Below are 55,536 nucleotides of genomic sequence, written 5' to 3' on the forward strand. Positions count from 1 at the left end.
CAGCCTCGCAGCGTCCGGCACCCCCACCCCCAGGGAGGTCTTCCTTCTACGACGTGGGCTGATGCCCTTCCGGGACACCTGCCCCCGTCAGCCGCGGCAACGCCCGGTAGCGGCGCGCGGCGTGGGACGAGAGGGTGTCAGGCGGTCTCGCGGACCGCGCGGGCGAGGATGCGCAGCCCCTCGTCGAGCTGCTCGGGGCTGGTGGTCAGCGCCGGCAGGAGCTTGACGACCTCGCTCTCCGGGCCGGAGGTCTCGATGAGCAGCCCCAGCTCGAAGGCGCGTTTGGCGATGCGGCCGGCCCGGTCCTTGGCGGGGAACTCCAGACCCCACACCATGCCGCGGCCCCGGTAGTGGCCCTCCAGCTCCGGGTGCTCCTCGACAATGGCGCGCAGCCCGGTCTCGATGATCTCGCCGCGGGCGATGGTCTGCTTCTCCATCTGCCCGTCCGCCCAGTACGTCTCCAGCGCCGCGGCGGCGGTGACGAAGGCCGGGTTGTTGCCGCGGAAGGTGCCGTTGTGCTCGCCCGGCTCCCAGACGTCCAGCTCCGGCTTGAACAGGGTGAGCGCCAGCGGCAGCCCGTAGCCGCTGATGGACTTGGACACCGTGACGATGTCGGGGACGATGCCGGCCTCCTCGAAGGAGAAGAAGGCACCGGTGCGGCCGCAGCCCATCTGGATGTCGTCGACGATGAGCAGCATGTCCTTGCGGTGGCACAGGTCGGCCAGCGCGCGCAGCCACTCGGGGCGCGCCACGTTGATGCCGCCCTCGCCCTGCACGCTCTCCACGATGACGGCGGCCGGGCGGTTCAGGCCGGAGCCCTGGTCGTCCAGGAGGCGCTCGAACCACAGGAAGTCCGGGTACTGCCCGTCCAGGTAGTGGTCGAAGGGCATCGGGGTGCCGTGCACCAGCGGGATGCCGGCGCCCGCCCGCTTGAAGGCGTTGCCGGTCACCGCGAGGGAGCCCAGCGACATGCCGTGGAAGGCGTTGGTGAAGGAGACGATCGACTCGCGCCCCTTGACCTTGCGGGCCAGCTTCAGCGCCGCCTCGACGGCGTTGGTGCCCGTCGGGCCCGGGAACATGACCTTGTACGGCAGGTCCCTGGGGCGCAGGATGATCTCCTGGAACTTCTCCAGGAAGGCGCGTTTGGCGGTGGTCGACATGTCCAGACCGTGCGTGACGCCGTCCCGCTCGATGTAGTCGATCAGCGCCCGTTTCAGGACCGGGTTGTTGTGGCCGTAGTTGAGCGACCCGGCGCCGGCGAAGAAGTCGAGGTAGGTGTGACCGTCCTCGTCGGTCATGGTGCTGCCCTGTGCGCGGTCGAACACGGTGGGCCAGCTGCGGCAGTAGCTGCGCACCTCCGACTCGACGGTCTCGAAGACGCTGAGGTCCGGCTGGGTGATGGTCACTGCGTGCTCCTGGGAGTGTGGGGTGGCGTGACGGAGGGGACGTGAGGGTGAGGAGAGCGCTCGCGGTACTTCCGGGGGCGGGCTGGTACCGCGGCCGCGGACCGGACGGGCGTCAGGGCGCTCCGGAACGGTCCGGGTGGTGCGGTGGCCGCCGGCCCCGGTGACGGGCGCGGCGCGTCCCCGTGAATCAGCCGGGCGGCTCGTCGGGAGCGAACGGGCCAATGCGGTGCAGCAGCTCGGCCTCGTGCCCCTTCTCGGGGAAGAGGTCCTCGGTGAAGAGCTCCTCGCGGCGGTGCTGCGCCCCGTGTCGCGCGGCGAACGAGGCGAACAGCCTGTTGGACGGGGTGTTGCTCGAGGTGACCGTCGTCTCCAGGTAGGTCACGCCCCGCTCCCGCGCCACGCGGAAGGCGAGCCCGTCGAGGAGGGCTGCGGCCAGACCGTGGCCGCGGTACGCGTCGTCGACGGCGACCTGCCAGATCACGAGTGTGTCGGGGCGGTCGGGGCGGACGTAGCCGGTGACGAACGCCGCCGGCTCTCCGTGTGCGTCGCGGGCGACGACGGAGGTGGCGGCGAAGTCACGGCACCACAGCAGGTAGCTGTAGGAGGAGTTCAGGTCCAGAACCTGTGAGTCGCGCGCTATGCGCCAGATCGTGGCTCCGTCCTCCGCGCGTGGGGTGTCGAGCTTGAAGCCCTCAGGCATTTCTCTGATTTCGCCTCGGGCACTTGCACGGTCTGCTTGTGCGGCGGTCATGGAAATTGAATTTACCCAGCAAGAAGTGAAACCGCATCGCGAGGTGGGGTTACGTTGAGCTCCTTTCTGTGTTATCGCGCGGGCGCGCGTCCGCGTGAGACCCCGTCGCTCAGGCGATTTTGCCCGTATATATCCGGGCAAAACGGGCTCTGTGTGGAGTCGGTCACATGTCTGTAACGAAGCCTGACGCGGCTGTAACGCCTCTCGACAAGGTTCCGAACAGGGGTGTTTAGCCCTCGGGAAAGCGGGCAGAAGCGGTTACGGGAAGCTGCACTGGCCAAGAAAAGGGAATTGTGTTGTGAGTGTGTCGGTGGGGCTTCGTCAAAGACGCGTGGACGCAAGGGACGCGTGAATGTGCATACGGGCGCGCGAGGGCGCGATAAGGGGCGCACAGAATTCCTGTATACGCAACCGGAGCGTGGGACGGCTCACTTCCGGCGCGGGGTGCGGGCGCCTTCCCCGGCCGGCCGCCGGCGCGGGGTGCGGCCCCGGCGCCGCGGGGCTGCGCATACAGTGCGGCCATGGTTGAGAGCCCTGGCGCGTCCCCGCAACCCGTGCTGCACGTCCGTGGCACGGTCCTCACCGGCCCGCACGAGGCGGTGGGCGACCTCTGGGTCGTCGGCGGCCGCATCACCTTCACACCGCCGAGCGGGGCCCGCGAGGTCCTCCACACCGAGGGCTGGGTGCTGCCGGGCATGGTGGACGCCCACTGCCACGTGGGGCTGGACGCCCACGGCGCGGTGGACGAGGCCACCAGTGAGAAGCAGGCCCTGGCCGACCGGGACGCCGGCACCCTGCTGATCCGCGACGCGGGCTCCCCCGCCGACACCCGCTGGATCGACGAGCGGGAGGATCTGCCCCGCATCATCCGCGCCGGCCGGCACATCGCCCGCACCCGCCGCTACATCCGCAACTACGCGCACGAGATCGAGCCGGGGGACCTGGTCGCCTACGTGGCCCGCGAGGCCCGGCGCGGCGACGGCTGGGTCAAGCTCGTGGGGGACTGGATAGACCGCGAGCAGGGCGACCTCGCCGCGTGCTGGCCGCCCGGCGCCGTGGCGGCGGCGATCGCGGAGGCCCACCGGCTGGGGGCGCGGGTGACCGCCCACTGCTTCGCGGAGGAGTCCCTGGCCCCGCTGGTGGAGGCCGGCATCGACTGCATCGAGCACGCCACCGGGCTGACGGACCGGACGATCCCGCTCTTCGCCGAACGCGGGGTGGCCATCGTGCCCACGCTGGTCAACACCGCCACCTTCCCGCGCCTGGCCGCCGGCGGCGAGCAGAAGTTCCCCCGCTGGGCGGACCACATGCGGCGCCTGCATGCCCGCCGCCACGAGACCGTCCGCAACGCCTGGGACGCGGGGATCGCGGTGTACGCCGGTACCGACGCCGGCGGCGGCATCGCGCACGGGCTGATCGCCGAGGAGGTGGCCGAGCTGGTCCGCGCCGGCATCCCCGTACCGGACGCGCTGTCGGCCGCGACCTGGGGCGCCCGGGCCTGGCTCGGGCGGCCCGCGCTCACCGAGGGCGCCGAGGCGGACTTCGTGGTCTACCCGGCCGACCCCCGCCAGGACGTGGGCGTGCTGGCCGACCCGCGGCACGTGGTGCTGCGCGGGCGGATGGTGGCCTGAGGGCCAGGGCCGCAGGCCCCGGGTCTGCACACCGGACGGCCTGCTCGAACGCGTCGGGGCGCGGCCTCGGCGCCGCGCCCCCGGCCGCCCGCCGAGCGGGGCGAGCGACCTCTCAGTCCTCCAGGGTGGCTGCGGGGGCCTGTGCGCCGCGCCGCGCGCCCCGCGCCATCCAGGCGGCGACCACCGCGCCGGAGACGTTGTGCCAGACCGAGAAGACCGCGGCCGGCAGCGCGGCGGCGGGGCTGAAGTGCGCGGTGGCCAGCGAGGCGGCCAGGCCCGAGTTCTGCATGCCCACCTCGAAGGCCATGGCCCGGCTCGCCGGGCGCCCCAGCCTGGCCAGCGCACCCGCACCGTAGCCCAGCGCCAGCCCGAGGCCGTTGTGCAGGACGACGGCCAGCAGCACCATGCCCGCCGCGCCCCGGATCTGGTCGGCGCTGCCCGAGACCACGGTCACCACGATCAGCGCGATGGTCACCGCGGAGACCCAGGGCAGCGCCCGCAGCACCCGCACCACCAGGCGCCCGGCCACCAGCCGCACCACCAGGCCGGCGACCACCGGCAGCAGCACCGTCTTGAGGATGTCGGTGACCATGGAGCCCGCGTCCACGTCCAGGAACTGGCCGGCCAGCAGCAGCGTCAGCGGCGGCGTGACCAGCGGCGCCAGGACGGTCGAGACCGTGGCCACCGACACCGACAGGGCGACGTCGCCGCGCGCCAGGAACGTCACGACGTTGGACGCGGTGCCGCTGGGCGCGCAGCCCACCAGGATCACGCCGGCAGCGAGCTGCGGCGGCAGGTCGAGCACAGTGGCCACCAGCCAGCCGAGCCCCGGCATGATCACGTAGTGGGCGACCAGCCCCAGCCCCACGGCCCAGGGCCGCCGGGCCACGGCCGTGAAGTCCGGGAGCGTCAGGGTCAGCCCCATCGAGAACATGACCACCCCGAGCAGCCACGGCGTCGCCGGCGCCCAGCCGGAGAAGGCCCCGGGCCGGATCAGCCCGGCGGCACCGGCCACCAGGACCAGCACCGGGAAGACGGTCACCGCGCGCCGGGCCGCCCGTTCGGTGGCCGGCAGCTCGGAGGGTGCGCCCCCGCCCTGCTCGGTGACGGGGGGCTCGGTGGGGGTGGGGAGGTGCGGGAAGGCGCCGGTCGCCGCTGCGGACGTGCCGGCCGCCGCGGTCTCCTGAGGCGACTCGCCCTGTTGTTCGGTTGGCATGGCCGCACCCTAGCCATCACCGCCGTGACTGCCCAAGCCCAGGTCACGCGAGGGATGGAGCATCCCAAGGGGTGGGACGGGACGCCGGGTGGACGAAGACGGTTCCCCGTCCCGTACTCGAACTTTCGACCAGAAACCACCTGTTGGAGTGAACTGACGCAACGTCCTCCACTGTTCACCCTCAGTGCGTACACGATGTGCGGGTCGTTGTCGTCGGCCCCGCGATGTCCCCCATTGGCGCGGCCGGCGACGCCCGTTCCTCACGTGGGGGTTCCACACCCGTGTCCATCAGATCCACCCGACGGGCCGCCCGGCCGGCCGTGCGTCCCACCGCCCTCCCCGCCGCCCCGGTACGCCGCGGCGCAGCCCTCGGCGCCACCCTCGCCCTGGTCGCCGTACCCGCCGGCCTCCTGGGCGCCACACCCGCCCTCGCCGACGGCTCGCACGGCGCACGCGGTGCGGCGAGCGCCGCCGTGCTCCGCGCCGGCCTCGACGTCGGGCTGCTCGACAAGAAGATCGACCTCCCGCTGAACCTCACGCTCAACGCGGTCAGCGCGCCCCGCAGTGCCCGGCAGACCAGCCTCAGCGCCCGCCTCGACGGCGTCGAGGGGAACAAGCCGTTCAACGTGTTGCGGGCCGACGTGGCCACCGCCGCCGCCGACGTCGACCGCGGCGCAGCCACCGCCTCCAGCGAACTCGCCCACGCCAGGGTCCACCTGCCCGGCCTGCCGCTGCTCTCCCTCGTGGAGGTCGACGCAGTGAAGGCGAGTGTCGAGTGCCGCGCCGGGGCCCGCCCGAAGGCCGACGCCCAGCTGCCGGCCACCGTGCGCGTCCTGGGCAGGAAGGTCACCGTCAGCACCGCCGGCACCACCGCCCTCGACGTCCCCGGCATCGGGCACGTCCGGCTCGACCTCGCCAGGCACAGCACCACCTCGACCACCGCGGCGGCCGCCGCCCTGGACCTGTCCGTCGAGGTCAACCCGCTCAAGCTCAACGTCGCCGAGGTCAGCGGCCGGGTGACGCTGGCGCAGGCCACCTGCACCGCGCCCGCGAAGGCGGCCGACCCGGCGCCGGTCGCGAGCCCCACGCCGAAGCCGAGCGCCTCCGCTGCCGGCGGCACCCGGCCCCAGACGGCCGCCCGTCAGGAGGCGTCCCCGGAGCTCGCCGAGACCGGCGCCGGCTCCACCACGCCCTACCTGGCCGGGGGCGCGGCACTACTGCTCGCCCTCGGCGGCGGCGCCCTGGCCGCCACCCGGCGCCGCCGCGCAGCAGCGGCCGCCCGCGACTGAGCCGGGCCCCGACCGGCCGCCGCGGACCGCGCCGCCACGCCCCGGAGGAGGGGGCCGGGGCGCGGTGACGGTCCGCGGCGGCGGGCCCCGACGCCACCGGAAGCGGCCGGAGGCGGACCCGCCCCGGGCCAGTGCCGGCCCGGGGCCGTCTCAGGCCAGTGCCGCCGCCAGCGCCGCGGCGAACCGGTCGGTGGTCGCCGGGTCGCGCACCGCCAGCCGCAGCCAGTCGGGGCCGAGCCCGGGGAAGGTGTCGCCCCTGCGGACCGCGAACCCCAGGTCCGCCAGCCGGTCCCGCACCGCGGCGGCGCCGGCCACCCGGAGCAGCACGAACGGGCCCGCGGGCGGCGTCACCACCGCCACGCCCCGCGCCTGGAACCGGGCCAGCACGCGCAGCAGGTGGAGCCGGTCGGCGGCCGTCGCCTCGGCGGCCGCCGAGGCCTCGGCCAGAGCCGCCGGCTCGCAGCACGCCTCGGCTGCGGCCAGCGCCGGGGAGGAGACGGGCCACAGCGGCTGGGCCCGTTCCAGCACCTCGACGGTCTCCGGCTCGGCCAGCACGTACCCCACCCGCAGCCCCGCCAGCCCCCACGTCTTGGTGAGGCTGCGCAGCACCACCAGGCCCGGCACGTCCACCGCCGAGGCCAGCGACTGGGTCTCTCCCGGCACCGCGTCCATGAACGCCTCGTCGACCACCAGCGTGCGCCCGGGCCGGGCCAGCGCCGTCAGGGTCGCCGCCGGGTGCAGCACGGAGGTCGGGTTGGTCGGGTTGCCGACGAAGACCAGGTCCGCGTCGTGCGGCACGTCCCCGGGCGCGAGCCGGAAACCGTCCCTCTCCCGCAGCACCACCCGGCGCACCTCGTGCCCGGCGTCGCGCAACGCCGCCTCCGGCTCGGTGAACTGCGGGTGCACCACCACCGGCCGGGTCGCCCGCACCGCGCGGGCCAGCAGCACGAACGCCTCCGCCGCACCCGCGGTCAGCAGCACCCGCTCCACCGCGACACCGTGCCGGCGGGCGACCGCCGCCCGCGCCGCCCGCGCGTCGGGGTAGGCGGCGAGGCCGGCCAGGGAAGCGGCCAGCCGCTCCCGCAGCCAGGCCGGCGGGGTGCCGGCGCGGACGTTGACGGCCAGGTCGGTGACCTCGCCCCGCTCCACGGCGGCCCGCACCTCGGCGTCCCCGTGGTGACGCAGGTCGAACCCGCAGCCGTGCACCACCCCGTCCGGAAGTGGCAGGCCGGGCCCGGCGGTGGTGGCCGGCTGCGGGGCGGCGGGCCGGTCGGCCGGCCTTCGGTCGGCGGGAGGGCGCATCTCGGATTCCTCTGACGGCGACGGACTCAGCTCCCCGGAAAGAAGGAACCGCCATCCTCCGCCACCGGCACCGGTGCCTCCGCGCCGGGGTGCGCCCCGGCCCCGCCGCCCGACCGCGGCGCCACCGGGTGCGGTGCCTCGGCGGGCCCCGGGGTGAACACCTCCGGCGGCCGGCCCTCCGCCAACCCGCCGGCCAGGGCGGCCCGGTAGGTGGCCAGCACGGCCTGCGCCACCTCCTCGCCCAGCCCCATGCTGCCGGCGCACCGCACGTCCGCGTCGGGGTGTGCGGCAGCCCAGCCCTCCGCCTGCAGCCGCGTCCGCTCGCTGTGCCGGCCGTCCAGCAGCTCGTAGGGCAGGACCACGACCCGGCGGGCCCCCAACCGCAGGCACCGGTCCAGGCCGGTGGGCACGTCCGGGCCGGTCAGCGACACGAACGCGGTCTCCACACCCGCGAAGCCCCGGCCCTCCCACAGCAGCCGGGCCGCCCGGAAGACCTCGGCGTTCTCGTCCGGATCGGCGGAGCCGCGCCCCACCAGCAGGACGGTCGTCTGTGCCCGCTCCCGCAACGAGCGCCCGGTACCGCCCAGCACCTGGTCCAACCGCCGCTCCAGCAGGCGCAGCAGCGCGGGATGCGGGCCCAGCGCAGGACGGCACACGTACCGGAAGCCGGGGGCGGTCCGCGCCTGCGAGCGCAGCGCGGCGTGCGCCAGCCGCTGCGCCTCCCCGTCCTCCCCGCCCAGCCGCGCGGCGGTGCCGGCCAGGGTCAGCGGGACGGTGACCACCCGGCGCACGCCCTGGTCGACGAGCCCGGTCACCGCGGACTCCAGCGCCGCCCGGCCGTCAGTGGCGAGCAGCCCGGTGACCCGCAGCTCGGGGTGGTCGGCCGCCAGCCGCCGGACGAAGTCCGCGAACGCCTGCCGGCCGGTGGGAGCGTCGGCGTCCGGGGCCCGGCCGGTGGGCGGCGGCGGTGTGCCACGGACCCAGCCGGGCACCGAGACCTCCTGACGGTCGTCGACGTCGGCCACCACGAGCAGGGCGGGCGGCAGCGGAGGGGCGTCGGGAGGCGTGGTCAAGGCTGCTCCTTGGTGCGTGTGGCGTGCAGTGTCCTGCGGCCCGCCCCCGCGGGCCCTTCCCGGCGGGCGGCACGGCCCGGCGCAGCGGCGAGGGCAGCGGGACGCGGTGCGCGGCGGCGGTGCGGGTGGGTGTGCGTCACGGGCGGCTCCCCTTCTCTGCCGGGCCAGGACACGGTGGTCGCCCGAACGGATGATCACCGCGAAGCAGCCTGCCATGACCGTCCGGCAGTCCCGCCGCCAGCCCCCGGGAAACGGACCGGGCAGCCCCGGCCGGTAGCGCGGCGCGCGGCGACCGCTCCCGCACCCGCCCGGACTCCGCGCACCGGCCCGCGTCCCAGCTCACCCCGGGCCCCGCCCCGCCCCCGCCGTGCAGGCCACCGCGCAGGTCACCATCGCGGTCCGGCCGGGCAGCGGCAGGGTCCGCTTGGGGACGAGCAGCCGCGCGCCGGGCCCGGCGGCCAGCAGCGCCGCGGCCTCCGCCACCGCCCGGGTGCCCACCGCCGCACGGGTCCGCCCGGCCGGGTGGGGCACCTCGACGCGGGCGAGCCGTTCGGCCGGCCACCCCCGCAGGCCGGCGCCGAGCCGCGCGGCCACCGCGATGGCCGCGGGTTCGCCGGCCCGCCGCGCGAGGGTGGCGACCAGGGCGACCTGCCCCGCGAACGCGGCGAGCGGACCGCCGGCCGCACCCGCTCCCACACCACCCGGGCGGCCCAGCGCCCGCGCCGCCTCCCGCAAGGCCTCGGCGGCCAGCGCCTCCGCCTCCTCGGCCGAGGCGCCGGGACGGGCACCGAGCCCCACCACCAGCACCGGCGGACCGGGGGAGGGATGCGGTCGCGGTGCGCCGGCCGGAGCGGCCCCCACCGGTGCCGGGGCCCGGGCCCGGGCGTCGCCGACCGGGTGGGCCGTGGGAGGCTGGGGGGCGGCTTCGGCGCGGAGGGCCTCCGTCCGCCGCCGCGCCGCCGCCTCCCCACGCCCCGCACCGCCCGCGCCCTGCCGTGGCGCCGCGACGGGCTCCCGCCACGCTCGGTGACGACGCAGGGCGTGCGTGAGGTGGCGGGGACCGTTAAGCAGGTGGTGACGGCCGTCGTCGTCCGGATGCGTGCCCCACACCCCCGGACATCCCGGTACCGGCCAGGCCGCGCCGGGCGTGGCGGACGCGTACGCAGAACAGGAAGTCGAGGTGGGGCCGTGCCCGTGGTCATAGCGTTGGGCGCCTGCATGATGACGCTGGTCGGCGGCCTCGTGGCCCGCCGCGTCACCGACCGCAGGCACCTCATCCTCGGGCTGGCGGGCGGCCTGATGCTCGGCGTGGTGGGCCTGGACCTGCTGCCCGAGGCCCTGGACTCCGCCGGCCAGCAGGTCTCCGGCGTCCCCGCCGCGCTCCTCTGCTTCGTCCTGGGGTTCCTCGCCGCGCACGCCCTCGAACGGCTGCTGGCGGTCCGCAAGGCCGCGCACGGCATGGACCCCGACGAACGCGTGCCGCAGGTGGGCCTGACCGCCGCCACCGCCATGGTGGTCCACAGCGTCATGGACGGCTTCGCCATCGGACTGGCCTACCAGGTGGGGCAGGAGATGGCCGTCGCGGTCGCCCTCGCCGTCATCGCCCACGACTTCGCCGACGGCTTCAACACGTACACCATCACCAGCCTGTACGGGAACGCCCGGCACCGCGCCTACCTCATGCTCGGCGCGGACGCCCTCGCCCCGATCCTCGGCGCCGCCGCGACCCTCTTCGTCAGCCTCCCGGCCATGCCCCTCGGCCTCTACCTCGGCTTCTTCGGCGGCGTCCTGCTCTACCTGGCGACCTCCGACATCCTCCCCGAGGCCCACCACGACCACCCGGCCATCTCCACGCTGCTGTGCACCGTGGGCGGCGTGGCCTTCATCTGGCTGGTCGTGGGGATCGCGGGCTGAGTGCACGGCGGCCCGCTCACCCGGCCGGGGCGAGCGGTACGGCGGCGGCCCGGGCCACCAGGCGCCCCGCCGCGGACGGCGTCGCCGCCCAGTGCAGGTGCAGGTAGGAAGCGTGCACGCCGCCCTGGACGAACCCCTCGGTGCGGCGCTCGCGGCGCTCCCCGCCCCAGGTGAGTCCCCAGGCGGGCGTGGCACCGCTGCCCGGCTCCAGCACCGTGCGGTGGAACTCGTGGCCGCGGGTCCGCGTCCCGGCCGCGGCGAGCACGCCGTCGTGCAGCGCCACCGCCTCCCGGTAGCCCAGCGTCAGCCGGGCCGACATCGCGCCCTCGGCCGGCAGCACCCCGCACATCGGCAGGCCGTCCAGCGAACGCGCCAGGTACAGCAGGCCCGCGCACTCGGCGGCCACCGGGGCGCCGGCAGCGGCGAGGGCCGCCACCTGCGCCCGCAGCGGCGCGTTGGCCGACAGCTCGGAGGCGTAGACCTCGGGGAAGCCGCCGCCGACGACCACCGCGCGCGTCCCCGCCGGCAGCTGCTCGTCCCGCAGCGGGTCGAAGACCGCGACCTGCGCGCCCGCCGCCGCCAGCAGCTCGGCGTGCTCCGCGTAGCAGAAGGTGAAGGCGGGGCCGCCCGCCACGGCGACCACCGGCCGCTTTGTCCCGCCCGGTGCCGAGTCGCCCGCACCGGCAGACCCGGAGCCGGCCACCTCCGCCCGCGGGTCCCACGCCTGCCCGGCGACCGGCGGGGCGCTGCGCGCCAGCGCCAGCAGCGCCGGCAGGTCGCAGCCCGCGCGCACCCGCTCGGCCAGCTCCTCGACGGACTCCACGGCCTCCTGCCGGCGCTCGGCCACCGGCACCAGCCCCAGGTGGCGCGAGGGGGTGCGCAGCTCGCCGGCGCGCCGCAGCACGCCCATCACCGGCACACCCGTCTCGGCCATGGCCTCGCGCAGCATCGCCTCGTGCCGGTCCGAGCCGACCTTGTTGAGGATGACGCCGGCCAGTCGCACCTGGGGGTCCCAGGAGGCGAAGCCGTGCACCAGCGCCGCCACCGACCGCGACTGCGAGGAAGCGTCGACGACCAGCACCACCGGCGCCCGCAGCACCTTGGCCACCTGCGCGGTCGAGGCCGTCTCGCCCTGGCCCGCGGCCCCGTCGAACAGCCCCATCACGCCCTCGACCACCGCGAGGTCCGCGCCGGCCGCACCGTGCAGGAACAGCGGGGCCAGCCGCTCGGTGCCGCACAGGTAGGCGTCCAGGTTGCGGCCCGGCCGGGCGCCGCCCACCGCCAGCGTGTGGTAGCCGGGGTCGATGTAGTCCGGCCCCACCTTGTGCGGCGAGACCGTCAGCCCCGCGCGGGTGAAGGCCGCCATGAGGCCGGTGGCCACCGTCGTCTTGCCGCTGCCCGAGGACGGCGCCGCCACCACCAGCCGGGGCACCGCGCCGGCGGCGGTCATCGGGCGACCGCCCGCCGGCGCCGCCGTGACACCGCGTTCACCACTCGATGCCCCGCTGGCCCTTCTGACCCGCGTCCATCGGGTGCTTGACCTTCGACATGTCGGTGACCAGGTCGGCCGCCTCGCACAGCGCTGCCGGCGCGTTGCGCCCGGTGATCACCACGTGCTGGGTGCCGGGCCGGTCCCGCAGCACCGCCACGACCTCCTCGGCGTCCACCCAGCCCCAGTGCATCGGGTAGGCGAACTCGTCGAGCACCAGCAGCCGGTAGGTCTCGGCAGCCAGGTCCCGCTTGACCTGCTCCCAGCCCTCCCGGGCCGCCTCCTCGCTGCTCGCCAGGTCGCGCTGGACCCAGGACCAGCCCTCGCCCATCTTGTGCCAGTCGACGGTGCCGCCCTCGCCGGAGGCCCCGAGCACCCGCAGCGCCCGTTCCTCGCCGACCTTCCACTTGGCCGACTTCACGAACTGGAACACCCCGACGGGCCAGCCCTGGTTCCAGGCGCGCAGCGCCAGCCCGAAGGCCGCAGTCGACTTGCCCTTGCCGGCACCGGTGTGGACCAGCACCAGCGGACGGTTGCGGCGCTGACGTGTGGTGAGCCCGTCGTCCGGTACGACCGACGGCTGTCCCTGTGGCATGGCGGTTCCTCCTGAGCGGGAGCGGGGCGGTGGGTGGGGGTTCAGGCGGCCACGCGGTGCCCGCGCACCGAGTGGACCAGGGAGGTGACGTTGTCGGCGCGCAGCTCGTCGAGGGTGACGAGGGTGCCCTGCAGGGACCGGGTCAGTTCGGCGGCCAGGCCCAGGCGGACCGGGCCGCTCTCGCAGTCCACGACCACCGAGGCGGTACCGTCCGCGGCGAACAGCGAGGCGGCCCGGGCCGCCCGGGACAGCGGCTCGGGGCCGCCGGTGGCCCGGCCGTCGGTGACCACGACCAGCAGCGGACGGCGCGAGGGGTCGCGCATCCGCTCCACCCGCAGCACCTCGTGGGCGCGCAGCAGCCCGGCGGCCAGCGGTGTGCGGCCCCCGGTGGGCAGCCGCTCCAGCCGTGCGGCGCCGGCCTCCACCGAGGAGGTCGGCGGCAGCGCCAGCTCCGCGCCCGAGCCGCGGAAGGTGACCAGCCCGACCTTGTCGCGCCGCTGATAGGCGTCGAGCAGCAGCGAGAGCACCGCGCCCTTGACCGCGCCCATGCGCCGGCGCGCCGCCATCGACCCGGAGGCGTCGACGACGAACAGTACGAGGTTGCCCTCCCGGCCCTCGCGCACCGCCTCCCGCAGGTCGTCGCGGCGCAGCACCAGCCCGGTGCCGCTGCGGCCCCTGGCCCGCTGGTGGGGAGCTGCGGCCTGCACGGTCGCCGCCAGGTGCAGCCGGCCCAGCGCGCCGCGCGGCCGGCGGGCGCCGGTGGTCCGCCCGTGCGCCGTACGGGCCCTGGAGCGCCGGCCGTCGGCGCCCTCACCCAGTCCCGGCACGTCCAGCCGGCGGGTGCGGAACGGCTCGTGCGCGGCGACGGCCGGTTGCTCGGCGGCGCCCGCCGCCGGCGCGGCCGAGCCCTGCCCGGCCTCCTCACCGGAGGCGGGCTCAGGTGCATCGGCCGGTTCCTGCGCGGTGTCCCCGCCTCCCGTCCCGGGGCCCGCCTCCCCGGCCCCGCGCGGGGCGGGGCCGGGCTGCTCCGGGGCCTGCGAAGGGGAGGTGTCCTGCGCGCCGCCCTCGGGGGCGTCGCCGCCGGGGCCGTCCTCGGCGGGGCCCTGCGGGCCGCCGCCGGGACCGTCGGGGCCGTCGTCGTCGGGCCCCTCGTCGTCCTCGTCGAACTCCTCCAGGGCGCGGTCGAGCTTCTCCTCGTCCAGGCCGGGCGCGTCGAAGGGGTTGCGGCGCCGGCGGTGGGGGAGCGCCAGCAGCGCCGCCTGCCGCACGTCCGCGGTCAGCACCTCCTCGCGCCCGTCCCACGCCGCCAGCGCCGTCGCGGTGCGGGCCACGACGATGTCGGCGCGCATCCCGTCCACCTCGAAGGCCGCGCAGGTCGCCGCGATCTGCCGCAGCCGCCGGTCGCTCAGCGCCACCTTCGGCAGCAGCGCGCGGGCCCGCACCACGCGCTCCCGCAGCTCCGCCTCCTGCGCGGCCCAGGCGGCGGCGAAGGCGGCCGGGTCGGCGTCGTGGGCCAGCCGGCGCCGCACCACCTCGGCCCGCTCCCGGGGGTCCCGGGAGGCGGCCACCTCCACCGTCAGGCCGAACCGGTCCAGGAGCTGCGGCCGCAGCTCGCCCTCCTCCGGGTTCATGGTGCCCACCAGCAGGAACCTGGCAGCGTGCCGCACCGAGACGCCCTCGCGCTCGACGTGCGAGGCGCCCATGGCCGCCGCGTCCAGCAGCAGGTCCACCAGGTGGTCGTGGAGGAGGTTGACCTCGTCGACGTAGAGCAGTCCGCGGTGTGCCTCGGCCAGCAGCCCCGGCTGGTAGGCCTTCACGCCCTCCGACAGCGCGCGCTCGATGTCCAGCGCCCCCACCAGCCGGTCCTCCGAGGCACCGACGGGCAGCTCCACCATGCGCGCCGGCCGGTCCACCGCCCGCACCTCGGGGTGCGGCCCGTCGGGGCAGAGCGGGTCGGGGGCGGCGGGGTCGCAGGAGAAGCGGCAGTCCGCCACCACCGCCACGGGCGGCAGCAGCGCCGAGAGGGCGCGCACCGCCGTGGACTTGGCGGTGCCCTTCTCGCCCCGCACGAGCACCCCGCCCACCGCGGGGGAGACCGCGTTGAGCAGCAGCGCCAGCCGCAGGTCGGCCATGCCGACGACGGCGGTGAACGGGTACTGCGGGGTGCCCGTGGCGGGTGCCGCCGGTACGCCGCCGTTGCGGCTGGCGGGCACCTGGGCCTGCGGAGCGGTCATGCGGGGGCCTCCTGGGCGTCGTCGGTGGGTCGGGGCTGCCTCGGCGGGGAGGCGGATCGGGCGGGGGCGGGCGGCCGGGGGAGCGGCGGGGCGGCCGCCGCCATCAGGGGGCACCGGGCGGCACGAACGGCAGCCCCACCGGCACGCCCTTCTCGATCAGGCGCAACAGGGCGTCGGTGTCGGCGTGTTCGGCGATCAGGTCGCCCAGCAGGTCGAGCTGCTCCTCGCGCAGCCGGCCGAAGCTGGTGTCGGGCGCGGGGACGAAGTCACGGCCGGCCGCGGCGGCCACCTGCCGCAGGAACGCCCGGCGGAAACCGTCGCTCTCCAGGGAGCCGTGCCAGTGCGTGCCCCACACCGCACCCACCCGGCAGCCGTCCAGGAACGGCTCGTCGCCGCCCTCGACCTGCGCCACGCCGTGGTGGATCTCGTAGCCCTCGACGCGTTCGCCCAGCGCCTCGCCGACCGGCCGGGCCAGGGTCTTCTCGGCGGCGAACCGCACCCGCACCGGCAGCAGTCCCAGACCGTCCACGACGCCCTGCCGCGACTCCACCTCGTCCTCGATGCGGGTGCCCAGCGCCTGGAAGCCGCCGCAGATCCCCAGCACCGGGCGGCCCTCGGCGGCGCGGCGGGCGAGGGCGCCGGCCAGGCCCCGCTCACGCAGCCAGGCCAGCGCCCGCACCGTCGCCCGGGTGCCGGGCAGCACCACCAGGTCGGCGTCGGCCAGCTCCTCGGGCCGGTCCACGAACCGCACCACCACGCCGGGTTCGGCGGCCAGCGCGTCCACGTCGGTGAAGTTCGACATCAGCGGCACCGCGGCCACCGCGACCCGCAGCACGTCGCTCCCGTGCGGCGGGGCCACCACGGACTCGCGCACCGCGCCCCGCAGCGACACCCTCAGCCCGTCCTCCTCGTCGATGCCCAGCCCGTGCCGGAACGGCAGCACCCCGAAGGTCGCCCGGCCGGTCAGCGACCGCAGCATCGCCAGGCCCGGCTCCAGCAGGCTCACGTCACCGCGGAACTTGTTGACCAGGTAGCCGGCCACCAGCTCCTGGTCCTCGGGGCTGAGCAGCGCGGTGGTGCCGAAGAACGAGGCGAACACCCCGCCCCGGTCGATGTCGCCGACCACCACCACCGGCAGCCGCGCCGCCCGCGCCAGACCCATGTTGACGATGTCGGTGCGGCGCAGGTTGATCTCGGCCGGGCTGCCCGCGCCCTCGCAGACCACCGCGTCGTGGGTGCGCCGCAGCTGCTCCAGGCAGTCGGTGACGGTGCCCAGCAGCGTCTCCTGCCGCCCCTCGTGGTAGCCGCGGGCGCTGAGTTCGCCCACCGGGCGGCCCAGCAGCACCACCTGGCTGCTGCGGTCCCCGCCGGGCTTGAGCAGCACCGGGTTCATCAGCGCACTGGGCTCCACGCGGGCCGCGGCGGCCTGCATCGCCTGCGCACGGCCGATCTCCGCGCCCTCCCGCGTCACGTAGGAGTTCAGCGACATGTTCTGTGCCTTGAACGGCGCCACCGACACGCCCTCGCGCGCCAACCACCGGCAGATGCCGGCCGTCACCACGCTCTTGCCGGCGTCCGAGGTCGTCCCGGCGACCAGCAACCCGCCGCCCAGCCCCTGCGCTCCGCCCTGTCCGACCCTCACCGCTGCCTCCCGCGTGATCCGCTGCCCCGGCCCGCGCCGGTGACCCGCCGCGCCACCGCGGCCAGCGCGGGGCGCGCCGCCAGGGTGACCAGCAGCGCGCCCGCACCCACCCGGCGCGAGAGCCGCACCGCGCGTGCGATGTCGCCGACCGCCACCGGCCGGCCCCGCTCCCCGCCCAGGACCGGACGGTGCTCGATACGCCCCCGGTAGGCCAGGGTGCCGCCCAGCCGTACGCCGAGCGCCCCGGCGAACGCGGCCTCCACCGGGCCCGCGTTGGGGCTGGGGTGGCGGTGGCCGTCGGCGCGCCAGGTCCGCCAGGCGCCGCCGCGGTCCGGGCCGACCGCGACCGTCAGCGCCGCGGTCAGCCGCGAGCCGGGCAGGCCGGCCAGGTCGTCCAGGCGCGCCGCGGCCCAGCCGAACCGCAGGTGGCGAGGGGAGCGGTGACCGACCATCGCGTCGAGCGTGTTGACGGCGCGGAAGGCCGCCAGGCCCGGGACCCCGGCCAGCGCCCCCCACACCAGGGCGCCGACGACGGCGTCGGAGGTGTTCTCGGCGACGGACTCCACCACCGCACGGGCGATCTCCTCGGCGTCCAGCGCCTGCGGGTCGCGGCCGCACAGGTGCGGCAGGCGCGCCCGGGCCGCCGCCAGGTCGCCGCTGCTCAGCGCGTCGCCGACGGCCCGCGCCTCCCGGCCCAGCGAAGCGCCCCCCAGCACCGCCCAGGTGGTGGCGGCGCTCAGCGCCAGGTGCGCGGCGCCGCGGCCGCGCACGGCACGCGTCACCGCCGTCGCGCCCAGCGCCGTCCCGCCCGCGCACAGCAGGGTGTGCAGGGCGCCCGCGCCGCGGTGGTCACGCCACAGCCGGCGCTCCAGCGCACCCGCCAGAGATCCGAAGGCCGCCACCGGGTGGCCGCGCCGGGGGTCGGCGAACACCGCGTCGGCGACGAAGCCGAGGGCGGTGCCGCAGCCGTGCGCCAGATGTGCGCTCCGACTCACCTCACACCGCCGTCACGCCTCGCAGCGGGCAGTGCGGCGGGGGGCTGGTTCCTGGTCCGGGCAGCATGCTCGCGAGGGTCCTCACTCAGGGTCCGCGCCCTGGCTCGACGTGACGGCGACATGAGTCTCCTGGCTCCCGGATCGGCGTCTCTCCGCGGCCTTCCCACCCGTTCCTGGACGGGTCGTGGCCGTGCGGTGCGGAGGCGCTCCCCGGTGACAGTGGCGGGACCGCGCCGGATTCGCACCGGACTTCCTCATCTGTCGCCGAATGGCCCCGGCAGTCCACCACGCCCCGAGAACGCCCGTCAACTCGCTGTTGACCTGCGTCAGCGGGGGCGGGAACCCGGAACGCACGACGGCCGCCCCTGCACGAGGGGCGGCCGGGGCGGCTGGTGCGGCGTCAGGCGACCACGACGTAGATGCCGTAGGCCACGGCAGCAGCGCAGACGGCGAAGGCCGCGTACGCGCCGACGCGCGCCACCGGGCCGGCGGCGGCGCCGCCCTCGGACGAGGTCCGGCGGGAGGCGCCGACGATGCCGGCGGTGAACAGGCCCACCAGGGCCACCGCCAGCACCACGCTGGTGCCGAAGACGCGGCCGAGGGCGGCCCAGTCGATCTCGATGCCGTGCACGGGGTTTCTCCTTCGGTGCGGCCGGTCAGTGGGTGGAGGCGGCCGGGGCGAGCGGCACGCCGTCGACGGGACGCACGGACAGCGCCGGGGCCGCCTCCGCCTGAGCCGCGGCCGGCGCAGGTACGGAGACCTGGGCCGGCGCCGGGGCCGGCAGGACCACCGGCGGCGGCGAGACGGTGCGCAGGGCGGCGGTGACCACCCCGGCGGGCTCCGGCTCCCCGGCCGCGTCCTCGGTGACGTTCTCGACGGTCACCGGCCGGCGGCGGGCCAGCACCCAGATCGTCACGCACACCGCGGCGGCCAGGGCGGCGACCGCGGTGACGCCCAGCGGCCCCCGGTCGGCCAGCAGCGCGGCGCCCGCCGCCACCAGGCCCGCGGCCGGCAGCGTCACGACCCAGGCCACCACCATGCGCGTCGCGGTCGACCAGCGCACCACACCGCCGGCGCGGCCCAGCCCCGAGCCCATGACGGCGCCGGTGCACACCTGCGTGGTGGAGAGCGCGAAGCCGAGGTGGGAGGAGGAGAGGATGGTGATCGCCGCACTGGTCTGCGCGGCGAAGCCCTGCTGCGGACGGATGTCGGTGAGGCCCTTGCCCAGGGTGCGGATGATGCGCCAGCCGCCCAGGTAGGTGCCCAGCGCGATGGCGAGGGCCGCGGAGACCACGACCCACACCGGCGGATCGGCCTGCGGGGCGATCACCCCGCCGGTGATCAGCGCCAGCGTGATCACACCCATGGTCTTCTGCGCGTCGTTGGTGCCGTGGGCCAGGGAGACCAGCGCGGCGGAGGCGACCTGGCCGGCGCGGTAGCCGCCCGCCGTGTCCTCCTCGGCGCGCCCCCGCGTCAGGCGGTAGGTGAGGCGGGTCGCCAGCAGCGAGGCCAGTCCGGCCACCACGGGGGCGGCGACGGCCGGCAGGACGACCTTCGTCACCACCGCGCCGGCGTGGACGCCGTCCGCCCCGACCGACACCAGCGTCGCGCCGATCAGGCCGCCGAAGAGGGCGTGGGAGGAGCTGGAGGGCAGCCCGGCGAGCCAGGTGACGAGGTTCCAGACGATGGCGCCGACGAGCCCCGCGAAGATCACTTCGGGCCTCACCCCCGCGCTCTCGTCGATGATGCCCCCGGAGATGGTCTTGGCGACCTCCAAGGAGAGGAAGGCGCCGACGAGGTTGAGTGCCGCCGACATCGCCACAGCGATCTTGGGCTTCATGGCACCGGTGGAGATGGTCGTGGCCATCGCGTTGGCCGTGTCGTGGAAGCCGTTGGTGAAGTCGAACACCAACGCGGTCACGATCACGACCCCGACGAGCAGCGTGATGTGTTCCATTCCCCAGGCAATCAGTTCGGTCGGGTGCGGTCGCACCGAACGTACGGAGGCAGGGTGAACTGAAGGTGAACTGGGCAGGGCCTTGCGGTGTCACCTCACCCGAGTTCACCGGCGGCCCCCCGGCCCGACGCGCGCAGGACCGCCACCCGTCGCCGGCGGTGTGATAGTTGCGACCCGGCGCCGGTCCACCGCCGCGGCGCCCACCCAGCCGTACCAGCCCACCCGGGGGAGCCATGACCCACCCGCCCGCCGACCACCGCGCGCCCCGCCCCACCGCCGGGGCCCCCGACCCCGGCCGGCTCGCCGCACTGTGGCGGCAGGTGGTCACCACCGCCCGCCGCACCGCCGCCGAGGGCCTCGTGGTGGGCACCTCCGGCAACGTCTCGGCCCGCCTGGGCGACGTCGTCCTGCTCACCCCCAGCGGCATCCCCTACGACCGGCTCGGCCCGCACGACGCCGTGGGCCTGGACCTCACGGGGCGGCAGGTGCTCGGCGAGGCCAGGCCCACCAGCGAGGCCCCCCTCCACCTGGCCGTCTACCGGGCCACCCGGGCCGCCGCCGTGGTCCACACCCACGCCGTGCACGCCACCGCCGCCGCCACCCTCACCGACGTCCTGCCGCCGATCCACTACATGGCGGCCGACCTCGGCGGCCCGGTGCGCACCGCGGCCTACGCCCTGTACGGCACCGAGGAGCTCGCCGCCGCGGTGCTCACCGCCCTGGAGGGCCGCACCGGGTGCCTGATGCGCAACCACGGCGCCCTCACCTACGGCGCCGACCTGGACCAGGCCTTCGACCGCACGGCGCAGCTGGAGTGGATGTGCCGGGTCTGGCTCACCGCCCGCTCCGGCCCCGGCACCCCCACCCTGCTCACCCCCGGGCAGCTCGCCGACGCCGCCCGGCAGCTCGGCGGCTACGGCCAGGGCTCCGCCACCACGGCCGACGCGCCCGCGACCGGTCAGGCCCCCGCCGCCCGCGACGGGCGTGCGGCCCCCCGCGAGCCCGGGACGCGGTGACCTGGCGGGGGCGGACGCCCGCATGATCCCCGCGGGAGCGGCAACACGAGGAGACAGTCCCGGCCCCCGGCCACCGCCACCCGGATCGGAACCGCCATGACCCGCCTCGACCGGAGCACCCCGCCCGCCACCGGCCCGTCCACCGCACGCCGCACCCCGCGCACCCCCGCGGCCCGGGCCGGCCGCCCCGCCCCGGCGGGCACGCGGACGGCGCAGCGCCACGCCGGACCGGCCCTCCCCGGCTGGCCGCGCCCCGGACCTGCGACCACACTCGGGAAGATGCGTCCTGCAACCACGGCGGCCGTGGCCGCCACCACCGTGCTGGGTGCCGGGGCCGCCGCGGTGGCGGTCGGCGGGCGGTACGCCGGGAGGCTGGCCGTACGCCCCCCGAACGACCACCCCCTCCCGGGCGACCCCCGCCTGACCGTCCACTCGGTGGGCGGGGACCGCATCACCCTCACCCGCACCCTGGCCTCGCTCCGACCCGGCCTGTACGGCCTCGCCGGCCCGGGCTGCCACGCGGTGGTCGGCCCCGTGGTGCGCGACGCGGTCCACACCCCCGACACGGTCGTCCGCCGGCTGGAACGCGTCACCTACGGCACCCTGACCCCCGGCGCCCGGCTGCGGATGACCCCCCAGGTGTACGTGGGCGATCCCCGGGACGCCTTCGGCTACGAGTGCGCCGACGCCGAGATCGCCGGGGATCTCGGCCCGCTGCCCGCCTGGTTCCTGCCCGGCAGCCGTGAGACCTGGATGATCCTCGTCCACGGTCTGGCCACCACCCGCGAACACCCCATGGTCCTGATGCCGCTGCTGCACCGCGCCCACCTGCCGGTGCTCGCCCCCGCCTACCGCGGCGACCCCGGGGCACCCGCCTCCGCCGACGGCACCAGCCACCTCGGTGCCGCCGAGTGGCGAGACGTGGAGGCGGCCATCGGCCACGCCGTGCGCCACGGTGCCCGCCGGATCGTCCTGTACGGCTGGTCCACCGGCGCGACCATGGCGCTGAAGGCCGCGCTGCACACCGCCCACCCCGACCGGGTCTGCGGCCTGGTGCTGGACTCACCCGTCCTGGACTGGCGTGCCACCGTGCGCAACCTGGCCGCCGCCCGCCACGTGCCGCACGCCCTGCTGCCGCTGGCGGTCCGCGCCGCCGAGGGCATGACCGGCGTCGCCGCCGACGAGCTGGGCGAGCTGGCGAGAGCGGCCGGACTGGACGTGCCGACCCTGCTCTTCCACGGCCCCGACGACACCCTCGCCCCCTGGCAGGCCTCCCGCGACCTCGCCGCCCGCCACCCCTCCCGCGTCGCGCTCCAGACCGTCCCGCACGCCCCGCACGCCGCCATGTGGAACGCCGACCCCGAGCACTACGAGGAGGTGCTGCGCCGCTTCCTCACCCCCCTGGTGTGAGGGAGGGCCGGCATCGGCGGAGGCGGAGACGGCCCGTCAGGCCGCCACAGGCGGACAAATGATGACGATGCACCGTCATTTCCTCCGGTGCGGTGGACCCGGACCACCTCCGGCGCGTTCCGATTGGGCTTTCGGGGCGTCAACGTGAAGACTGCCCCTGTGACGTCTCGTACCCCGCGCGACTCCCGACTCCGCCTCGTCCCCCGTCAACCGATCTCCGCCGTACAGCGGGCGGTCAGCACCGGGCCGAGCCGCCCGGCCCCGCGACCACCGCAGGGCACCCCGCCCCTGCCGGAACTGGCACGCCAGGCCCGGCAGGGGCTCACCGGCCCGGTCCGCCTGGCGCGGTGGGCCGCCGGCGAACAGACCAGGCCCACGGGCCTGCGGGCGGGGGCCGACGGCGCCCTCCCCGACTCCGCCGCCCGGCGTGCCGCCAAGGCCCTCGGCCTGGCCCCGCGCGAGGTCCGGGCGGACTGGGACCGGGCACGGCTGACCGGACTCGTCGAGCTGCACGGCACGACCGCCCGGCCCGGCTGGCGCCTGCGCGCCTGGGACCGCGACGACTCCGCCGCGCTGCGCGGCTGGGTGGCGCTCTTCGACGCCTGGTCGCTGACCAGGCCGGCGCCGCGCCGCCGGTCCGCCGCCGCCGTCGCCGAGGTCGTCGAGGCCGTCCCGCAGCTGCTGTCGCTGCTCCACCTCTCCGCGGGCCCGGTGGCCGTACCCGTCCTGCTGGACATGCTGGAGAAGCGCGTCACCGAACTGCGCACCGAGCGGTGCGAGGTGCCCTACGCCGACGACGCCCCGGCCGGAGCACCGGCCCAGCCGCCGGCGACATCCGACGCCGCCACCACCGACGACCTGCCGGCCCTGCTGGCCTGGGCCCTGGAGGCGCTGGCCGGCGTGGGCGCGCTGGTGGTGCGCGAAGGCAGCGGCGCCGGCGCCTACCCCGAGGGCGAGGCCCACCTGACGGCCCTGGGCAACTGGGCGGTCTGGGTCAAGCTGGAGCAGATCTGCGTCGCCGCCCAGAGCACGGTCGGCGGCAACATCGAGCAGTCCGCCGAGGCCATGCTCCGCGGCTGCGCCGGCATCAGCCCCGGTCAGGCGCGTGCCGAGTACCGGGCCTGGCTCGCCGCCCGGCCCGTCGGCAGCGCCGTAGAGGAGCTGCTGGCCGCCGCCAGGGGCGAGGACGCGCTGCTGCGGGGACTGGCCTTCGAGGCGCTGCGCGTCGTGGGCGGGCCCGCCGAGAGCGCGGTGCGCGCGGCGGTCGAGGAGCCGGTGCTGCGGCCCTACGCGCTGATGTGGCTGGCGGTGGAGAGCGAGGGCGGCGACCCCGAGGACGCGCAGGACGTCCTCACCCGCGAGGAGTCCACCTGGCTGTGGGTGGACACCGCGGCGGCCATCGCCGACCACGGGGAGAGCGGGCTGCTGGTCCGCCACCTCGACTCCGCCGTGCAGGGCTCGGTGCCGCGGCTGCTGGAGGAGGTCCGCTCGGTGGGCCACCCCAGGACCGTCCAGGTACTGGTCGCGCTGGCCGCGGCCCACCCCGACCCGGTGCTGGCCAAGGCGGTGCGCAAGGCGGCCTTCCAGGTCCACCACGGCGGTTCGACCCCCGAGTGACCCGGGCCCGGGGCTGCCGCCGCCCCGGGCCCGGACCCCGGCTCAGCTGGAGGCCGGGTCCTCCGCCGTCTCGATCGCCGGGGCGTACGTGCCGAAGCTCCAGACGTTGCCCTCGTGGTCGCGGGCCATGTAGTCGCGGGAACCGTAGTCCTGGTTGGTCGGCTCCAGCAGGATCTCCGCGCCCGCCTCCCGCGCCCGGCGGAAGTGCTCGTCGGTGTCGCGCACCACCACGTAGACGCCGACCGGCCCGGCCCCCGCCATCGCCTCGTCGAAGGGCCCGCCGCGGCCCCGCGAGCCCAGCATCACCGCACCGTTGCCGTAGCTCAGCTCGGCGTGCAGGACCGACCCGTCCTCCGACTCGTACACGGCGTTGCGGGTGAAGCCGAAGGCCTCGGTCAGCAGGGTGATCGCCGCCCGGGCGTCCCGGTACAGCAATGTCGGGTACATGCTCGGTGCGGTGTCGACGTGTCCCGCCATCGGTCCGCCTTCCTCCGGCACCGGGCACCGGCCCGGCCCCACGCGGTGGATGGTGCCGGTCGCTCCGGCCTCCCTCCCAGTGCAGCGCCCCGCGCCGCGCCCCGGCGACCGGCGGGCAGCCGTTCGGGGGAGCCCCGGCGGGCTCCGTGAGGGGGCTCGCACGCCCCGGGCCGGTGGGGGCGGGGGCCTGACCCGGTCGGCCCCCGCCCGCGCGACGGGCCGTTAGACTCCCTGGTATGGCCACACTCCTCGCGCATTAGACGGTGGGCGGCAGCTCCGCCCCACCGCCACAGCAGCCCTCCCACCCGCCGTCTTACCCGCACAGGAGTCTGTCCCGTGATCACCGCAACCGGCCTTGAGCTGCGAGCCGGAGCCCGAGTCCTCATCGAGTCCGCCTCCTTCCGCGTCGCCAAGGGCGACCGCGTCGGCCTCGTCGGCCGCAACGGCGCCGGCAAGACCACCCTCACCAAGGTCCTCGCCGGCGAGGGCATCCCGGCCGCCGGGACCGTCACCCGCTCCGGCGAGGTCGGCTACCTCCCGCAGGACCCCCGCACCGGCGACCTCGACGTCCTGGCCCGCGACCGCGTCCTCTCCGCCCGCGGCCTGGACCAGGTGCTGCGCAAGATGCGTGAGGACGAGGACCGCATGGCCAACGGCAAGGGCGCCACCCGCGAGAAGGCCATGCGCCGGTACGAGCGGCTGGAGACGGAGTTCCTCACCAAGGGCGGGTACGCCGCCGAGGCCGAGGCCGCCACCATCGCCGCCAGCCTCAACCTCCCCGACCGGGTGCTCGGCCAGCCGCTGCACACCCTCTCCGGAGGCCAGCGGCGCCGCGTGGAGCTGGCCCGCATCCTCTTCTCCGACGCCGACACCCTGCTGCTGGACGAGCCGACCAACCACCTCGACGCGGACTCCATCGCCTGGCTGCGCGACTACCTCAAGACCTACCGCGGCGGCTTCATCGTCATCTCCCACGACGTCGACCTGGTGGAGACGGTCGTCAACAAGGTCTTCTACCTCGACGCCAACCGCTCGGTGATCGACGTCTACAACATGGGCTGGCGGCTCTACCAGCAGCAGCGCGAGGCGGACGAGAAGCGCCGCCACCGGGAGCGGAGCAACGCCGAGAAGAAGGCCGCCGCGCTCAACTCGCAGGCCGACAAGATGCGCGCCAAGGCCACCAAGACGGTCGCCGCGCAGAACATGGCCCGCCGCGCCGAGAAGCTGCTCGCCGGCCTGGAGGAGGTGCGCGCCGCCGACAAGGTCGCCAAGCTCCGCTTCCCCGACCCGGCGCCCTGCGGCAAGACCCCGCTGACGGCGGAGGGCCTGTCCAAGTCCTACGGCTCGCTGGAGATCTTCACCGACGTCGACCTGGCCATCGACAAGGGGTCCCGCGTGGTCATCCTGGGCCTCAACGGCGCCGGCAAGACCACGCTGCTGCGGCTCCTGGCCGGTGTCGAGACCCCCGACACCGGCGAGGTCAGGCCGGGCCACGGCCTGAAACTGGGCTACTACGCCCAGGAGCACGAGACGCTGGACCCCGACCGCACGGTCCTGGAGAACATGCGCTCGGCCGCCCCCGACATGGACCTCGTCGAGATCCGCAAGACGCTGGGTTCCTTCCTCTTCTCCGGCGACGACGTCGACAAGCCGGCCGGCGTGCTCTCCGGCGGTGAGAAGACCCGCCTGGCGCTGGCCACCCTCGTCGTCTCCTCGGCCAACGTGCTGCTGCTGGACGAGCCGACCAACAACCTCGACCCGGCCAGCCGCGAGGAGATCCTCGGGGCGCTGCACAGCTTCACCGGCGCGGTGGTGCTGGTGACGCACGACGAGGGGGCCGTGGACGCGCTCCAGCCCGAGCGCATCATCCTGCTGCCCGACGGCGTGGAGGACCTCTGGGGCCAGGACTACGCGGACCTGGTCGCGCTGGCCTGAGCGCGTCCCGCCGAGGGCCCGCCCGGGGTCCGGCTCCTTCCCCGCGTCCGCGCCCGCACCCCCTGCCCGGCCCGCCGGGCCGGGGGTGCGGGCGCGAGGGGTCCGCCCGCCGACGCCCGGATGGATCATTCGACGGACAGGTGATCCGTCATCTGAGTGAGAGCGACTGGTACCTCGGCGAGCCCCCTCGCGCGAGGCGGCCGTCACTGCCAGTAGTCCCACGCTCCGCCCGGTTGCCCTCCTGACCTGCCGGTTTCCCCCCTCTCCGGGGAAGGCACCCGTCCGCACGCGAGGCGGAACCCCCTCCTCCGCGGCGGCGCCGCCCCCACGGTCCGTCCACCCGGGGTCCACGGACCTGACGGAATGGGTGGCCAGGAAGCGTGGAAGGGGTGATCATGAGAGTCCAGAGCGCACTTCCCATGAGGAGGCACGGGTGGCCGAGACTCTGAAGAAGGGCAGCCGGGTGACCGGCGCCGCGCGCGAGAAGCTCGCGGCAGACCTGAAGAAGAAGTACGACAACGGAGCGAGCATCCGCTCGCTGGCCGAGGAGACGGGCCGCTCCTACGGATTCGTCCATCGCATGCTGACCGAGTCGGGCGTCGCGCTGCGAGGCCGCGGCGGGGCCACCCGCGGCAAGAAGGCCGCCTCGGCCTGAACCCCGCCGCCCCAGCGGGGCGGTGCACGCAGAGGCTCAGGACCGGTCGGCCACCTCCGCGGTGTCGACCGGGCCCGGAGCGTCCGGGCCCCGGCCTGCCGGCCGGGAGCGAGACGGCCTGGCGGCAGCGCCGCGAGGCCGCCCTGTCGCGGGCCCCACGGGTGTGGTTACTGTTCAGTCACTTAACCGTGGCCGGACAACCGAAAGGCATGCCATGCCCCAGCTCGACCTGCTCGACACGGCCGGTGTGCGGCTCACCGTCGACGACGCCCTCGCGACGGTGACGCTCACCAACGCCGCCAAGCGCAACGTCCAGTCGCCCGCCTTCTGGCGCGCGCTGACGCAGGCCGGCAGGGAGCTGCCGGGCACGGTGCGGGTGGTCGTGCTGCGCGCCGAGGGGGTCTCCTTCTCCGCCGGCCTGGACCGGCAGGCCTTCACCCCCGAGGGCATCGACGGCGACCCGTCCTTCCTGGACATGGTGCGCGGCTCCGATGCGGACATCGACGCCACCATCGCCGCCTACCAGGAGGCGTTCACCTGGTGGCGCCGGCCCGACCTGATCTCGGTCGCGGCCGTGCAGGGCCACGCCATCGGCGCCGGCTTCCAACTCGCCCTCGCCTGCGACCTGCGGGTCTGTGCGGAGGACGTCCAGTTCGCCATGCGCGAGACGAGCCTGGGCCTGGTTCCCGACCTCGCCGGCACCCACCCCCTGCTGAACCTGGTCGGTTACGCCCGGGCGCTGGAGATCTGCGCCACCGGCCGCTACGTCCACGCCGAGGAGGCCGAACGCGTCGGCCTGGCCAACCTCGTCGTCCCGCGCGCCGAACTCGACTCCGCCGCGGACGACCTCGCCGCCGCGTTGCTCGCCGCCCCCCGGGACGCCGTGGTCGAGACCAAGGCACTGCTCGTCCAGGGCGGGGACCGCGGCTACGACGCACAGCGGGCCGCGGAACGCGCCGCCCAGACCCGCCGGCTGCGCGACCTGGCAGGCGTCGAGGTCTGAGCCGCTGCACCGGCACGTCACCGGGGCGTCCTCCGTCCCCGCCCGGTCAGTTCCGGGCGGGGACTGCGCGTCTGCCCGCCCGGTACCCGGCCCGCGTCTGCGGGCCCGGCCCGGGCCCGGGCGGTCTCGGCCCCGCCCGGCAGCGGTCCGGGCGGTGGGACGCCTCCGTCCCCGCCCCGCCCGGCGGTCCCTCCGGCGCCCCGCCCGCGGTCCCGGGGCGTCCCACGGGTGGAGCAGTCGTCGAGCGGGCCGCAGCGAGCCGCCCTACGGTGGGCTCAGGAGCGTGAGAACCGCCTCCGCACGAAAGGACGTCCGCTCATGTCCGACAGCGCAGCAAGCAACCGTCCTGGTCCCGGCGAGATGGAGCAGCGGGGTGACGGCGCCCGGCGGGTGTCCACCGGCAAGCGCGGGGAGGCGGGGGCGCGGGGACGCACCACCGTCGCCGACGGGGTGGTCGCCAAGATCGCCGGACTCGCCGCCCGCGACGTGGTCGGCGTGCACGCCATGGGGGGCGGCATGTCCCGCACCTTCGGCGCCGTGCGCGACCGGGTTCCCGGGGGCGGCGGGGACAGGTCCGTCACCCGCGGCGTCAAGGCCGAGGTCGGCGAGGTGCAGACCGCGCTGGACCTGGAGATCGTCGTCGACTACGGCGTCGCGATCATGGACGTGGCCCGCTCCGTGCGCGAGAACGTCGTCCGCGCCGTGGAACGCATGACGGGCCTTGAGGTCGTCGAGGTCAACATCGCCGTCAGCGACGTCAAGCTCCCCGACGAGCCGGACGACGACGAGGAGGAACAGCCCAGGATCCAGTAGCCGCGGCGCTTCCTGGCGACGTCGGTCCGGTGGAGAGCGAAGGAGCGCGTGGATGAACATGGCCGTGATCGGTCTGCTGGCCGGCATGGCCCTCGGCTTCGCCGGATTCTTCGGTGGCTTCGGGGCTTTCGTGCTGGTGGCGGCGTTGGGCGCGGTCGGCTTCGTGGCCGGGAGGTACCTCGACGGCGACCTGGACGTCGGGGACCTGTTCCACAGCCGGGCCGGCGACCGCGGCGACCGGCGGCGGTGAGCCGCGATGACCACGGCCCCCACCCATGCCGGGCCGGCGGCGGACGAGCACGCCGGGGACCCGGCCGCGGTCACGGCCGGGACCCGGGGAGCCACCTGGGTCGCCGACCGCGTCGTCGCCAAGATCGCCGCGCAGGCCGCCCGGGAGGCGCTGCGGGAGGCCTCCGACGCCGCGGGTGAGGCCCACGCGGGCGTCACCGTCCACCACCGCGACGACGACCCCGACCGGTTGGGGGAGGCCCGGGTGCACGTGACCGTCACCCTCTCCTACCCCGCCGACATCGGCGCCCGCTGCGGCGCGGTCCGCAGCCGCGTCACCGAACGCGTCAGCGCCCTCGCCGCCATGGACGTCTCCGAGGTCGCCGTGACCGTGGAGCGCCTGCAGTCACCGCACAGCGGCAACCGCGGGACGGAGCGGGTGCGATGAGCGACGACTTCGGTGCCCGGCGGGACGGCCCGGACCCCGCGGGCGGTGGCAGCGGTGGTCGGCACCGGGCCCCGGACGGCGGGGCTGCGGCCGGGCCCGAGGCGGGAACCCGGCCACTGCCCACCGCGGAACGCCCGCCCGCCGAGGAGGCGCCGGCCGAAGCGGCGGGGCCCGCCTACCACCCCCAGCCGGCCGTCGGCCGGGTCCGCCGCCTCTGGTCGTCGCGCCGCGTGCCCGCCGCCCTCCTGGCCCTCGTCGTGCTGGGCGCGTCAGCCCTGCTCCTGTACGACCTCGCCGTCGTCCGCGCGGGCGGCAGCGCCGCCCCCTGGCGGCGCACCCTGGCCCAGGACCTGGCCCACCGGCCGCTGGACGACGTGTTCACCACGATCGGCGCCGCCGTCGCCGTGGTGCTCGGACTCTGGCTGCTGGTCCTCGCCCTCACCCCCGGCGTCCGCGCGGTGCTGCCCATGCGGCGGCCCGGCCCCCACGTACGGCCGGTGCTGACCCGCCCCGCGGCGGCGCTGGTCCTGCGCGACCGGGCCATGGAGGTGCCGGGGGTGCAGTCGGTGCGGCTCAAGGTCGGCCGGCGACGGGCGAAGGCCAAGGCGGTCTCGCACTTCCGCGACCTCGACGAGGTGCGCGAGGACCTCCGCGACACCCTGGAGGAGAGCGTGGACCGCCTCGGCCTCGCCCACCGGCTGCACACCAGGGTCCGGGTCCGCCGCCCCGCCCGGCGGTGACCGGTGGGGCGGGCCGAGCCGACGGGAGACGAGACCGGGGAGAGACGAGACGGTGGGACGACAGGTACGCAAGACCCTCAACCGCATCCTGACCGCACTGGCCGGGCTGGTCCTGCTGTGCGCCGGCGGCCTGGTGCTCCTCGGCGGCCAGGACATGCCGCGCCGCTGGAACCTGCCCGCGGGCTGGCCCTGGGCCCGCCCGGACGGCGTCCTGCTCAGCCGGGCCGACCGCACCCGCTGGCGCGACCAGGGCTGGTGGTGGCCGGTCGTCCTCGCCGTCCTGGTGGTGCTGGCCCTGCTGGCCCTGTGGTGGCTGCTGAGCCAGTTCCGGCGCAACAAGATCGGCGAGGTGCTGGTCGACACCCACGACGGTGCCGGCGCACGGGTCCGCGGCCGGGCGCTGGAGGAGGCGGTGGAGACGGAGGTCGAGGCACTGCCCGGCGTGGCCCGCGCCGCCGCCCGCCTCACCGGCCGGCGCACCCGCCCCGCCCTGCGCCTCTGGCTCCGCCTGGAGCCCCACGCCGACCCCTCCCGGGCGGTGGCGCACCTCAACGAGGCCACCCTGCCCGGGCTGCGGGACTCCGTCGGAGCCGACACCCTGCCGACGGAGATCAGGCTGGGCGGCGTGCGCCACGGGGCCGAACGCGTGCAGTGACGCAGGCCCCGCCCCGCTCCTCCGGCCCCGCACCCCCGGCCCCGCCGGCCGGTGCCGTCAGGAGACGCTGCGCCCGGCCCCGCCGTCCACCGGCACCATCACGCCGTTGACGTACCCGGCGGCGGGGGAGAGGAGGAAGGCCGCGACCCTGCCGAACTCCTCGGGGTCGCCGTAGCGGCCCAGCGGGATCGCCGCCTCGTTGCGGGCCCTGGCCCGCTCCGGGTCGCCCGAGGCCGCGTCGAGCTGCTGCATCCGGTCCGTCGCGATCCGGCCCGGCAGCAACCCCACCACCCGGACACCGCGCGGACCGACCTCGTCCGAGAGCGACTTGGCGAACCCGGCCAGCCCCGGGCGCAGGCCGTTGGAGATCGTCAGGTTGCCGATGGGCTGCCGCACCGAGCCGGAGAGCACCAGGGCGATCGCACCGCCCTCGCCGAGCTCCGCGGCAGCCGTCCTCGCCAGCCGCACCGCGCCGAGGAAGACCGATTCGAAGGCGTCGCGCCACTGCTCGTCGGTGTTGGTCGCCGCGGTGCCGGGCGGCGGGCCGCCCACGCTCACCAGCATGCCGTCGAACCGCCCGAAGTGCTCCCGGGCGGCGGCGATCAGCCGCTGCGGCGCGTCCGCGTCGGCGTTGTCGGCGGCCACGCCCACCGCACCCTCACCCAGCTCCGCGGCGGCCCGGGACACGGCGTCCTCGGTGCGCCCGCTCACCACCACCCGCGCCCCGTCGGCCAGCAGGGCCCGCGCGGTGGCGAGGCCGAGGCCGCGGGTCGCCCCGGTGACGACGTACACCCGTTCATTCAGTCCAAGATCCATGGGGCCAGTCTGCCTCCGCGCCGCCCAGCAGTGTGAAGGCGGTCCCCAACAGGCCGACGTGGCTGAACGCCTGCGGGAAGTTCCCGAGCTGCCGGCCGGCCGCCGGGTCGTACTCCTCCGCCAGCAGCCCCACGTCGTTGCGGCAGGCCAGCAGCTGCTCGAACAGCTCCCGGGCCTCCTCGTGCCGTCCCGTGAGGTACAGCGCGTCGGCCATCCAGAACGAGCAGACCAGGAACGCGCCCTCACCACCGGGCAGCCCGTCCACCGGGGAGTCCCCGCCGCGGGCGTCACCCGGGTGGGTCCCGTAACGGCGCACGAAGCCGTCGCGGCCCAGCTCCCGGCGCACCGCGTCGACCGTGCCCACCACCCTGGGATCCGAGCCCGGCAGGAAACCGACCCGCGGTATCAGCAGCGTCGCCGCGTCCAGTTCCCGGGAGCCGTAGGCCTGCGTGAAGGTCCCGCGCTCGGCGTCGAAGCCCCGCTCGCAGACCTCGCGGTGCACCTGCGCGCGCATGGCCCGCCAGCGGTCGGTGTCGGCGGGCAGGTGCGGGTTGGCCTCCACGGTGCGCAGTGCGCTGTCCGCCGCGACCCACGCCATCACCTTGGAGTGGACGAACTGCTGCCGCCCGCCGCGCACCTCCCACAGCCCCTCGTCGGCCTCCCGCCAGTGGGACTCCAGGAAGTCCAGCAGGGAGCGTTGCAGGTCCCAGCCGTGGGGCGCCGGGGGCAGGCCCGTCTCGCCGGCCAGCCACAGGGAGTTGAGGACCTCGCCGTACACGTCGAGCTGGAGCTGGTCCACCGCCCCGTTGCCCACCCGCACCGGCCGGGACCCGCCGTACCCCGCGAGCCAGTCCAGCTCGGTCTCCGGGAGCCGCCGCTCGCCCGCCACCCCGTACATGATCTGCAGGTCCGCCGGGTCCCCGGCCACCGCCCGCAGCAGCCAGTCCCGCCAGGCCGCGGCCTCCTCGGTGTAGCCGGCGCGCAGCAGGGAGCCCAGGGTCAGGGTGGCGTCGCGCAGCCAGCAGTAGCGGTAGTCCCAGTTGCGGACCCCGCCCAGCTCCTCGGGCAGGGAGGTGGTCGGGGCCGCCACGATCCCGCCGGTCGGCGCGTAGGTCAGCGCCTTCAGGGTGATCAGGGAGCGCATCACCGCCTCGCGGTGCGGGCCGCGGTAGCGGCAGTGCGCGGCCCACTCCCGCCAGTCGTGCAGCGTCTGCTCCAGCGCCCGGTAGGGGTCGATGTCGCGAGGCCGGGACTCGTGCGAGGGGTGCCAGGTGAGGACCGAGGCGACCTTCTCGCCCGCGCCCACGGTGAACCGGGCCCGGGTGCCGCCCGCCACCTCCTCCGCCCCGGTCCCGGGGACGGTGCGCAGCCACGTCGAGTCGGGCCCGGCGACGGCCACCTGGCAGCCGTCGGTGCGCCGGGTCCAGGGGACGATGGAGCCGTAGTCGAACCGCAGCCGCAGCTCGCTGGTCATCTCCACCCGGCCGGACAGACCCTCGACGATGCGCACCACGTCGGGGGCGCGGTCGCGTTGCGGCATGAAGTCGGTGACGCGGACGGAGCCGGTCGGCGTCTCCCACTCGGTGTCCAGCACCAGCGAGTCCCCGCGGTAGGAACGGCGGGGCCGGGCGTGGGCCGCGGTCGGGGCGATGCGCCAGTGACCGTTGTCGCGGTCCCCGAGCAGGGCGGCGAAGCAGGCGGCGGAGTCGAAGCGTGGCAGGCAGAGCCAGTCGATCGACCCGTCGCGGCAGACCAGTGCGGCGGTCTGCAGGTCGCCTATGAGCGCGTAGTCCTCGAGGTGTGGTTGCACGAGCGGGCTTGTGCCCCACGCACGCCGGGGCAGTCACCGTCGGGCGGCAGTGAGGGACGCCTCACGCCGGGTGGGCGGCGGAGTCCACGGGCTCCGCACCCTGTGCGCCCGCCGTCCCCGCGTCGTTCGTGCCCGCCGTCTCAGCGCCCGCCCCGGCCGCGGTGTCCGCGGTGGACGGGGTGTCCCCGCCGTCCCCGCCCGGGGTGCCGGCGCCCCGGGCCTTCTTCGCGGCGCGCGCGGCGGCCTCGGCCCGGTCGCGGACCTCGCGGCGGACCAGCACGACCCAGCCGACCGGCACCGCGGCGGCGAACAGCCACCACTGCACGGCGTAGGCCATGTGCGGCCCGATGCTGTCGTGGTCGGGGGCGGGGACCTGCTCCGGCTTGCCGTGCGCCGCCTTGGGGGAGGTCTGCTCAAGGTAGCCGCCGAGCACCGGGCGGCCCAGGGAACGGGCCTGCTGGTGGCTGTTGATGAGCATGACCTGGCGGGCGGGCAGGCCCCGGGTGTCCTTGATGCCGCTGGCGGTCGTCTCGTCCGGCCGGATGCGGCCGGTGACGGTCACCCGGCCCGAGGGCGCGGCCGGTACGTGCGGGAACCTGGTCAGGTCGTCACCGGCGGCGATCCACCCGCGGTTGACGAGTACCGCGTCACCGGAGCGCGGGCCGCCGGTGAGCACCAGCGGCGTGAGCACGTAGTAGCCGATGCTCTGGCCGTCGGCGGCGGTGCGCTGCCGCACGACCACCTCGTGCCGGGTGTCGAACCGGCCGGTCGCGGTGACCGTACGCCAGGTGTCGTCCTGCGGCACGCTCCGGCCCGGCGCGGACAGGTCCGTCATGGGCACTGCCTCGGCGGACAGGGACCGCTCGATGAGCTGGTTCTGCGCGACGCGGCTCTCGTGGCGGTGCAGCTGCCAGAAACCCAGTCGGATCATCACCGGGATCATGACGAGTCCCAGAAGGGTGAGGATCACCCACTGCCGGGACAAAAGGAAGCGGTACACGTAGGCGACGGTACCCCCCGTCGCGCCGCGGCCCGGCAGTGGGTCCCGGCCGGGCGCGCCCGGAAGGGGTGCCGGGCCTGCTCGCCGCGGCCCGCCCGCCCGGCCTCAGACGCGGTCGGCGAGGCCCTTCTCGCCCTCGGCCCGCGCGCAGTGCGCCCCGCAGTAGAAGCGGCCCTCCGCCTCCACGCCCTGCCCGATGATCTGGACCCGGCAGTGCTCGCACACCGGTGCCATCCGGTGGATGGCGCAGGCGAAGCAGTCGAAGGTGTGGACCACGCCCTGCGCGTGCACCTCGAACGCCATCCCGTAGTCGTTTCCGCAGACCTCACAACGTGCCATGGCGCCACCATGGGCGAGGACCGCCCGGCGGCGCGCCCCGGGCTCGCGTGTCGGGGCGCACTTCACCCGGACGACGGCGCCGGCGCCACGTCCCGCAGGAGGTGGGTGAAGGCCGCCTCGTCGATGACCGGCGTCCCGAAGGCCCTTGCCTTGGTGACCTTGGAGGTGGGGGCGTCCGGGTCGTTGGTGACCAGCAGGCTCGTCAGCCGCGACAGGCTGGAGGCGACGTGCAGCCCGGCCGCCACGGCCTGGTCCTCCAGCAGCTCCCGGTCCACCGAGGTGTCCCCGGAGAAGGCCACCCGCATGCCCTGCACCAGACGCCCGCCCGCCTCGTACCGCCCCGGGTTGGGGTAGGGGCACTTGGGGAGCCGGCGGGAGGCCCGCCAGGTGCCGCCGCGTCCGCCACCGCCCCAGCCGGCCCCACCGGTGGCGGGGGACGGTCCGTCCGTCCAGCGGGTGAGGGGCTGGCAGGCCAGCAGCGGCAGCCGGGCGCCGACCCGCGCCGCGTGGTGCAGGCTGGGCCGGAACGCCTCGGCCAGCACCCGGGCGTCGTCCAGGGCGTGGTGGGCGCGCTGCTGGACGACGCCGTAGTGCGCGGCGAGCGACTCCAGCTTGTGGTTGGGCAGCGGCAGCGCCAGCTCCTTGGCCAGGGCGATGGTGCACAGCCGCTGCCGCACGGGGGCCTCCACCTCGGCGCGGGCGTACTCCCGGGCGATCATGGACCAGTCGAAGACGGCGTTGTGCGCCACCAGCACCCGCCCCGCCAGGCGGCGCGACAACTCCTGCGCCACGTCCCGGAAGTCGGGCGCGTCGGCGAGCATCTCGGTGGTGAGGCCGTGGATCCACACCGGGCCCGGATCACGCCGCGGGTTGACCAGGGTGTACCAGTGGTCCTCGACCTCGCCGCGGGCGTCCAGCCGGTAGACGGCGGCCGACACTATGCGGTCGTCGCGGGCGAGCCCGGTCGTCTCGACGTCGACCACCGCGTAGCCCTCGGGGTAGCCGTCCGGCCAGGGGGCGGGGTGCCCCTGGCGCGGCACGCTCCCAGGGGGGATCGGGTGGGCTGCTGCCGTGCGGTCCTCGAGCATGGTCACTGAGAATACGGGCCGCCACCGACAGCGCCGCGCGGGTGGTGGCGCGAAGGGGGCCGCCCGGGCGGCCCCGGCCCCGGCGACGCCGTCGCGGGTGCGGCGTGAGGGGCCGCCAACACCGCGCCCGGGGAGGGGATGTGGAGACTCCCGGCGTGGTGGGCGGCCGGCCGCGGACGAGGGGCGGCCGGTGCCGTCGCCGACGGGTCCGGTCGCGGACGCCGGCCGACGTCCCGTCAGGGGCGCCGGACCGTCCGGTGAAAGCCGCATACGACCGGGAGTGGCCCGAAACTGGACGTAAGGGGGTGTACCGCCGAGAGAGGGGGCGGCCCCGGAGGCCGGACGAAACCGGCCGGTAACAACGTCTGGCCACGCCCGGCCGAGCGCCCCTATCGTGCCAGCATGCCGCACCTGCCCGACGTCGTGCTGTGGTCCATACCCGCGTTCGTCCTCCTCACCGTCCTGGAGGTCGTCAGCTACCGCCTCTTCCCCGACGAGGACGCCGCGGGCTACGAGGTGAAGGACGCCGCCACCAGTGTGGGGATGGGACTGGGCAGCCTGGTCTTCGACGCCCTCTGGAAGATCCCCATCGTCGCCGTGTACGCGGCGCTCTACGAGGTGACGCCGTTGCGCGTCCCCTTCCTGTGGTGGACGCTGCTCCTCGCCCTCCTCGCCCAGGACTTCTTCTACTACTGGTCGCACCGCGGCCACCACGTGATCCGCGTGCTGTGGGCCTGCCACGTCGTCCACCACTCCAGCCGCAACTTCAACCTCACCACCGCCCTGCGGCAGCCCTGGACGAGCTGGACGGTCTGGCCGTTCTACCTGCCGATGATCGCCGCCGGCGTCCACCCGGCAGTGCTCGCCTTCTGCCAGTCCACCAACCTCGTGTACCAGTTCTGGGTGCACACCGAGCGCGTCGGCAGACTGCCCCGCCCCCTGGAGTACGTCCTCAACACCCCCTCCCACCACCGCGTCCACCACGCCTCCCAGGGCGGCTACCTGGACCGCAACTTCGGCGGCATCCTCATCCTCTGGGACCGCCTCTTCGGCTCCTTCGTCGCCGAGTCGGAGCGTCCCGTCTACGGCCTGACCAAGAACATCGACACCTACAACCCGCTGCGGGTCGCCACCCACGAGTACGCCGCCATCTGGCGCGACGTGCGGGCCGCGACGACCTGGCGGGAGCGCGCCGGACGGGTCTTCCGCGGCCCCGGCTGGCAGCCGGCGGCGCCCGCCGGCGCGGTCGGCACCGGCCGCGGCCCGGCAGCCTCCCAGGCACCGGCCACCGAGGGCCGCGCCGCGTGAGGACCGGCAGCTCCCCGTGGGGCCGGCCGGCCGCGCCCCGGTACGCCGCAGCCCTGTGGTGGGCCTTCCTCGCCGCCTCCGCCGCCCACCTGGCCGCGCTGCTCGCCGGCGCCGGGGACGTCGCCCGGCTGTCCAAACCGGTGCTGATGCTGCTGCTGGCCGGGTGCGTGGCGGCGCGCGGCGCGGGACTGCTGACGGGCGCGGCACTGCTCGCCGGGTGCGCCGGGGACACCCTGCTGGGCCTCGACTCCGACACCGCCTTCCTGTGCGGCATGGCGGCGTTCGCCGTCGGCCACGCCTGCCGGCTCGCCTTCTTCGCGCGACGGGGGAGCGGAGCGGTGTCCTCTCGCGGCGGTCCCGGCCTCACCCTCCTGTACGCCGCGCTCTGGCTCGGTGTGCTCGCCGCCCTGTGGCCCGGCCTGCCGCCCGCACTGCGGCTCCCGGTCGCCGGGTACAGCCTGCTGCTCGCGGCCACGGCGAGGGCCGCGTGGCGGCTGGGCCCCGTCGCGGCGCTCGGCGGTGCCCTCTTCCTCCTCTCCGACACCCTGCTGGCGACCGGGCTCGCGCACTGGCGGCCCCTGCCGGAACAGACCTGCTGGGTGATGGCCACCTACCTCGCCGCCCAGTACCTGCTCGCCCACGCCGAGACCGCGGCACCCCGCGCCGGACGGGCCGGGGGCACCGCCGCCGAGCCGGCCGCCGCAGGGGGCTGACGCGGGAGCGGGGGGCAGGGGAGCGCACCGGCGCCGGCCCGGGCGGCGACGAGCCCGGGCCGGCGCAGGGTGTCAGCGCCGGACGGCGTCGAGCGCGTCCACCAGGCCGTAGCCGTAGTGGCTGTTGACGTGGCGGGTGCCCGTGCAGGTCGCGTCCGAGGCGGGACACCCCGGGTTGTCGGCCTCCAGCTTCAGCAGCCACTGGATCTCCTGCGGGCTCGCCCCCGGATGCGCGCTGCGCAGCAGTGCCACCACGCCCGCCACGTGCGGTGTCGCCATGGACGTGCCCGCCAGGTAGGCGTACTCGCCGCCGGGCATGGTCGACAGCACGTTGCCGTTCTTCGCCGGCAGGTCCGGCACCTGGGTGCTGTCGCCGCCCGGCGCGGCCACGTCGATCCGGCCCAGGCCGTAGTTGGAGTAGTACGACCGCAGCCCCTTCGCCCCCGTCGCGGCGACGGTGACCGTCCCCGGCAGCTGCGTGGGGACGTCCCAGCAGGTCGCCGGGTCCACCGTCCGGCTCACCGGGGTGGAGTCGTCCGGGCTGGAGGTGTCCTTCAGCTTCGGCGCGGCCAGGTCCATGGCCGAGTTGCCGGCCGCCGCGACGTTCACCACGCCGCGCCGCTCGGCGTACCGGGCGGCGCGGCCCACCGCGTCGAGGATGGCGCGCTGGCCGGCGTCCCCGCGGCAGTTGAACAGCCACGGGTCGACGTAGTAGCTGTTGTTGGTCACCGCCACGCCGTGGTCGGCGGCGAAGACGAAGGCGCACACCACGCTCTCGGCGTAGAACATCGAGGTGCCCGGTTCGCTCACCTTCAGCGCGGCCACCTTCACCCCCGGCGCCACGCCCGCGACGCCCACCCCGTTGCGCGCCGCGGCGATCGTGCCCGCCACGTGCGTCCCGTGGTAGTCGCTCGCCGGGTCCCAGGGGCGCCAGGCACCCGGCGAGGTGTCGGCCCGGCCGCCCACGCAGCTCGCCGACTGGCGTGCGGAGAAGTTGGCCTTCAGGTCCGGGTGGGTGTCGTCCACGCCGGTGTCGATGACGGCGACCGTCACCCGGCGGCTGCCGTCGTCCACCTTCGCCGCGCGGTCGGCCCGGATCGCGGAGATGTCCCACTGCAGCGGCTCCAGCGGCTCCCCGCCCGCGGCCGTCCCGCCCCGCGCCCGCTCGACCTGCCGGGCCTGCCCGAGCGCCTGCTTCAGGTCGACCTTCTGCGGCCGGCCGATGTCGGTGGTGCCGGACGCCCGCAGCGGCGCGGTGCGCGTGGCCCCGGCCGACTGCACGCCCGGGACCGCCCGCATCGCCTCCGCGAAACCGGGAGCGCCGGAGTGGGCGACGGTGACGCCGATCCGCTCGTACGCCACGACGACCGAACCACCGGCCGCGCGCACCGCACGGGCCACCGCCCGGGTCTCCACGGCCCCCGGCACGGCGTTCACCACGTAGGACAGCTGCGGACCGTCGGCGGCGGGAGCGGCGGGGACGGGCCCGCCCGCCGCGAGGGCCGTCGACGGTGCCTGGGCGAACGCGGCGACCAGGACCAGCCCGGTGGCCGCCAGGAGGGTGCGCCCGCGTCCGGAGCGGGATGGAACGGAGCGAAGCTGCGCCATGAGGACTCCACATCGTCCGTGTCTGCGCCCGCGCTGGACACGCGCCGGCGGCTGATGACGAGTGAAGCTAGCGGCGAGTGCCCCCGCACATCAACGGCGCCCGTACGGGACAGGGTCCACCGCCCCGGCCGAAACCGCACCACCCGCGCGGCGGTGAGCACCGCGTCACAGGCTCCGCAGGGCGTGGTAGTTCAGCAGCGGCAACGCGACCTGGGGGCCGTACCACCGGCCGCGGGGCACCACCACCGGACGGGGACGTTCCGGCAGCGGAAGAGCGGCCGGCAGCCGCACCGTCCCGAAGGGACGGCGGCCGGGCCCAGGTGACGGGGTCGGTGGGGCGCTCACACCCGGACAACGAACGGCACTCCCACCGGTGGCGGCCCGTCCGGGCCGGGACGGGGGTTGACCGGCGCCGTCACCCGGACGGGTCCCCCCGCGACCGCACCCCGCGGCACCGGCCGGGCCCGATACCCGCGCGAACACGGGACCGGCAACCCGCACATCGTCAAGAAACCCCCGGGATTTGGCCAACGCACCCTCTGTCGGAACACCACTCCCGGCTCTACGATGCGTGACTCACGTCACTCGTCCGCACCCCAGCGGACCCATGCCGAGCTGCCGGGCCCCCGACCGGCGGCCACCCCCGGAGGACCCGTTGAGTACCGCACCACCCGCGGAGCCCAGCCCGCCCGAGCCGGCGGGAACCGGCGCGCCGGCCACCGCGCCCGCCGACGGCCCGACCGGCATCGACGCCGAGCGCTTCGTCCGGACCCAGAACAGCCCGGAGTTCGCCGAACTACGCAGCGCCCACCGCTCGTTCGCCTTCCCCCTGACCGTCGCCTTCGTCCTCTGGTACCTCGCCTACGTCCTGCTCTCCAACTACGCCGGCCCCTTCATGGCCACCAAGCTGTTCGGCAACGTCAACGTGGCGCTGGTCCTGGGACTGGCCCAGTTCCTCACCACCTTCCTGATCGCCTGGTGGTACTCCCACCACGCCGCGACCCGGCTCGACCCCCGGGCCCGCGAGATCCGCTCCCGCCTGGAGGGTGACGCGTGACCCCCACCCTGCTCGCCGCGGCCGGCGCGGGCCAGCACCGCGTCCTGATCGTCACGCTCTTCGCCGTCTTCGTCCTGGCCACCCTCGCCATCACCGTCTGGGCCGGCCGCACCACCCGCGGCGCGGAGGACTTCTACGCCGGCGGCCGGGCCTTCAGCGGCTTCCAGAACGGCCTGGCGGTCTCCGGCGACTACATGTCGGCCGCGTCCTTCCTCGGCATCGCCGGCGCCATCGCCCTCTTCGGCTACGACGGCTTCCTGTACTCCATCGGCTTCCTGGTCGCCTGGCTGGTGGCGCTGCTGCTGGTCGCCGAGCCGCTGCGCAACTCCGGACGCTTCACCATGGGGGACGTCCTCGCCTACCGCATGCGGCAGCGGCCGGTGCGCACCGCCGCCGGTATCTCCACGATCGTCGTCTCGATCTTCTACCTGCTCGCCCAGATGGCCGGCGCCGGCGCCCTGGTGACGCTGCTCCTCGGCATCACCGGCGAGGCCGGGCAGATCCTCGTCGTCGTCCTCGTCGGCATCGTGATGATCCTCTACGTCACCATCGGCGGCATGAAGGGGACCACCTGGGTGCAGATGGTCAAGGCCGTGATGCTGATGGCCGGCACCCTCCTGATCACCTTCCTGGTGCTGCTCAAGTTCCACTTCAACGTCTCGGAACTGCTCGGGCAGGCGGCGAGCGGAAGCGGCAAGGGCGCCGCCTTCCTCGAACCCGGCCTGAAGTACGGAGCCACCGCCACCTCAAAGATCGACTTCCTCTCGCTGGGCCTCGCCCTCGTCCTGGGCACCGCCGGGCTGCCGCACATCCTCATCCGCTTCTACACGGTGCCCACCGCCAAGGCCGCCCGGAAGTCGGTGAACTGGGCCATCGGCATCATCGGCGTCTTCTACCTGATGACCATCGCCCTCGGCTTCGGTGCGGCCGCCCTCCTCAAGCCCGAGGACATCGTCGCCTCCAACAAGGCCGGCAACACCGCGGCGCCCATGCTGGCCGAGGCGGTGGGCGGCGGCGCCGGCTCCACCGGGGGCGCCGTGCTGCTGGCGGTGATCTCCGCCGTCGCCTTCGCCACCATCCTCGCCGTCGTCGCGGGCCTCACCCTCGCCTCCTCCTCGTCCTTCGCCCACGACCTGTACGTCAACGTCATCCGCAAGGGCAGGGCCACCGAGCAGCAGGAGATGAGCGCCGCCCGGTGGGCCACCGTCGGCGTCGGGGCCGTCGCCATCGTCCTCGGGGTGTTCGCCCGCAGCCTCAACGTCGCCGGCCTGGTGGCACTCGCCTTCGCCGTCGCCGCCTCCGCGAACCTGCCCACGATCCTCTACAGCCTCTTCTGGAAGCGGTTCACCACCCGGGGCGCGCTGTGGTCGATCTACGGGGGACTGCTCTCCTCGGTCCTCCTCGTCCTCTTCTCGCCCGTCGTCTCCGGGAAACCGGCATCGATGTTCCCCGGCGCCGACTTCGCGTTCTTCCCGCTGGAGAACCCCGGCCTGATCTCCATCCCCCTCGGCTTCCTGCTGGGCTGGCTGGGTTCCCTGACCTCCCGGGAGGAGCCGGACGCCGCCAAGTACGCGGAGCTGGAGGTGCGTTCCCTCACCGGCACCGGCTCGCACTGACCGCGTTCCACCCGCCCGCGCGGGACCGGTGGCCGGGCGGCCTCGTAGCTCCCTACGAGGCCGCCCGGCCGTGGTGGTGGCAATACGCACTGCCGTGCCGGCGGCACGTCCCGTACGCTCAAGGGGAACGGGACGGCGACCGCCGTCCGCAGCCTTCGGGACCGGGGAGGGGGCCACGTGCTGCTCGACACCTATGGCCGGGTCGCCACCGACCTGCGCGTCTCGCTGACGGACCGCTGCAACCTGCGCTGTACGTACTGCATGCCCGAAGAGGGTCTGAGCTGGCTGGCCAAGCCGGACCTCCTCACCGACGACGAGATCGTCCGCCTCATCGGCCTCGCCGTGACCCGCCTGGGCGTGACGGAGGTCCGCTTCACCGGCGGCGAACCCCTGCTCCGCCCCGGCCTGCCGGGCATCGTCGAACGGGTGGCAGCCCTGCACCCACGGCCCCGGATGTCCCTGACGACCAACGGCATCGGCCTGGCCCGCACCGCCGAGGCCCTGCGGGCCGCCGGCCTGGACCGCGTCAACGTCTCCCTCGACACCCTGCGCCCCGAGGTCTTCACCGCCCTCACGCGCCGCCGCCGCCACAGCGACGTGCTGGCCGGTCTCGCCGCCGCGCGCGCCGCGGGCCTGACCCCAGTGAAGGTCAACGCCGTCCTCATGCCCGGCCTCAACGACGACGAGGCGCCCGACCTGCTGGCCTGGGCGGTCGCAGGCGGCTACGAGCTGCGCTTCATCGAGCAGATGCCGCTCGACGCCCAGCACGGCTGGAAGCGCGAGGGCATGATCACCGCGGGCGACATCCTCACCTCGCTGCGCACCCGCTTCCACCTGACACCGGAGGCCGAGAGCGCACGCGGCTCCGCGCCGGCCGAACGGTGGCTGGTGGACGGCGGCCCCCACCGGGTCGGCGTGATCGCCTCCGTCACCCGGCCGTTCTGCCGGGCCTGCGACCGCACCCGGCTGACCGCGGACGGACAGGTCCGCACCTGCCTGTTCGCCACCGAGGAGACCGACCTGCGGCGCGCGCTGCGCGAGGGGGTGGACGACGAGGAACTCGCCCGCCTGTGGAAGACCGCGATGTGGGGCAAGAAGGCCGGCTCAGGCCTCGACGACCCGTCCTTCCTCCAGCCCGCCCGGCCCATGTCGTCCATCGGCGGCTGAGGCGGAACCCCGCCCAGCCACCGGCGGGTCAGCCCCCCGGCGGGTCAGCCCTCCTGCGGCCAGTCGGCCAGCGCGACCACGTCCTTGAGGAAGCCGCGCACCCCCAGGAAACCGGCGAGGTGCTCGCGGTGCTCCTCGCACGCCAGCCAGGTCTTGCGGCGGTCGGGAGTGTGCAGCTTCGGGTTGTTCCAGGCCAGCACCCACACGGCGTCGGCCCGGCAGCCCTTCGCCGAGCAGATCGCCGCGTCCACCGAGGAGCCGGAGGACGCGGAGGGGAGACCCGGGAGACCGGGCAGGGAGGAGGAGTGCGCGGAGTTCACCCGACAAGCCTAACGACCCGCGGTCGGGCCACGCCTGCGGGCGGAGGCCCCGGCGGCCACCGGCCCACGAAGGGCGGGGCGGGAAGCGCAGACATGACGACGCCGGGCAGCCACGGGGGGAGCCGCCCGGCGTCGGTCCGTCGCTCCGACGGGGGATGCGGAGCGCGTACGAAGTATGTCACGCACAGGTCCACCGGAGGGACGGAAGAACGCGATTGCTCTGAGCTTTTCTTGAGCTTTGCCGCCCGCTGCCGAGGCCCGGGCGCATCACCTCTGGTCAGCGCCGTGCGCTGCCTCATGCGGGGGCTCCGACTCCGCTACCGGTTCCGGTCCCGCACCCTTCTCGTCATCCTGACCACCCGGTGCGCGGTCCCCCTGCTCGTGCCCGGACTCCAGCATCGGCTTGAACGGGCGGGCGATGAAGGTCGACGGCAGCGAGGGCGCGTTCTCGCGGCCCGCGTTGGCGATGACCACCGCGATGTACGGCAGCACCAGCCCGAGCACCAGCGTGGCGATCGCGAAGGGCCGCTCGATGTTCCACAGGGCGACCGTGAGGATCACCGAGACGGTACGGATCGACATGGAGATCACATAGCGTCGCTGCCGGCCGCGCACGTCCTCCGACAGGCCCGCGCGGGCCCCCGTGATCCGGAAGGTCTCCGTGTTCCCGTGCTTCCGCATCGCTCTCCACCACCTGCTGCTCCGCCGGGCGCGCACCCCGCGCCGACTCCCCCTCCACGGTACGCCGCGCCCTCGCCCGGGACGAGAGCGGGGACGGCGCGGCGGCAGGCCCGAGGTGCGGTCGCAGCGGCTCCCGCCGAGACTGGGTGCTGCGGCTCGGCACACCCCCGCCGCACGGGAGGCGACATGAACTGGTTGTGGGCCGTCCTGGTGGGCCTCGTCCTGGGCGTCGTGGCCCGGGCCCTCATTCCCGGCAGACAGCACATCCCGCTCTGGCTGACGATCATCCTCGGCATGATCGGCGGTGCCCTCGGCAACTGGCTGGCCACCGGCATCGGCGTCCGCTACACCGGGGGAGTGGACTGGATCCGGCACGTCCTCCAACTGGTCGGCGCCATCGCCGTGGTCGCCGTCGGAAGCCGGTGCTGGGCCTCGATCAGGGGCCGCCGCCACCCCCAGCCCTGAACGACGCAGCGGCCCGCGCCCGCCCCCGGAGGGACGGGCGCGGGCCCCCCGCGCCTCTCAGCGCCCCTGCCCCGCCGCGAGCTTGCGGCCCGCCTTCAGGTAGGCGGCGCCGGCGTGGTCGGCCAGCTTCTCGGCGACCACCTCGGCCAGCGGGCGCACGGCCTCGGCCTCGGCCAGCACCACCGTCTGCTGGCCCTGGTCTGACTCCACCACCAGCCGCAACGCGTTCTGCTTGGCGAGCCGGCGCGCGGCGGAGGCGCTCGGGGTGAAACCGAGGACCTGGGTGAGGACCGCCGCGACGCTCTCCCCGCCGTGCTCACCGAGGTCCACCGAAGGCAGCGCCTCGACCTCGGCGAAGGCCTTCTTGGAGAACTGCGCGACGAAGGCGGCGCGGGCCGCCATGGCCGCCTCCACACCGAACAGGGTGGCCACCACCTCGCCCGCCAGGACCTTCTTCAGGTCCATCGGGTGCAGCTCACGGGCGGCGACCCGCTCGGCGGCCAGTGCGATCTCCTCGTCGGTCCACTCCGTCCACGCTTTGAGGTAGGGCTCCATCAGGCGGTCCGGCACCGACATGATCTTGCCGAACACGTCGTCCGCGGTGGCGTTCAGGCCCACGTAGTTGTTCTTGGACTTGGACATCTTGGCGCCGCTGCCGTCGGTGCCCTCGATCAGCGGCATCGTGACGACGAGCTGCGGCTGCTGGCCCCGCAGCTCCATCAGCCGCCGGCCCATCTGCAGGTTCAGCAGCTGGTCCGCGCCGCCCAGCTCGACGTCGCACTCCAGGGCCACCGAGTCCAGCCCCTGAGCCACCGGGTAGAGCAGCTCCGACATCGTCAGGCCCGACCCGGCCGCCAGCCGGTTGCGGAAGTCCTCACGCTGCAGCAGCTGCGAGGCCGGCACCTGCGCCAGCAGACCCAGCAGCTCGGGGAAGGTGTACGGCGCCAGCCACTCGCTGTTCTGCCGGAAGCTGACCTTGTCGAAGTCGACGTAGGGCCGTACCTGGTCGCGGTAGCCGGACATGTTGGCCGCGATGTCCTCGTCGGTGAGCGGCGGGCGCTCCGCGGTCCGCCCCGTCGGGTCACCGATCTTCGCGGTGAAGTCCCCGATGAGCAGCGTCACGTCGTGGCCCATGCGCTGGAACCGGCTCAGCACGATCACCGGGACCGCGTGGCCCAGGTGCATGTCGACGGCGGTCGGGTCCACACCGAGCTTGACGCCCAGCCCGCGGCCCTGCGCCCGGCGCTCCTCGATCCGCGTGGCCAGCGCGTCCGGACCGGGCAGCACCTCCACCGCTCGGGCCGCGATCAGCTCCGCCTGCTCCTTCGGCGACAGGTCCGTCAGGTCCAGATAGCGGCGCGCACCCGTCTCCCGCAGCAGCTCCTCGACGGTCGCGTCCAGGGAGAGGTCGGCACGGAGCAGGGTGGCGGCGCGGGCGACGGATTCGCCGAGGCGTGTCATGGCGTTCCTGATCGGATCGGTGGTCCCGAGACGGGAGGACGGTGCGCCCCGACCGGGGCGCGGGAGAAGTCTACGTACCCCCGGCCCACCGCCGCCCCCGAGTTCCCCGCAGCCCCCCGCGAGGCCGGGCCTCACACGCCGCGGCTGACCGAGCTCATGTGGAAGTCGGCCACCCGCAGCGGCGGTGCCGCGGCGCGCGTGAACCAGTCGCTCCACTCACGCGGCAGCGTCCGCTCGGTCGCTCCTGCCTCGGCCACCCGCCCCAGCATGTCCACCGGTGACTCGTTGAAGCGGAAGTTGTTGACCTCCCCGACCACCTCACCGTCCTCCACCAGGTACACCCCGTCCCGCGTCAGCCCCGTCAGCAGCAGCGTCGCCGGGTCGACCTCGCGGATGTACCACAGGCAGGTCAGCAGCAGCCCCCGCCGCGTCGCGGCCACCATGTCCGCCAGCGAGGCGTCGCCACCGCCGTCCAGCACCAGGTTGTCCACCGCGGGCGCCACCGGCAGCCCCGTCTCCTGCGCCGCGTGCCGGGTCGCCACCAGGTGCTCCAGGCGGCCGTCGCGCATCCAGTCCGTCGGCGCCAGCGGCAGGCCGTTGTCGAAGACGGAGGCCTGTTCACCGGAGGCGTGGGCCAGGACGAAGGGCGCGCAGGCGATCCCCTCGGCGCCGGGGTCGCTGCGCAGCGTCAGCGGCAGCGGGCTGAGCCGGTCGCCGACCCGGGTGCCGCCGCCGGGCCGGGAGAACACCGTCCGTCCCTCGGCGGCCTCCCGCGCCCCCGCGGACCACAGCTGGTAGACGAGCAGGTCAGCCACCGCACTCGGCGGCAACAGCGTCTCGTAGCGCCCGGCCGGCAGCTCCACGCGCCGGCGGGCCCACTCCAGGCGCCGGGCCAGGCCGGCCTCCTCGGCCAGCGGGTCCACGTCGGTGAAGTCCCGGGTGGAGCGCCCGGCCCAGGCCGAGCGGGTGCGGTCGGCGGACTTGGCGTTCAGCTCCCACGTCCCCGTCGGCTGGTCGTGGCGCAGCCGCAGCCCCGTGGAGGTGCCCAGGTAGGAGGAGACCACCTGGTGGTGGGCGAAGCCGTACAGCTCCCGGCCGCCGCCGCGGGCCCGCCCGAACGCCTCGCCCAGCGCGGGCGCCAGCCCGTCGAAGACCTCCGGGGAGGTCTCGGCCGGCGCGGCGGTGAAGTCGGGCGAGAGCGGGACGCCGCTCACCAGCGGCCGGGCGTCCTCGGCCGGCTCAGCCGACCTGGCGGCGTGCTCGGCGGCCCGCACCACCTCCGCCACCTCCCCGGCGGTCACCGCCGACCGGGAGACGACCCCCGCCGCCGTGCCCTGCGCCCCGCCGACCGTCGCGATCACGGTCAGGCGCCGGCCGCGGGTGACGCCGTTGGTGGTCAGCGCGTTCCCCGCCCACCGCAGGTTCGCCGAGGAGGTCTCCTCGGCGATCACCACGCAGTCGTCGGCGCGGGAGAGTTCCAGGGCGCGCTCGACGCTCTCGTGTGCGGCGCCGCCACGGCTGTTCCGGCTCACCGGGTCTCCTTCCGGGTGGGGGACGGGCAGGTGGTGCGCGGTCGGCGGGCGGCGCTCACCGGCCGGCCTCCTGCGCGGTGTTGAGGACGTTCACGCCCTCGAAGAGCGCCGACGGGCAGCCGTGCGAGACCGCCGCGACCTGCCCCGGCTGAGCCTTGCCGCAGTTGAACGCCCCGCCCAGCACGTAGGTCCCGGGGCCGCCGACGGCGGCCATGGAACCCCAGAACTCCGTCGTGGTGGCCTGGTACGCGACGTCCCGCAACTGGCCCACCAGCCGGCCGTGCTCGATGCGGTGGAAACGCTGGCCGGTGAACTGGAAGTTGTACCGCTGCATGTCGATGCTCCACGACCGGTCGCCGACGACGTACACGCCGTGCTCCACGCCGGCGACCAGCTCCTCGGTCGAGGGGCCCGCCTGCGCCGGCTGGAGGGAGACGTTGGCCATCCGCTGCAACGGCACATGGGCGGGGGAGTCGGCGTGGGCGCACCCATTGGAGCGCTCGAACCCGCAGGCCCGGGCGATGTTGCGGTCGGTCTGGTAGCCGACCAGTACCCCGTCGCGGACCAGGTCCCAGGACTGCGCGGCCACCCCCTCGTCGTCCCAGCCGACCGTCGAGAGGCCGTGCTCGGTCGTGCGGTCCCCCGTGACGTGCATCAGCGGCGAGCCGTACGCCAGCGAACCGAGCTGGTCGAAGGTGGCGAAGGAGGTCCCCGCGTACGCGGCCTCGTAGCCCAGCGCCCGGTCCAGCTCGGTGGCGTGCCCGACCGACTCGTGGATGGTCAGCCAGAGGTTGGACGGGTCGATCACCAGGTCGTAGCGGCCGGGTTCCACGCTCGGCGCGCGCAGCTTCTCGGCCAGCAGCTCCGGCATGCGCGCGAGTTCCCCGTCCCAGTCCCAGTGGCCGCCGGCCAGGTACTCCCAGCCGCGCCCCACCGGCGGGGCGAGGGTGCGCAGCGAGTCGAAGTCGCCGTCCGGCAGGACCGAGACCGCCGTCAGCTGCGGGTGCAGCCGGATGCGCTGCTGGGTGGTGCTGGTGCCGGCGGTGTCCGCGTAGAACTTGTTCTCCTGGACGGTCAGCAGCCGGGCGTCGGTGTGGGTCACGCCCGGCGCCGCCAGCAGCCGGCCGCTGAACTCCGCGAGCAGGTCGGTCTTCTCGGCGTCCGGCACCTCGAAGGGGTTGTGCTCGTAGGCCGAGACCCAGACCCCGTCCGCGTGCACCTCCTCCGGCGCCAGTTCCACCCGGGAGGCCGCCGCCACCTCGGCCCCGGCGGCGTCCCGGACCCGCGCCGACAGCTTCGCCATCGCCACGGCCTGCGAGGCCACCCGCGCCGCCGCGTCCATGGTCAGGTCGACGCCGGAGGCGAAGCCCCAGGCTCCCTCGTGCACCACGCGCACCGCGTAGCCCAGCTCGGTGGCGTCCCGGGCACCGGCGGGCCGGGCGTCGCGCAGGTGCCACTCGGCGGACCGGACCCGTTCGCACCGGAAGTCCGCGTGGGTGGCGCCCAGCGCCCGGGCCCTGGCCAGGGCTGCGTCGGCCAGGGCGCGCAGCGGCAGCGCCGTGAAGGTCTCGTCCGGGGCGGGTGAGGGAGCGGGCACGGGCATCCTCCGGGGTCGGCGCCTGGAGGAGGCATCATGCCCCGTCGCGGCCCCCCTGCCCAGTGGGGCGACGATCCGCCCCCGCGCGCCCCCGCGGGGCCCGGCACCACCGGCTCCGGACACCGGCCACTGTAGGGACCCGACAGTCTGCGCCGGATGCCCCTGTGAAGGGCCGATTCTCCGAAAGAGGGTCGTGACCGCTAGTTTCATGGGGAAACAGACGGACAGCAGACGGAAAGGGTGATCTCTTGAGCCGCTCGGTTCTGGTCACCGGAGGCAACCGAGGCATCGGTCTCGCCATCGCCCGCGCCTTCGCCGAGGCCGGCGACAAGGTCGCGATCACCTACCGCTCGGGCGAGCCGCCGGCCGGCTTCCTGGCCGTGAAGTGCGACATCAACGACACCGCCCAGGTGGACGCGGCCTACAAGGAGATCGAGGAGACGCACGGCCCGGTCGAGGTGCTGGTCGCCAACGCCGGCGTCACCCGCGACCAGCTGCTGATGCGGATGTCGGAGGAGGACTTCACCTCCGTCCTGGACACCAACCTCACCGGCACCTTCCGGGTCGTCAAGCGCGCCAACCGCGGCATGCTCCGCGCCCGCAAGGGCCGCGTCGTGCTGATCTCCTCCGTGGTGGGCCTGCTGGGCCAGGCGGGCCAGGCCAACTACGCCGCCTCCAAGGCCGGCCTGGTGGGCTTCGCCCGCTCCCTCGCACGCGAGCTGGGCTCCCGCAACATCACCTTCAACGTGGTCGCCCCCGGGTTCGTCGACACCGACATGACCCGGGCGCTCAGCGACGAGCAGCGCACCGACATCCTCGGGCAGGTCCCGCTGGGCCGCTACGCACAGCCGGAGGAGATCGCCTCCGCCGTCCGCTTCCTGGCCTCCGACGAGGCCGCGTACATCACTGGAGCCGTCGTACCCGTCGACGGCGGATTGGGCATGGGGCACTGAACGACATGAGCGGAATCCTCGCCGGCAAGCGCATCCTGGTCACCGGAGTCCTCACCGACCACTCCATCGCCTTCCACGCCGCCAAGGTGGCCCAGGAGGAGGGTGCCGAGGTGGTCCTCACCGGGTTCGGCCGGCTCTCCCTGGTGGAGCGCATCGCCAAGCGGCTGCCCAAGCCCGCCCCCGTCATCGAGCTCGACGTCACCGACCAGGAGCACCTGGACCGGCTGCCCGGACTGGTGGCCGAGCACTTCGGCGACGAGGGCGGCCTGGACGGCGTGGTGCACTCCATCGCCTTCGGTCCGCAGGGCGCCTTCAACTTCCTGGAGGGCACCTGGGAAGACGTCTCGACCGCCGTCCACGTCTCGGCCTACTCCCTGAAGTCGCTCACCACGGCGCTGCTGCCGCTGCTGGAGAAGCGCGGCGGCTCCGTCGTCGGCCTCACCTTCGACGCCCAGATCGCCTGGCCCAAGTACGACTGGATGGGTGTGGCCAAGGCCGCCCTGGAGTCCACCAACCGCTACCTCGCCCGCGACCTGGGTGCGCGCAACATCCGCTGCAACCTGGTCTCGGCCGGCCCCATCAAGTCGATGGCCGCCAAGTCCATCCCCGGCTTCGAGGAGCTGGCGGACGTCTGGAACCACCGCGCCCCCATCGGCTGGGACCTCACCGACCCCGAGCCCGCCGGCCGTGGCGTCGTCGGCCTGCTCTCGGACTTCTTCCCCAAGACCACCGGCGAGATCGTGCACGTCGACGGCGGCGTGCACATGATGGGCGCCTGAGCCTCCACCTGACGCCCGCCCCGGTCACCTGACGGGGCGGGCGTTCGGCATGTTCCGGGGTGGCCCGTTCGGCGTGTCCCGGGCGGCCGGGGTGCTCAGCCGCCCACCGGCAGGCAGCCCGGGGAGTGGGCGCCGGCCTCCCGCGCCGCCAGCTCGGCGTCGCCGTCGCGGATCGCCGCCACCAGCCCGGCGTGGTCCATGTAGCCCTCGGGCCGCAGCTCCTCGCCCACGTCCCGGCGCAGGAAGCTGCGCAGTACGCCGCCGAGGTCCGCGTACAGCTCGGCCAGCACCTCGTTGTGCGAGGCGGCGACCACCGCCAGGTGCAGCGTCGCGTCCGCCTCCACGAACTCCTCCGCCCGGCCCGAGCGCCACGCCTCCTCCCGCCGTCCCAGCAGCAGCTCCAGCTGGCGCAGGTCCCGGTCGGTGCGGCGCCGGGCCGCGAGCCGGGCCGCCTCCGCCTCCAGCGCCCGCCGCAGTTCGGCCACGTGCTCCGGGTCGGCCGAGGCGAACCGCTGGTTCATCACCCCGGCCAGCTCGCTGGTGGCCACCACGTACGTGCCCGAACCCTGCCGGATGTCCAGCACCCCGTTGTGCGCCAGCGCCCGGACCGCCTCGCGGACGGTGTTGCGGGCGACACCGAGCTGCGCGACGAGCTCGGGCTCGGTCGGGATGCGGGAGCCGACCGGCCACTCACCGGAGGTGATCTGCGAGCGGAGCTGCGCGATGACCTGGTCGGCGAGGGCGGAGCGCCGGGGCGAGTTCAACGGCATGCGGGCACACTCCGTGGATCGTCGGGGGAGGGGCGGCGAGCAGCGTATCCGTGCCCGCCGGCCGGCAGGCGGACGACTGGACACGTATTCATCCCATGATTCTATGATGGGTCCATGGCAGACGACGACCTCGCTACCCTCGGCCGCGCCGCCGGAGGCACCACCCCGACCGACCGCTCCGCGCCGCGACCGGCCGCGCAGACGGCCACCGGCCTGGCCGGGCGGTGGCTGCCGCGGATCGTGACCGTCGGCCTCGTCCTCGCGGCCCTCAACCTGCGCCCCGCCATCACCAGCCTCGGCGCGCTGCTGGAGGAGGTGCGCGACGGCCTCCACATGAGCGGTACCGTCGCCGGCCTGCTGACCTCGCTGCCGTCCTTCTGCTTCGCCGCCTTCGGCGTGGCGGCACCCCGGCTGGCCCGCCGCTTCGGCCCCGCCACCGTCGTCTGCGCCGGCATGGCCGCGATCGCCGTCGGCGTCCTGGTCCGCCCCTTCGGCGGCGGCACCGCGGCCTTCCTGGCCGCCAGCGTCCTGGCCCTGGCCGGCATCGCGATGAGCAACATCCTGCTGCCCGTCGTCATCAAGAGCTGGTTCCCCGACCGCGTCGGGGCCAAGACCGGCCTCTACTCGATGGCGCTGGCCCTGGGCACCTCGCTGGCCGCCGCCACCACCGTGCCGCTGACCGACGCCCTCGGCGGAAGCTGGCGCTCCGGCCTCGCGGTCTGGGCCGTCCTCGCCGTCGTGGCGGTGGCCGCCTGGCTCACCGTCCTGGCCCGGCTGGGTCCGCAGCGCCGTCCCGCCGCCCCGGCCGCGACCCCCGGTGCCCCAATCGAGGCGCCGATACGCATCACCACCTCGCCCACCGCCTGGGCCCTCGCGATCTTCTTCGGACTCCAGGCCACCGGCGCCTACGTCACCATGGGCTGGATGCCGCAGATCTTCCGCGACGCGGGCGTCTCGGCCGGTACCGCGGGCGTCCTGCTCGCGGTCACCATGGCGGTGGGCATCCCGCTCTCCTTCGTCCTGCCGCCGCTGGCCGCGCGCATGCGCCACCAGGGGCCACTCGCCGTCGGCCTGGGCCTGTGCGGTCTGGCCGGGTACGCGGGGCTGTGGCTGGCACCGGCCGCCGGGTCCTGGGCGTGGGCGCTGCTGCTGGGTGTCTCCAACTGCGCCTTCCCGCTCGCCCTCACCATGATCGGCATGCGGGCCCGGAGCGCCGCAGGCGTCGTCAAGCTCTCCGCCTTCGCCCAGAGCGTGGGCTACCTGATCTCCATACCCGGCCCGCTGCTGGTCGGCACGCTCTACCAGCACAGCGGCGGCTGGGGGCAGCCCATCGCCCTGATGGCGGCGCTGATGGTGCCGCAGATCGTCTTCGGTGTACTCGCCGGGCGCGACCGGCGCGTGGAGGACACCGCACCGGTGCGACACTGAACCCATGCCAGTGCTCGAACCGCATCCCCAGAACAGCCAGAAGAAGCTCCTGCTCGTGCTCGCCGCGATGCTCGGCGTCACGGTGGTGGTCGCCATCGTCGCGAGCATCGCCTCTCCCTGAGCCTCAGGGGTACTTGCCATATGCCCGCCCGGGCCGCGTGGTCCGGCACCGCACCTCGCGGCGTTGCCGAAAAGCCCTGGTAGCTCCGCTACGAGGACTCTCCGGCGCGAACCGTGTGGCGGCGATGATGAAGATCGCTAGCGCGCGTTATTTATTTCCCAAAACGATAGGACACGGGGCGGTGAACGCCTGCGGGGCGACCGGGCGGGTGCGCCAGGCGGCTATCGCACCTTGCGATGCACGGCACCGGACCACGCGACCTCATCGGACGCTCATATGGCAAGGACCCCTAAGGACGCGGGCGCGCGTCACCCCTCACCCTTCCCGCCGGGCGGCGCCCCGTCCGACGGGCGGTCCGCGCAGCCCCCGGGGTGCCCTAGGGGTCGTCCCTGAGAAAAGGACGGGTGTCCTCCCGGATGTGCGCGGGGGCCGCCGGGCCGTAGGTTCCGGTACGTGACGGCTCTCCGGCCGTTCCGGGTCCGCCGGTGGCGGGAGCGTCCGCGGCACGGGCGGCTCCGACCGGCCGGCGCCACCGACCTCCCCGGGAGGAGCCCCCATGTCCGCCGCGTCCCCACGGAGACCGGGCCGGCGCCCGACGCGTACCGGCAGGTCCCTGCCCTGGTGGGCGGTCGTCCTCCCGGCCCTCGCCTTCACGGCCCTGCTCGCGCCGCTGCTCGCCCCGCAGTCCGCCGCGGCCGTCGGCACCGGAAGCCGGACCGGTGGCCTCACCCACCTCTTCGCCGTCCTCGTCCATCTCCTGCTCAGCCGGGGCTGACCCCGGGTGCGTGGCGGCGGGCGTTCCCCGGCCCCACCGGCGACACATCCGTCACCCTGGCGCCCCGCTCTTCACCCCAGAAGGGGGGCCCGTCAACGCCCCGAGCCACAGGCCCGGTTTCGTGCGAAGCTGGGAGTATGAGCGCCGACACACCCCACCGGATCGTCCTGCTCCGTCACGCCAAGGCCGAGTGGGCGCAGGACTCCGATCTCGAACGTCCGCTGGCCGACCGCGGCCGCAAGGAGGCCCCCCTGGCGGGGCGGTGGCTGGCCAAGCAGGGGCTCCAGCCCGACCTGGCCCTGTGCTCGACGGCGTTGCGCACCAGGGAGACCTGGAAACTGTCCGTCCACGAACTCCCGCACCGGCCCCGGACCGTCTACGAGGAGCGGCTCTACGAGGCCTCCCTCGGTGAACTCATCGCCCTGGTCAACGAGACCGACGAGGACGTCGCGGACCTCGTGCTCGTCGGACACAACCCCGGTATGCACGCCCTCGCCGACGCCCTGGCCGGTACCGCCGAGGGGGACGCCGGGGCACGGATGAACCGCAGCGGGTTCCCCACCGCGGCGCTCGCCGTCGTCGCCTTCACCGGCTCGTGGAAGGCGGTCGAGCACGGCGTCGGCCACCTGACCGACTTCTGGGCCCCGCACGCCTGAGGACCACCACCGGCCGGCCGCCCCGGGCGGCCGGCCGCTCTCCGCTCAGTCCAGGTGCGCGTCGGCCGCCTCGACCTCTTCCCGGCTGATCCCCAGCAGGTACAGCACGGTGTCCAGGAAGGGCACGTTCACGGCGGTGTGGGCGGCCTCCCGCACCATCGGCTTGGCGTTGAACGCCACCCCGAGCCCGGCCGTGTTGAGCATGTCGAGGTCGTTGGCGCCGTCACCGATGGCCACGGTCTGCTCCAGCGGCACCCCGGCGCGCTGCGCGAAGGACCGCAGCAGCCGGGCCTTCCCGGCGCGGTCGACGATGTCGCCCACCACCCGTCCGGTGAGCTTCCCGTCGACGATCTCCAGGGTGTTGGCCGAGGCGAAGTCCAGCCCCAACTCGTCCCGTAGCGCGTCCGTCACCTGCGTGAACCCGCCGGAGACCACGCCGACCTGGTAACCCAGCCGCTTGAGGGTCCGCACCAGCGTGCGCGCGCCCGGGGTCAGCCGGACCTCCTTGCGCACCGCCTCCACCACCGAGGCGTCCAGCCCCGCCAGCAGCGCTACCCGCGCGTGCAGCGACTGCTCGAAATCCAGCTCGCCGCGCATCGCCCGGCTGGTGACGTCCGCGACCTCCGCCTCGCACCCCGCGTGGGCGGCGAAGAGCTCGATCACCTCGTCCTGGATCAGGGTGGAGTCGACGTCCATCACCACCAGGCGGCGGGCCCGGTGCTGGAGGCCGGCGGCGCTGACCGCGACGTCCACGCCCCGGTTCGCCCCCTCCACCGCCAGCGCGGTGCGCAACGCCTCCGTGGCCGCTCCCGACACCGCGAACTCGACGGCGGTGACGGGGTACTTGGCGAGCCGGAAGATGCGGTCGATGTTGCCGCCGGTCCCGGTGACGACCGAGGTGATCCCGGCGACGGAGTCCGCGGTCAGCGGGTGACCGAGCACCGTCACCAAGGAGCGGCCGGTGCCGCGCGGCCGGTTGTCGCC

At 75.1% G+C, this 55,536-nt stretch carries 54 protein-coding genes and 1 riboswitch (1 of these 55 only partly in view); of the genes, 26 read left to right on the plus strand and 28 right to left on the minus strand.

The window, feature by feature from the left end; genetic code table 11:
* Nucleotides 1-137: 137 nt before the first annotated feature.
* Both ectB and ectA read right to left on the minus strand, forming a co-directional pair.
* Entirely contained in the window at nt 138-1,406 is a 1,269-nt protein-coding gene (gene ectB / locus ACFV3R_RS28550; protein ID WP_385589131.1) for a diaminobutyrate--2-oxoglutarate transaminase, read from the minus strand.
* A gap of 187 nt (nt 1,407-1,593) precedes the next feature.
* On the minus strand, nt 1,594-2,106 hold the full coding sequence (gene ectA, locus ACFV3R_RS28555) for a diaminobutyrate acetyltransferase (RefSeq protein WP_385589133.1): 513 nt from the start codon (nt 2,104-2,106) through the stop codon (nt 1,594-1,596).
* 572 nt (nt 2,107-2,678) lie between these two features.
* On the opposite strand from ectA, the gene ACFV3R_RS28560 reads away from it, so the two are divergent.
* Complete coding sequence (locus tag ACFV3R_RS28560) at nt 2,679-3,788, plus strand: amidohydrolase family protein (RefSeq protein WP_385589135.1); 1,110 nt, start codon at nt 2,679-2,681, stop codon at nt 3,786-3,788.
* Nucleotides 3,789-3,900: 112 nt separating this feature from the next.
* Here the strand turns inward: ACFV3R_RS28560 and ACFV3R_RS28565 are convergent, their stop codons facing one another.
* On the minus strand, nt 3,901-5,004 hold the full coding sequence (locus tag ACFV3R_RS28565; RefSeq protein ID WP_385589136.1) for a bile acid:sodium symporter family protein: 1,104 nt from the start codon (nt 5,002-5,004) through the stop codon (nt 3,901-3,903).
* A gap of 281 nt (nt 5,005-5,285) precedes the next feature.
* Between ACFV3R_RS28565 and ACFV3R_RS28570 the strand changes: the two genes are divergently transcribed.
* Nucleotides 5,286-6,293 (plus strand): SCO1860 family LAETG-anchored protein, encoded by a 1,008-nt coding sequence (locus ACFV3R_RS28570; RefSeq protein WP_385589138.1) that lies wholly within the window; start codon nt 5,286-5,288, stop codon nt 6,291-6,293.
* A gap of 150 nt (nt 6,294-6,443) precedes the next feature.
* Here the strand turns inward: ACFV3R_RS28570 and cobC are convergent, their stop codons facing one another.
* The 3 genes from cobC to ACFV3R_RS28585 form a co-directional block, all read right to left on the minus strand.
* Nucleotides 6,444-7,595 (minus strand): Rv2231c family pyridoxal phosphate-dependent protein CobC, encoded by a 1,152-nt coding sequence (gene cobC, locus ACFV3R_RS28575; RefSeq protein ID WP_385589140.1) that lies wholly within the window; start codon nt 7,593-7,595, stop codon nt 6,444-6,446.
* A 26-nt stretch (nt 7,596-7,621) separates the two neighbouring features.
* The gene (locus tag ACFV3R_RS28580) at nt 7,622-8,668 is read right to left on the minus strand and encodes a sirohydrochlorin chelatase (RefSeq protein WP_385589142.1); all 1,047 of its coding nucleotides are present in this window, start codon (nt 8,666-8,668) and stop codon (nt 7,622-7,624) included.
* A gap of 339 nt (nt 8,669-9,007) precedes the next feature.
* A complete protein-coding gene (locus ACFV3R_RS28585; protein ID WP_385589144.1) occupies nt 9,008-9,475 on the minus strand; it encodes a cobalamin biosynthesis protein in 468 nt (155 codons plus the stop codon).
* 381 nt (nt 9,476-9,856) lie between these two features.
* Between ACFV3R_RS28585 and ACFV3R_RS28590 the strand changes: the two genes are divergently transcribed.
* Nucleotides 9,857-10,582 carry a ZIP family metal transporter gene (locus ACFV3R_RS28590; RefSeq protein WP_385589146.1) on the plus strand — a complete coding sequence of 242 codons (726 nt, stop codon included), beginning with the start codon at nt 9,857-9,859 and terminating at the stop codon, nt 10,580-10,582.
* Nucleotides 10,583-10,598: 16 nt separating this feature from the next.
* On the opposite strand, the gene ACFV3R_RS28595 is transcribed toward ACFV3R_RS28590, so the two are convergent.
* The 7 genes from ACFV3R_RS28595 to ACFV3R_RS28625 form a co-directional block, all read right to left on the minus strand.
* On the minus strand, nt 10,599-12,032 hold the full coding sequence (locus tag ACFV3R_RS28595) for a cobyrinate a,c-diamide synthase (RefSeq protein WP_385589148.1): 1,434 nt from the start codon (nt 12,030-12,032) through the stop codon (nt 10,599-10,601).
* Nucleotides 12,033-12,069: 37 nt separating this feature from the next.
* Nucleotides 12,070-12,666 carry a cob(I)yrinic acid a,c-diamide adenosyltransferase gene (gene cobO / locus ACFV3R_RS28600; protein ID WP_385589150.1) on the minus strand — a complete coding sequence of 199 codons (597 nt, stop codon included), beginning with the start codon at nt 12,664-12,666 and terminating at the stop codon, nt 12,070-12,072.
* A gap of 41 nt (nt 12,667-12,707) precedes the next feature.
* The gene (locus ACFV3R_RS28605; RefSeq protein ID WP_385589253.1) at nt 12,708-14,798 is read right to left on the minus strand and encodes a putative cobaltochelatase; all 2,091 of its coding nucleotides are present in this window, start codon (nt 14,796-14,798) and stop codon (nt 12,708-12,710) included.
* Nucleotides 14,799-15,003: 205 nt separating this feature from the next.
* On the minus strand, nt 15,004-16,542 hold the full coding sequence (locus tag ACFV3R_RS28610; RefSeq protein ID WP_385589152.1) for a cobyric acid synthase: 1,539 nt from the start codon (nt 16,540-16,542) through the stop codon (nt 15,004-15,006).
* Nucleotides 16,539-17,537 carry a cobalamin biosynthesis protein gene (locus ACFV3R_RS28615; RefSeq protein ID WP_385589154.1) on the minus strand — a complete coding sequence of 333 codons (999 nt, stop codon included), beginning with the start codon at nt 17,535-17,537 and terminating at the stop codon, nt 16,539-16,541. The genes ACFV3R_RS28610 and ACFV3R_RS28615 overlap by 4 nt, the downstream gene beginning before the upstream one ends.
* Before the next feature lie 122 nt (nt 17,538-17,659).
* Nucleotides 17,660-17,795, minus strand: a riboswitch (cobalamin riboswitch).
* 142 nt (nt 17,796-17,937) lie between these two features.
* Nucleotides 17,938-18,159 (minus strand): hypothetical protein, encoded by a 222-nt coding sequence (locus ACFV3R_RS28620; RefSeq protein ID WP_385589255.1) that lies wholly within the window; start codon nt 18,157-18,159, stop codon nt 17,938-17,940.
* 34 nt (nt 18,160-18,193) lie between these two features.
* Complete coding sequence (locus tag ACFV3R_RS28625) at nt 18,194-19,495, minus strand: anion permease (protein WP_385589156.1); 1,302 nt, start codon at nt 19,493-19,495, stop codon at nt 18,194-18,196.
* A gap of 233 nt (nt 19,496-19,728) precedes the next feature.
* On the opposite strand from ACFV3R_RS28625, the gene ACFV3R_RS28630 reads away from it, so the two are divergent.
* The 3 genes from ACFV3R_RS28630 (at nt 19,729) to ACFV3R_RS28640 (ending at nt 23,538) form a co-directional block, all read left to right on the plus strand.
* Nucleotides 19,729-20,511 (plus strand): class II aldolase/adducin family protein, encoded by a 783-nt coding sequence (locus ACFV3R_RS28630; protein ID WP_385589158.1) that lies wholly within the window; start codon nt 19,729-19,731, stop codon nt 20,509-20,511.
* A gap of 279 nt (nt 20,512-20,790) precedes the next feature.
* Entirely contained in the window at nt 20,791-21,921 is a 1,131-nt protein-coding gene (locus ACFV3R_RS28635; protein ID WP_385589160.1) for an alpha/beta hydrolase, read from the plus strand.
* A gap of 159 nt (nt 21,922-22,080) precedes the next feature.
* Nucleotides 22,081-23,538: a hypothetical protein gene (locus ACFV3R_RS28640; RefSeq protein WP_385589162.1), complete on the plus strand. Its 1,458-nt coding sequence runs from the start codon at nt 22,081-22,083 to the stop codon at nt 23,536-23,538.
* 42 nt (nt 23,539-23,580) lie between these two features.
* Here ACFV3R_RS28640 and ACFV3R_RS28645 read toward each other — a convergent pair whose 3' ends face one another.
* Entirely contained in the window at nt 23,581-24,015 is a 435-nt protein-coding gene (locus ACFV3R_RS28645; RefSeq protein ID WP_385589164.1) for a VOC family protein, read from the minus strand.
* Nucleotides 24,016-24,351: 336 nt separating this feature from the next.
* Between ACFV3R_RS28645 and ACFV3R_RS28650 the strand changes: the two genes are divergently transcribed.
* The 8 genes from ACFV3R_RS28650 to amaP all read left to right on the plus strand — a co-directional run bounded on the left by ACFV3R_RS28650 (nt 24,352) and on the right by amaP (nt 30,492).
* Nucleotides 24,352-25,950 carry an ABC-F family ATP-binding cassette domain-containing protein gene (locus ACFV3R_RS28650; RefSeq protein WP_385589166.1) on the plus strand — a complete coding sequence of 533 codons (1,599 nt, stop codon included), beginning with the start codon at nt 24,352-24,354 and terminating at the stop codon, nt 25,948-25,950.
* Nucleotides 25,951-26,383: 433 nt separating this feature from the next.
* Nucleotides 26,384-26,605 (plus strand): helix-turn-helix domain-containing protein, encoded by a 222-nt coding sequence (locus ACFV3R_RS28655; protein WP_385589168.1) that lies wholly within the window; start codon nt 26,384-26,386, stop codon nt 26,603-26,605.
* A 214-nt stretch (nt 26,606-26,819) separates the two neighbouring features.
* Nucleotides 26,820-27,608: an enoyl-CoA hydratase/isomerase family protein gene (locus tag ACFV3R_RS28660; RefSeq protein WP_385589170.1), complete on the plus strand. Its 789-nt coding sequence runs from the start codon at nt 26,820-26,822 to the stop codon at nt 27,606-27,608.
* A 360-nt stretch (nt 27,609-27,968) separates the two neighbouring features.
* A complete protein-coding gene (locus ACFV3R_RS28665) occupies nt 27,969-28,421 on the plus strand; it encodes an Asp23/Gls24 family envelope stress response protein (RefSeq protein WP_385589257.1) in 453 nt (150 codons plus the stop codon).
* Between the two features lie 52 nt (nt 28,422-28,473).
* A complete protein-coding gene (locus ACFV3R_RS28670) occupies nt 28,474-28,671 on the plus strand; it encodes a hypothetical protein (protein ID WP_385589172.1) in 198 nt (65 codons plus the stop codon).
* Between the two features lie 6 nt (nt 28,672-28,677).
* Nucleotides 28,678-29,097 (plus strand): hypothetical protein, encoded by a 420-nt coding sequence (locus tag ACFV3R_RS28675; RefSeq protein ID WP_385589174.1) that lies wholly within the window; start codon nt 28,678-28,680, stop codon nt 29,095-29,097.
* Complete coding sequence (locus ACFV3R_RS28680; protein WP_385589176.1) at nt 29,094-29,837, plus strand: DUF6286 domain-containing protein; 744 nt, start codon at nt 29,094-29,096, stop codon at nt 29,835-29,837. The genes ACFV3R_RS28675 and ACFV3R_RS28680 overlap by 4 nt, the downstream gene beginning before the upstream one ends.
* 52 nt (nt 29,838-29,889) lie before the next feature.
* The gene (gene amaP, locus ACFV3R_RS28685) at nt 29,890-30,492 is read left to right on the plus strand and encodes an alkaline shock response membrane anchor protein AmaP (protein ID WP_385589178.1); all 603 of its coding nucleotides are present in this window, start codon (nt 29,890-29,892) and stop codon (nt 30,490-30,492) included.
* Between the two features lie 57 nt (nt 30,493-30,549).
* On the opposite strand, the gene ACFV3R_RS28690 is transcribed toward amaP, so the two are convergent.
* The 5 genes from ACFV3R_RS28690 to ACFV3R_RS28710 form a co-directional block, all read right to left on the minus strand.
* Nucleotides 30,550-31,308, minus strand: a complete 759-nt coding sequence (locus ACFV3R_RS28690) for an SDR family oxidoreductase (RefSeq protein WP_385589180.1) — start codon at nt 31,306-31,308, stop codon at nt 30,550-30,552.
* A complete protein-coding gene (locus tag ACFV3R_RS28695; RefSeq protein WP_385589259.1) occupies nt 31,289-33,151 on the minus strand; it encodes a glycoside hydrolase family 15 protein in 1,863 nt (620 codons plus the stop codon). The genes ACFV3R_RS28690 and ACFV3R_RS28695 overlap by 20 nt, the downstream gene beginning before the upstream one ends.
* Before the next feature lie 28 nt (nt 33,152-33,179).
* Nucleotides 33,180-34,118 (minus strand): SURF1 family protein, encoded by a 939-nt coding sequence (locus ACFV3R_RS28700; RefSeq protein WP_385589182.1) that lies wholly within the window; start codon nt 34,116-34,118, stop codon nt 33,180-33,182.
* Between the two features lie 105 nt (nt 34,119-34,223).
* Entirely contained in the window at nt 34,224-34,457 is a 234-nt protein-coding gene (locus tag ACFV3R_RS28705) for a hypothetical protein (RefSeq protein ID WP_385589184.1), read from the minus strand.
* Nucleotides 34,458-34,519: 62 nt separating this feature from the next.
* Nucleotides 34,520-35,545 carry a DEDDh family exonuclease gene (locus ACFV3R_RS28710; protein WP_385589186.1) on the minus strand — a complete coding sequence of 342 codons (1,026 nt, stop codon included), beginning with the start codon at nt 35,543-35,545 and terminating at the stop codon, nt 34,520-34,522.
* A gap of 402 nt (nt 35,546-35,947) precedes the next feature.
* Here ACFV3R_RS28710 and ACFV3R_RS28715 point away from each other — a divergent pair, with 402 nt between their 5' ends.
* Together ACFV3R_RS28715 and ACFV3R_RS28720 are read left to right on the plus strand one after the other, a co-directional pair.
* Nucleotides 35,948-36,853 carry a sterol desaturase family protein gene (locus ACFV3R_RS28715; RefSeq protein WP_385589188.1) on the plus strand — a complete coding sequence of 302 codons (906 nt, stop codon included), beginning with the start codon at nt 35,948-35,950 and terminating at the stop codon, nt 36,851-36,853.
* On the plus strand, nt 36,850-37,566 hold the full coding sequence (locus ACFV3R_RS28720; protein ID WP_385589190.1) for a lysoplasmalogenase family protein: 717 nt from the start codon (nt 36,850-36,852) through the stop codon (nt 37,564-37,566). The genes ACFV3R_RS28715 and ACFV3R_RS28720 overlap by 4 nt, the downstream gene beginning before the upstream one ends.
* A gap of 72 nt (nt 37,567-37,638) precedes the next feature.
* Here the strand turns inward: ACFV3R_RS28720 and ACFV3R_RS28725 are convergent, their stop codons facing one another.
* Both ACFV3R_RS28725 and ACFV3R_RS28730 read right to left on the minus strand, forming a co-directional pair.
* Nucleotides 37,639-39,174: a S8 family serine peptidase gene (locus ACFV3R_RS28725; protein WP_385589192.1), complete on the minus strand. Its 1,536-nt coding sequence runs from the start codon at nt 39,172-39,174 to the stop codon at nt 37,639-37,641.
* Nucleotides 39,175-39,339: 165 nt separating this feature from the next.
* On the minus strand, nt 39,340-39,519 hold the full coding sequence (locus tag ACFV3R_RS28730) for a hypothetical protein (RefSeq protein WP_385589194.1): 180 nt from the start codon (nt 39,517-39,519) through the stop codon (nt 39,340-39,342).
* 310 nt (nt 39,520-39,829) lie between these two features.
* Here ACFV3R_RS28730 and ACFV3R_RS28735 point away from each other — a divergent pair, with 310 nt between their 5' ends.
* From ACFV3R_RS28735 to moaA, 3 genes are all read left to right on the plus strand, one after another.
* Complete coding sequence (locus ACFV3R_RS28735; RefSeq protein WP_385589196.1) at nt 39,830-40,231, plus strand: DUF485 domain-containing protein; 402 nt, start codon at nt 39,830-39,832, stop codon at nt 40,229-40,231.
* Entirely contained in the window at nt 40,228-41,847 is a 1,620-nt protein-coding gene (locus ACFV3R_RS28740) for a cation acetate symporter (RefSeq protein ID WP_385589198.1), read from the plus strand. The genes ACFV3R_RS28735 and ACFV3R_RS28740 overlap by 4 nt, the downstream gene beginning before the upstream one ends.
* A 177-nt stretch (nt 41,848-42,024) precedes the next feature.
* Nucleotides 42,025-43,014, plus strand: coding sequence for a GTP 3',8-cyclase MoaA (gene moaA, locus ACFV3R_RS28745; protein ID WP_385589200.1), 990 nt, complete (start codon nt 42,025-42,027; stop codon nt 43,012-43,014).
* A 44-nt stretch (nt 43,015-43,058) separates the two neighbouring features.
* Here the strand turns inward: moaA and ACFV3R_RS28750 are convergent, their stop codons facing one another.
* Together ACFV3R_RS28750 and ACFV3R_RS28755 are read right to left on the minus strand one after the other, a co-directional pair.
* Nucleotides 43,059-43,310 (minus strand): hypothetical protein, encoded by a 252-nt coding sequence (locus ACFV3R_RS28750; protein WP_385589261.1) that lies wholly within the window; start codon nt 43,308-43,310, stop codon nt 43,059-43,061.
* A 291-nt stretch (nt 43,311-43,601) separates the two neighbouring features.
* Nucleotides 43,602-44,015 (minus strand): DUF3099 domain-containing protein, encoded by a 414-nt coding sequence (locus tag ACFV3R_RS28755; RefSeq protein WP_385589202.1) that lies wholly within the window; start codon nt 44,013-44,015, stop codon nt 43,602-43,604.
* A 186-nt stretch (nt 44,016-44,201) separates the two neighbouring features.
* Here ACFV3R_RS28755 and ACFV3R_RS28760 point away from each other — a divergent pair, with 186 nt between their 5' ends.
* Nucleotides 44,202-44,480, plus strand: coding sequence for a GlsB/YeaQ/YmgE family stress response membrane protein (locus ACFV3R_RS28760; RefSeq protein WP_385589204.1), 279 nt, complete (start codon nt 44,202-44,204; stop codon nt 44,478-44,480).
* A gap of 57 nt (nt 44,481-44,537) precedes the next feature.
* Here the strand turns inward: ACFV3R_RS28760 and tyrS are convergent, their stop codons facing one another.
* From tyrS to ACFV3R_RS28775, 3 genes are all read right to left on the minus strand, one after another.
* On the minus strand, nt 44,538-45,941 hold the full coding sequence (gene tyrS / locus ACFV3R_RS28765; RefSeq protein WP_385589206.1) for a tyrosine--tRNA ligase: 1,404 nt from the start codon (nt 45,939-45,941) through the stop codon (nt 44,538-44,540).
* 131 nt (nt 45,942-46,072) lie between these two features.
* On the minus strand, nt 46,073-47,473 hold the full coding sequence (locus ACFV3R_RS28770) for a metallopeptidase TldD-related protein (RefSeq protein WP_385589208.1): 1,401 nt from the start codon (nt 47,471-47,473) through the stop codon (nt 46,073-46,075).
* A gap of 55 nt (nt 47,474-47,528) precedes the next feature.
* Nucleotides 47,529-49,076, minus strand: a complete 1,548-nt coding sequence (locus ACFV3R_RS28775; RefSeq protein ID WP_385589210.1) for a TldD/PmbA family protein — start codon at nt 49,074-49,076, stop codon at nt 47,529-47,531.
* 242 nt (nt 49,077-49,318) lie between these two features.
* Here ACFV3R_RS28775 and fabG point away from each other — a divergent pair, with 242 nt between their 5' ends.
* Nucleotides 49,319-50,023, plus strand: a complete 705-nt coding sequence (fabG, locus tag ACFV3R_RS28780) for a 3-oxoacyl-[acyl-carrier-protein] reductase (RefSeq protein ID WP_385589212.1) — start codon at nt 49,319-49,321, stop codon at nt 50,021-50,023.
* A gap of 5 nt (nt 50,024-50,028) precedes the next feature.
* Nucleotides 50,029-50,802: an enoyl-ACP reductase FabI gene (fabI, locus tag ACFV3R_RS28785; RefSeq protein WP_385589214.1), complete on the plus strand. Its 774-nt coding sequence runs from the start codon at nt 50,029-50,031 to the stop codon at nt 50,800-50,802.
* Between the two features lie 95 nt (nt 50,803-50,897).
* Here the strand turns inward: fabI and ACFV3R_RS28790 are convergent, their stop codons facing one another.
* The gene (locus tag ACFV3R_RS28790; protein WP_385589217.1) at nt 50,898-51,572 is read right to left on the minus strand and encodes a FadR/GntR family transcriptional regulator; all 675 of its coding nucleotides are present in this window, start codon (nt 51,570-51,572) and stop codon (nt 50,898-50,900) included.
* Nucleotides 51,573-51,686: 114 nt separating this feature from the next.
* Here ACFV3R_RS28790 and ACFV3R_RS28795 point away from each other — a divergent pair, with 114 nt between their 5' ends.
* From ACFV3R_RS28795 to ACFV3R_RS28810, 4 genes are all read left to right on the plus strand, one after another.
* Nucleotides 51,687-53,000 carry a CynX/NimT family MFS transporter gene (locus ACFV3R_RS28795; RefSeq protein WP_385589219.1) on the plus strand — a complete coding sequence of 438 codons (1,314 nt, stop codon included), beginning with the start codon at nt 51,687-51,689 and terminating at the stop codon, nt 52,998-53,000.
* Nucleotides 53,001-53,004: 4 nt separating this feature from the next.
* Nucleotides 53,005-53,121 (plus strand): SGM_5486 family transporter-associated protein, encoded by a 117-nt coding sequence (locus ACFV3R_RS28800; RefSeq protein ID WP_385589221.1) that lies wholly within the window; start codon nt 53,005-53,007, stop codon nt 53,119-53,121.
* A 556-nt stretch (nt 53,122-53,677) separates the two neighbouring features.
* Nucleotides 53,678-53,896: a hypothetical protein gene (locus ACFV3R_RS28805; protein WP_385589223.1), complete on the plus strand. Its 219-nt coding sequence runs from the start codon at nt 53,678-53,680 to the stop codon at nt 53,894-53,896.
* A gap of 137 nt (nt 53,897-54,033) precedes the next feature.
* Nucleotides 54,034-54,552, plus strand: a complete 519-nt coding sequence (locus ACFV3R_RS28810; protein WP_385589225.1) for a SixA phosphatase family protein — start codon at nt 54,034-54,036, stop codon at nt 54,550-54,552.
* A 45-nt stretch (nt 54,553-54,597) separates the two neighbouring features.
* On the opposite strand, the gene serB is transcribed toward ACFV3R_RS28810, so the two are convergent.
* Nucleotides 54,598-55,536, minus strand: partial view of a phosphoserine phosphatase SerB gene (gene serB / locus ACFV3R_RS28815; protein ID WP_385589227.1) — the 3' portion only. 300 nt of this gene lie beyond the right edge of the window; only the last 939 of its 1,239 coding nucleotides appear in the window; its start codon lies beyond the right edge, outside the window — the gene reads right to left on this strand; the stop codon is at nt 54,598-54,600.

Origin of the sequence: Streptomyces sp. NPDC059740, assembly GCF_042733155.1 — a bacterium.
Lineage (GTDB): Bacteria > Actinomycetota > Actinomycetes > Streptomycetales > Streptomycetaceae > Streptomyces.

Coding starts and splice junctions, on each gene's coding strand:
- ACFV3R_RS28775 (WP_385589210.1), bottom strand. CDS start 49,076: ATGCCCGTGCCCGCTCCCTCACCCGCCCCGGACGAGACCTTCACGGCG.
- ACFV3R_RS28705 (WP_385589184.1), bottom strand. CDS start 34,457: ATGGCACGTTGTGAGGTCTGCGGAAACGACTACGGGATGGCGTTCGAG.
- ACFV3R_RS28665 (WP_385589257.1), top strand. CDS start 27,969: ATGGAGCAGCGGGGTGACGGCGCCCGGCGGGTGTCCACCGGCAAGCGC.
- ACFV3R_RS28715 (WP_385589188.1), top strand. CDS start 35,948: ATGCCGCACCTGCCCGACGTCGTGCTGTGGTCCATACCCGCGTTCGTC.
- ACFV3R_RS28605 (WP_385589253.1), bottom strand. CDS start 14,798: ATGGCCGACCTGCGGCTGGCGCTGCTGCTCAACGCGGTCTCCCCCGCG.
- ACFV3R_RS28790 (WP_385589217.1), bottom strand. CDS start 51,572: ATGCCGTTGAACTCGCCCCGGCGCTCCGCCCTCGCCGACCAGGTCATC.
- ACFV3R_RS28635 (WP_385589160.1), top strand. CDS start 20,791: ATGCGTCCTGCAACCACGGCGGCCGTGGCCGCCACCACCGTGCTGGGT.
- ectA (WP_385589133.1), bottom strand. CDS start 2,106: ATGCCTGAGGGCTTCAAGCTCGACACCCCACGCGCGGAGGACGGAGCC.
- ACFV3R_RS28645 (WP_385589164.1), bottom strand. CDS start 24,015: ATGGCGGGACACGTCGACACCGCACCGAGCATGTACCCGACATTGCTG.
- ACFV3R_RS28810 (WP_385589225.1), top strand. CDS start 54,034: ATGAGCGCCGACACACCCCACCGGATCGTCCTGCTCCGTCACGCCAAG.
- ACFV3R_RS28755 (WP_385589202.1), bottom strand. CDS start 44,015: ATGCGGAAGCACGGGAACACGGAGACCTTCCGGATCACGGGGGCCCGC.
- ACFV3R_RS28675 (WP_385589174.1), top strand. CDS start 28,678: ATGACCACGGCCCCCACCCATGCCGGGCCGGCGGCGGACGAGCACGCC.
- ACFV3R_RS28760 (WP_385589204.1), top strand. CDS start 44,202: ATGAACTGGTTGTGGGCCGTCCTGGTGGGCCTCGTCCTGGGCGTCGTG.
- ACFV3R_RS28560 (WP_385589135.1), top strand. CDS start 2,679: ATGGTTGAGAGCCCTGGCGCGTCCCCGCAACCCGTGCTGCACGTCCGT.
- ACFV3R_RS28630 (WP_385589158.1), top strand. CDS start 19,729: ATGACCCACCCGCCCGCCGACCACCGCGCGCCCCGCCCCACCGCCGGG.
- cobO (WP_385589150.1), bottom strand. CDS start 12,666: ATGCCACAGGGACAGCCGTCGGTCGTACCGGACGACGGGCTCACCACA.
- ACFV3R_RS28690 (WP_385589180.1), bottom strand. CDS start 31,308: ATGGATCTTGGACTGAATGAACGGGTGTACGTCGTCACCGGGGCGACC.
- ACFV3R_RS28625 (WP_385589156.1), bottom strand. CDS start 19,495: ATGGAACACATCACGCTGCTCGTCGGGGTCGTGATCGTGACCGCGTTG.
- ACFV3R_RS28670 (WP_385589172.1), top strand. CDS start 28,474: ATGAACATGGCCGTGATCGGTCTGCTGGCCGGCATGGCCCTCGGCTTC.
- ACFV3R_RS28660 (WP_385589170.1), top strand. CDS start 26,820: ATGCCCCAGCTCGACCTGCTCGACACGGCCGGTGTGCGGCTCACCGTC.
- ACFV3R_RS28680 (WP_385589176.1), top strand. CDS start 29,094: ATGAGCGACGACTTCGGTGCCCGGCGGGACGGCCCGGACCCCGCGGGC.
- ACFV3R_RS28725 (WP_385589192.1), bottom strand. CDS start 39,174: ATGGCGCAGCTTCGCTCCGTTCCATCCCGCTCCGGACGCGGGCGCACC.
- tyrS (WP_385589206.1), bottom strand. CDS start 45,941: ATGACACGCCTCGGCGAATCCGTCGCCCGCGCCGCCACCCTGCTCCGT.
- ACFV3R_RS28795 (WP_385589219.1), top strand. CDS start 51,687: ATGGCAGACGACGACCTCGCTACCCTCGGCCGCGCCGCCGGAGGCACC.
- ACFV3R_RS28710 (WP_385589186.1), bottom strand. CDS start 35,545: ATGCTCGAGGACCGCACGGCAGCAGCCCACCCGATCCCCCCTGGGAGC.
- cobC (WP_385589140.1), bottom strand. CDS start 7,595: ATGCGCCCTCCCGCCGACCGAAGGCCGGCCGACCGGCCCGCCGCCCCG.
- fabI (WP_385589214.1), top strand. CDS start 50,029: ATGAGCGGAATCCTCGCCGGCAAGCGCATCCTGGTCACCGGAGTCCTC.
- ACFV3R_RS28565 (WP_385589136.1), bottom strand. CDS start 5,004: ATGCCAACCGAACAACAGGGCGAGTCGCCTCAGGAGACCGCGGCGGCC.
- ACFV3R_RS28805 (WP_385589223.1), top strand. CDS start 53,678: ATGTCCGCCGCGTCCCCACGGAGACCGGGCCGGCGCCCGACGCGTACC.
- ACFV3R_RS28800 (WP_385589221.1), top strand. CDS start 53,005: ATGCCAGTGCTCGAACCGCATCCCCAGAACAGCCAGAAGAAGCTCCTG.
- ACFV3R_RS28595 (WP_385589148.1), bottom strand. CDS start 12,032: ATGACCGCCGCCGGCGCGGTGCCCCGGCTGGTGGTGGCGGCGCCGTCC.